The sequence below is a fragment of the Acinetobacter sp. ANC 4862 genome, assembly GCF_004336635.1.
Classification (GTDB): Bacteria; Pseudomonadota; Gammaproteobacteria; order Pseudomonadales; family Moraxellaceae; genus Acinetobacter.
In genome coordinates this window covers 1-56971 of record NZ_SJXH01000019.1, presented here as the reverse complement: position 1 = coordinate 56971, position 56971 = coordinate 1, and the positions used below count along the sequence as shown (strand labels likewise).

The following is a 56971-nucleotide window of genomic DNA, read 5'->3' as shown; positions in this document are numbered from 1 at the left end:
GCGTTAGTTAGACAATAGCAACTCAAACAGCCCAATCTGTAAAGATTTGGAAAAACCTTAGCACAAACGTAAGACTAAGCGAGTATCCATAAACAGTTGTGCTGGCGACAATAGCAAGAGTGAACCACCTGATCCCTTCCCGAACTCAGAAGTGAAACCTCTTTGCGCTGATGGTAGTGTGGGGTTACCCATGTGAGAGTAAGTCATCGCCAGCTCATTATTCCTGAAAACACCCCCTTCAAGAGAAGGGGGTGTTTTTTTATGCGGGGAATAAATAGAAAATAAATTAAAAAAGCTCTATATGGAGCCTTCTTTATCAAGTATTTGAAAAAAGTGATGATCAGATTTCTTGGATTAAATCTTGATTCTGAAAGAATGAAAATATTTATCCTTAGCAACTTCTTGTACTAAGAAGTAGGATCTAAGGCGATTAAAAGCCCACAAAGTCTTTAACCTTGTTAAAAATTACGTTCAGGGTAATAAAATCAGATTTCTATGCTCTAAGTAAAAAAAAGACTTAATAAAAGTTTAAATAAAAAAATTGGGTAAATAGGGTGAGGAATCTTTGGTAATTGAAAAGACTTTTATATATGTATTGCTGCATTGAATAATAGGTATAGAGAATTTTCAATTTTTATCTATGTTGTTTATAAGTTTAAAGTGCTGGGCTATTAGTAAATAAAAAATCGCCTAAAGGGCGATTTTTTATTTTTTTTAACTAAAATTTTAAATATTTTAGTTAAACATTTGTGTTGCTGCACAATATAAAACCCAGAGAATAATAATAGCAACTACAGGTTCGAGAATTTTTGACCACCCTGGAACTGTAGTATTTACTACCGCTGCAGTATTGTGTTGATCTTTATTGGCATCAGTATGTTGTTGACTAACCATTTGATTAAACTCCTTCATCGTTGAGTCTAATGATATCTCTTCTTGCACAATTGGTTTAGAGCCTTTTAACTCTGATAGGTCGTTTGTTGACCAAACCCAATCAGGGGCTTGACCTGAAAGATGTTCAATTTGCCCTAAAAGTAATTCCCGTAATCCTCGGACTTCGAGATTACCAATATCATTGAGCTGTTTAAGTTCTGCCAATTGTAATCTTAATATCTCTGTGACTGCTGGCTCTAATTCATTTTTAGCTAATGTAGATTGATTTTTTGACGAAGTGGTGAGATGACGTGCAACCTCTTGAATAAAGAGTTCCTCGGGTGAGGAAATTTCTTGATAAACTTTTTTGTCATTAGAACGCCAAAGTGTAATCAACTTACCCAATACAAGCGCATTTATTTCTAACAAATGCTCTTTTCTATCTTCTCTAGAGTGTTGCTCGAGAAGCTGAGGCTTTTGATTGTTAATCTGCTCAGCAAAATATTGTACTAAATCAAAAGCCATCAATTTACTCCGTCTTATTTTAGTCTAATAGCCGTAGGCTCGGTTTTTTCTTAGGTTGTTCAGTTTCTTCTGAAAGTGTTGTTGATTTTAAAGTATCTTCAGGGATTTGGATATCCTCATATTCATTTGGATCAAAGAATAAACCTTGACCATTTTCACGTGCATAAATGCCAATCACGGCATTTAAGGGTACATATATATCACGTGATACTCCACCAAAGCGAGCAGAGAAGGTGATGGTCTCATTGCTCATATTTAATTTATGTACCGCATGAGGGGCTATATTTAAAACAATTTGCCCATCTTGAATAAATTGTTCTGGCACCATAGTATTCGGTTGTGTGGCATCAACAAGTAAATGTGGGGTAAGGTTGTTGTCACAAATCCATTCATAAATTGCACGCGCAAGATATGGGCGGGTGGGAGTGTGGTTTAATTCCTGATCAGACATTGAAAGATACTCTATTGATTCACTAAAATTTCACGATATTTATTTTTTTCCTGCATAGTCATGGACTTGGTAAAAGCAGGACGAGTAAATATCCGTTGGCAATATAATAAAATTGGTCGACAATGTTGTTTAGGGAGTTCAATCCCCATTGAGTGTAACCGTAAAAAGATTGGCGCTAACATGCAATCTAAAATTGTAAAATTTTCTGACATGAAATAGGGGAAGTGCTGAAATAATGGTGTCAGTGAAATCAGGATGTCGCGTAGTTGTTTTTGGGCTTTTGCTTTATCTTTTTCATTTAAGCTATCTGGATGACGCAACATGATATCTGCAAGTTTTAGCCAATCTTGCTCAAATCGCCAAATATATTGACGTTGTTCTGAGCGCGGCATGGGTGCGTCAGCATACAATTTATTTTGACGATAACGATCATCTATATATTCGGAAATAATACTGGTGTTGAACAGTTTAAGTTCATTTTCAATCAGCATGGGTACTTGGTTGTATGGATTTAAGCTGGCGAGATCTTCATCGTCTTCATCCACAATAATAAGATGATATTTAATTTGCTTCTCGGCAAGGACATAACGAATCCAGTGTGAACGAAAGTCATCTGCATGGCTATAGACTGTAATTCCTTGAACAGGTGCGGTTTCGACGGACATAATCCCAAACAAAGCAAAAAAATGAATAGAATAGGATACTAAAATTCAACCTAAAAAGCACGAAGCATAAAAGATGAATCAACTACAAGAGATGTAGATTATAAGCAAAAATGACTGGAGTAAGGGAATATGATAATTAAACTAGGTTTAATGATGCTGTTTATTTTAATTGGTGTTGCCAACTACTATCTCAGCAAGTCCTTTTGGTGTCATGAAGGGGTGTGGGGTAAAGATATGTATGAACAATAGAAAAATAACAGTTGGTCGTAAATTTGCAGACATAAAAAAGCCTTGGATAAACCAAGGCTTTTTGTCCGATTCGGTAAACGAATTAACGTTTAGAGAATTGAGGACGTTTACGAGCTTTACGTAAACCAAGTTTCTTACGTTCAACTTCACGAGCATCACGAGTAACGAAACCAGCTTGACGAAGAGCAGGTTTTAAGTTTTCGTCAGCAGCGATCAATGCACGAGTAATACCGTGACGGATAGCGCCAGCTTGACCACCAATACCACCACCAGCAACAGTGATGTAAAGGTCAAATTTTTCAGTAACTTCTAAAAGTTCTAAAGGTTGACGAACGATCATACGAGCAGTTTCACGACCGAAATATTGCTCAAGAGTACGATTGTTGATTACGAGTTTACCTGTACCAGCTGATAAGAAAACACGTGCAGTTGCGGTCTTACGGCGACCTGTACCATAGTTAGTAGCCATGTGCTGTATCCCTTAGATGTCCAAAACTTGTGGCTGTTGAGCTGTATGTGGATGCTCAGTACCAGCGTACACTTTCATTTTTTTGATCATTGCATAACCAAGAGGACCTTTTGGTAACATACCTTTAACAGCTTTTTCTAAAACTGCTTCAGGTTTGTGAGCAATTAACTTCTCGAAGTTAGTCTCACGGATACCACCAGGGAAACCAGTATGGCGATAGTATTTCTTATCGTGAGCTTTTTTACCAGTCACAGTAATTTCTTCAGCATTGATTACAACGATATAATCGCCAGTATCAACGTGAGGAGTATAAGAAGTTTTATGCTTACCGCGTAAACGACGAGCGATTTCAGTCGCAAGACGACCTAAAGTTTTGCCAGAAGCATCAACAACGTACCAGTCGTGTTGAACTTCAGCTGGCTTAGCGCTGAGAGTTTTCATTAAACCACTACCTATTATAGTTGGTTTGGACTATGGAATCTGTCCAAACAAAAGGAGACGCGATTCTAAACGAATACGTGAAGAATCACAAATGAAAAAGCAAATTTCAAGCGCTATATTCTATAGTAAAAATATCGTCGTGCAAAGAATAACCATAGATAATTTTCTGATTTTTCGATAAAGGGAAATTAAACTTCGTCAGGTCATGAAAAGTTCATCGCATCAAAGGATTTTCAGGTTAAAAATGATTGCGGATCAAAATATGTAAGGGGACAAAGGCGTATATAATGGTGAGATTAGATCACAGCGTAAAAGAGACGGAATATGCTTCCCTTATATGTCACCAGTGGTGAACCTGCAGGTATTGGTCCAGACATTTGTTTAAGTTTGGCGATGCGTATTGATGAACGTCCAATTGTGATTTTAGCTGATATCAATCTATTAAAAAAACGCGCTGAAATTCTCAATCAAACAGTTGAACTTATTGCATATCAAGGCCAATCAGAATCTTCAGGGCAAGGTCAATTATATGTTGAACATGTTCCATTAAACACCGATGTGGTATTGGGTGAGTTGAATGCTGAAAATTCTGCTTATGTATTAGAGCAACTCCGTCGTTCTGCCAATTATGCGATGTCGGGTAAAAGTGTCGGTGTTGCAACGGCTCCCGTGCAAAAATCAATTATTAATGAAGCGGGTATTCACTTTAGTGGTCATACTGAGTATTACCAAGAATTTGCAGGTGTTGAACGTGTAGTGATGATGCTTGCGACCAAAACTTTGCGTGTGGCACTTGCAACTACGCATCTACCTTTACGTGATGTTCCAGATGCCATTACCAAACAACGTTTGCATCAAGTGATTGATATTTTAATTCATGACTTAAAAAGCAAATTTAAGATTGAGCATCCGCATATTTTAGTTTGTGGCTTAAATCCGCATGCCGGTGAGGGTGGTTATTTGGGCATGGAAGAAATCGAAGTGATTAATCCGGTGCTTGAAAGTTATCGAGCACAAGGCATTAATATGAGTTTGAGCCTTCCTGCTGATACCTTATTCACCCCTGAAAATTTAAAAGATGCAGATGCCGTTTTAGCGATGTATCACGATCAAGGCTTACCTGTGTTAAAATCTCAAGGATTTGGTGAAGCCATTAATATTACTTTAGGCTTGCCGTTTATTCGTACTTCTGTAGATCATGGCACAGCACTCTCCCTTGCAGGTACTGGACTGGCCAAAAGTTCAAGTTTGCACGTTGCTGTCGATTTAGCGCTTGATCTCGCCCGTCACTAATTTCACGTTGGAACTGTTTTTATGTATCAGATTAATGCCCTAAACCCAAAACAGGAAGGGCATCAGGCTCGAAAAAGATTTGGTCAGAACTTCTTACATGATCAACGGGTGATTGCCAAAATTGTGCGATCTGTGAATCCGCGTGCAGGTGAAAATATTGTTGAAATTGGTCCGGGTCTGGCTGCATTAACCTCACCTTTAATTGGTGAATGCGATGCCTTAACCGTGATCGAGCTGGATCGTGATTTGGCTGCAGGTTTGCCCGGCCGTGTACCGCATCCAGAGCGTTTAACCATTATTGAAGCTGATGCATTGAAATATGATTTTACCGAGTTGTTTAAGGAAGATCATCCGTTACGTGTAGTAGGTAACTTGCCGTATAATATTTCAACACCGCTTTTGTTCCATCTCTTGGAATTTGGTGACAAAGTTAAAGACATGCACTTCATGTTGCAAAAAGAAGTGGTGGATCGTATTACCGCTTCTCCAAATACCAAAGAATATGGTCGTTTATCAGTGATGATTCAGTATTATTGTAAACCGACGTTTTTATTTGAAGTGCCGCCAGGATCTTTTAATCCGCCACCAAAAGTGACATCTGCGGTATTCCGTTTAGAGCCATATGCTGTAAAACCGATTATTGCCAAAAATGAAAAAGCCTTGGCACGTCTGGTTTCACATGTATTCACCCAACGTCGTAAAACTTTGCGTAACAGCTTGAAAGGTATGTTGGTGGAAGATGGCTTCGAGAATGCCGGTATTGATCCAATGGCACGTCCAGAAACCTTAACCATGGCTCAATTTGTTGCTTTGTCAGATCAAATGGTGGCTTAAGTGGCGCGCTCGGATATTCGATACAATTACGTTATTGGTGATGTTCAAGGCTGTTTTGAAGCATTAAAAGCCTTATTGAAAGAAATTAAGTTCGACCCTGAGCAAGATTTTATCTGGTTTGCCGGTGATTTGGTTGCACGTGGTGAAAACTCGATTGGCACGCTACGTTTTGTTAAAAAGCTGGTCGATCGTGATGTCGCAGCGACGGTATTGGGTAATCATGACCTGACGCTTTTAGCCTGTGCGCGTGGTTTAAAAGCATTACAAGACAAAGATAATACCCGTGATGTGATTGATGCGATTGATAGTGATGATTTGATTGATTGGTTACGCAAACAACCATTGTGTCTTTTCCCGAATGATCGAACTATTTTGACCCATGCCGGTATTCCGTGTATCTGGTCGGCAGAACAAACTTTTGCCTTGGCTAAAGAAGTTGAAGCGATCATCAGTCATGAAGATTTTGCTGTGGTAGATACTTTTTTAGCCGAGATGTATGGCAAAGAACCTGATCTTTGGTCAGATGATCTGGAGGGTAATGCACGCTTACGTTGTATTACCAACTATTTAACCCGTATGCGTTTAACCAACAGCGAAGGTCGTCTAGAGTTCAGCTTTAAAGATTCACTCGATGATCCAATGCCACAAGGTTTTAAACCGTGGTTTGAATTTGAATCGGAAGCTGCGAAAACCCATCAACTGATCTTTGGGCATTGGGCTGCATTACAAGGGAAAACCATTAATCCACAGATTCAGAATGTCGATGGTGGCTGTGTTTGGGGTAAGCAGTTGATTGCCTATCGCCTGGAAGATAAAGAAATATTTAAAGTTGATAATCCAGTGATGTAGTGTTTGGATGATTTACAAAATAAAAAAGCCACATGATGTGGCTTTTTTATTGGTAATTTTTTAGTCCAGTCTAATCCAGGTCTGACTACGTCCTAAAGTTGAAACGCCCATATAGGCTCTCAAGGTTAGGCGCTTACCGGTGGCATTCATTTTAATTTTGGCATCATAGACTTTGCCTGCTAAAGGATCAATCACCCGACCTTTTTCATAGTTATTGGTTCCTTCCACATGTTTTAAGCCCTTAATGATTTCCATACCCAAAATTGGCTGGTTGGTATATGGCGCAGGGCAGTTATTACAGGTTTCTCGCGGAGAATAACCCGGTCGAGGGGTCACTTTAATAATCTTGGCGGTAAAATTTTTGTTGGCTTCTTTATGAATTTTGATGATCGCTTTGGCTGCACCTGATTTATCATCAATTTGCTGCCAAGTTCCAGAAATATCCTCAGCAAAAACATTGCCACTAAAAACCACACTCGCCAAAGTTGCAAGTAACAGATTCTTTTGCATATAAAACCTTTCCATAACTCATTATTTTTTTATTGAGTCGGTATCTTAGGTTGATTATGTGATTAGTCAATATCTGGGGAGTCTACAAAAGATTCAATTATTTTATTGACGAATGTATAAAAGCCACATTATGTGGCTTTTATAGTGGTATTTATTTAGTTCAGTCTGATCCAGGTTTGACTGCGCCCTAATGCGGATACACCCATATAGCCACGTAAAGTCAAACGTTTGCCATTGGCATTTAAACGAACTTTGGCATCATAAATTTTCCCGGCAAGCGGGTCGATGACACGACCTTTTTCGTAGTTATTGGTCCCTTCTACATGTTTTAAGCCCTTAATGATTTCCATGCCTAAAATTGGATCGTTGGTATATGGAGCGGGACATTTATTACATGTTGCACGAGGAGTATAGCCAGGACGGGGTGTAACTTTAACAATTTTACCTGTATAGGTATTATTGGCTTCTTTATCAATTTTAATAATGGCTTTAGCAGCACCTGTTTTATCATCAATCTGCTGCCAAATTCCAGAAATATCCTCAGCAAAAACATTGCCACTAAAAAGCACACTCGCCAAAGTTGCAAGCAATATATTCTTTTGCATAAAAAACCTTTCCATAACGCAACACTTTTTATTGAGTCGGTATATTAGACTGATTATGTGATTAGTCAACATTCTGGAGAGTGTGCAAAAAATGAAATTATTATATTGATGAAGGTAAAAAAGCCACATCACTGTGGCTTTTATTTAAGTCGAATCCTGGCTATTCTGCGCGAAGCCAAGTTTGACTGCGTCCTAGTGCGGAGATACCGACATAGCCACGTAAGGTCAAGCGTTTACCATTGGCACTTAGCTTGACTTTAGCATCATAAATTTTGCCTGCAAGCGGATCAATGACACGCCCTTTTTCATAGTTATTTGTATCCGGCACGTGTTTTAAACCAGTGAGGACATCCATACCCAGAATCGGTTGATTGGTATATGGTGTTGGACAATTGTTGCATGACTTTTGAGGTGTATAACCTGGACGAGGAGTCACTTTGACAATTTTACCTGTATAGGTGTTATTGGCTTCTTTACGAATTTCGATAAGCGCTTTAGGTGAGCCTGTTTTATCGTCAATTTGTTGCCAAGTCCCCGACAGATCTTGTGCCAATAGATTTCCACTGAAAAATAAGCCAACGAAAGTAGCAAGCAAAATATTCTTTTTCATATCAATTCCTTCGATTGTGGATTGTAGTTTTTTTATCCATAAGAACATATTATGAGCGTTTTATAATTAGTCAATATATTGCGTCATAACAAATTAAAATAATGTGAAATATTTAAATCACTCGGAATAAAAAAGCCACATAGTGTGGCTTTTTGTCAGAATTAGTCACTTTTAATCCAGGTTTGGCTGCGACCAAGTGCGGAAACACCCACATAACCACGTAGAGTGAGACGTTTACCATTGGCACTCAATTTTGCTTTCCCGCTGTAGATTTTACCGCTGAGGGGGTCAAGAACTTTGGCATTTACAAAGTGGTTATTATCGGCAGCTTTCAATCCGGTTAAAATATCTAAGCCTAAAATGGGTTTATTGGTATAGGGCGCTGGACAATTTACACAGGTTTCCTTCGGGGTATAACCCGGGCGTGGCGTTACTTTGATAATTTTCGCGGTATAAGTACCATTACTTTCTTGGCGCATTTCAAGAATCGCTTTTGACGAGCCTGTTTTATCGTCAATCGTTTTCCAGGTTCCCGTAATATCATTTGCCAATACATTCCCACTGAAAACTACACTTGCAAAAGCAGCACATAATATATTCTTCTTCATATCAATTCCTGTGAGTTGGAAAATATTCTTCTTATCTATATAAAGATATAATCATCGTTTAAAGATCAGTCAACCTATTGCTTCATAAAAATGAAAAATAATGTGAATTATTTGAATAATAGTGAATAAAAAAGCCACATAGTGTGACTTTTTGTCATATTTAGTCGTTTCTAATCCAGGTTTGACTACGACCCAATGCTGAAACCCCGACATAACCACGCAGGGTTAAGCGTTTACCATTCGGACTTAATTTCGCTTTCATACTGTAGATATGACCGCTAAGTGGATCAATAATCTTACCGTGAGTAAAATTGGACCCTTCCGCTGGCTTTAAACCTTTCAAAATATCCATGCCTAGAATAGGCTTGTTTGTATAAGGAGCAGGGCAATTCATACAGGTTTCTTTGGGCGTGTAACCTGGACGAGGCGTTACTTTTACAATTTTTGCGGTATAAGTGCCGTTGGTTTCTTGACGAATTTCAATAATCGCTTTTGAAGAACCGGTTTTATCATCAATATTTTTCCAGGTTCCCGCAATGTCTTCAGCAAAAACAGCACTACTGCTGGTAGAAAGAAGTAGGGCTGCTAAAATTTTAAAATTTCTCATCAAAAAACCTTAAGATAACTTTATGAACAATTTTTATCATAAGGTCAAATTTTGACTATATAAATGTTTATTAATGATTACTCAGTCACATTTTTTGCAAATAGAGTATGAAAGTCGGCAACCAGATAGCTGTAAATACGGCATTTACTGCCATGCCAAAAGCCGCATAACGTCCTGCGACGCTGCCTCTTTGCCATGCCTGAGCTGTGCCAATAGCATGAGCAGCCAAGCCTAATGCCAGACCCGAGGCCCTTTCATCATTAATATGGCGCAGGATCAATGGAGAAAAAGCAGCGCCAATCACGCCTGATAAAATGACAATTAAAATTACTAAGGTGAGTGGTGCATGTAAAAGTGTGGCGATATTAATGGCAATTGGAGTTGTTACCGCTCGAGTTGCAAATGCCATAATGCTTGCATCAGACATATGCAGTAAATAGGCAAGTCCCATCGGTAAAGCCACCGCACTAATACTGGCAAACACTAAAATACCGACAATGGCCTTGAGTGGTAAGTCGTCATAACGCATGGCTGCAAGCGGAATAGCCAAGGCAACGGTGACATAGCCGAGTAAATGATTAAATAGCGGATTGACCTGTGTCATATAAGATTCGTAAGGGATTCCAAACACAAACAGCAATCCAATAATGAAAAACATGCCGATAACAATGACCGGCACTTGCGGAAGCTTTTTATTTAAAGGTTTGGCAATCAGATAGGCGAACAGGGTTAATATAAAACCGTAGAGTACTGCTAACATCATATTTCCCCTATAACCAGCGCTTGGCCATTTTTGCGTAAACCCATAATGGAATCAGGGTGCTGATACACATCACTGCAAGAAAAACAGGAATTTCCTTTCCCATGTGCACCAACATAATCAGAGAACCGGAACTAATCGGTAAAAAAGCAAAGGCACTTTCTTTCATGATTTTATTGTTGGTGTCGACTAAACGCGCAGGTAATTTGTGGACATTTCTCCAGATAAGCAGAGTCAGCAATAAGCTAATCAAGCCGACCAAATTACCCAGTTCAGGATGATTAAATTGTGTCATTAACCATACTGCTCCCTCACGAAAGCAGATGATTAATGCCAGTGTACCGATCCATGCTGGCCAGTCGATTGTTTTTATCCAGTCCATTTTTACCAAACTTTAAAATTATACTTATCACGTTTTAACCGATTTATCTTTTGATTTCAAATTCCTCTAAGGGCCTTTTAAATTGTATGGCTTTTTTTCCCAGAATTTCATCAATCGGTAAATGTGCTTGTTTAATCAGTTGCTCCAGCTTTTGTGGCGCAATAATGACGTGTAAATGCAGGTTGCCTTCTTCATCATGATTTTCGGTTTGAATGACATTGAGCGCATACAATTGAGTACGCAATTTTCCATATTCGGGTTTTAGCACCAGCTCAAAACTTTGTAATTGTCCCATCAAGCATTCTTGAACTGCTTGGCGTAACAAGTCTAAGCCTTGATTGGCATGCGCAGAAACATAGACACGATCAGGCAAATGCGGTTTTGCATACACAATTTTGGCATCTTCACCACTAAGATCAATTTTATTATAGACGCGCAGTACCGGAACATCGACACCGATTTCTTTTAAAACCGATTCTACGGCTTCAATTTGTTCCAGCATATCTGGACTGCTGGAATCGATGACATGCAGCAGCAAGGTGGCCTCAGCCGTTTCCTCAAGTGTGGCTTTAAAGGATTCTACCAAGGCATGGGCGAGGTTACGGACAAAACCTACAGTATCGGCCAGAACCAAAGCCCCGATCCCATCCCAATTTAAACGGCGTAAGGTTGGATCTAGTGTCGCAAACAGCTGGTCTGCCGCATAAACGTCAGAGCGCGCCAATAGGTTAAATAAGGTCGATTTACCCGCATTGGTATAACCGACAAGAGATACTGTTGGAATTGCGGCTTTCTGGCGTGCAGAACGACCTTGTATACGGGTTTGACGCACCTTTTCCAGTTTGTCTTTGAGTTGTCCAATCCGTAAACGAAGTAAACGACGATCCGTTTCCAGTTGGGTTTCACCCGGTCCGCGTAAACCAATCCCGCCTTTTTGACTATCTAAACTGATGCCGCGTCCGACCAGTCGTGAAGACAGATAATCCAGTTGTGCCAATTCAACTTGAAGTTTACCTTCATGAGTACGAGCACGTTGGGCAAAAATGTCCAGAATGAGCCGGGTACGATCAATCACGCGGCATTGAATGACTCGTTCTAAATTGCGTTCTTGGGAAGGACTGAGGGCATGATCAAAAATGACCAAATCTATTTCTAATTCTTTAACTCGCTCCGCGATTTCTTCTGCTTTTCCAGAGCCAATAAATAGTTTTGGATCCGGTTTGATCCGTTGAGCGGTCATATGTTCTACAATTTCAGCACCCGCTGACTGGGCCAATAAGCGAAATTCTTCTGCATCAAGGTCATCTAAAAGTTGTACAGAGACACTTACTAATAGGGCGCGTTCGCCACCTTGATGTCGCTCAAAATATTCCACTAAATGCTATCTCAACTACGTTAAAACTTCATTTTAGTAGAAAATAAGCACGGATAGTGAAAAATAGATCAGACTTGCCAAACGAAGCGAATAAAACCCTGAATAAATAAAGACATTTTGCCTAAATGCAAAACTCATCATCCTTAGATTGATTTTAAGCTATTGATAAAATTTATTATTTTAATGGATAATCAGTTTGTTAACTGATGTAGATCTATTCGTATCATTTATGTTTTAGATCAAAGTGGCGGGTTGATTGGGTTTAATTATTTAATTAAAAAAAAGCAGGGTTCGGTTTTTATGATCAATGCAAGATCAAAATGAACAGTATAGAATGGCAGAAAATAAATGATTAAATGCTGTGTCCGGTAATTAGTGATCAATCTATGACTCAATCCTCTGTAACTGAAAGTTCATCGTTAAATAGTATGTCTAAATTTTTCTTATATAGTAAAAAGTTATTGGCGGTTGTAGCTGCGATTACACAAGGATTTTATCTGGTTTTTCGTCACCGTTTATATAAAGACCCGAATAATCCGTGTAATACACGTTATGTGCAGCATTTTTGCCGTCAATTATGCGAAGTTTTTAATCTTGAAATTCATGTGCATGGCGTAATTCCACGTGAGCCGGCGCTGTGGGTGAGCAATCATATTTCCTGGCTCGATGTCGCCGTTTTGGGTTCTGGTGCTCGAGTGTTCTTTTTGGCCAAAGCGGAAATTGAAAAATGGCCCCTACTTGGCAAACTGGCAAAGGGTGGTGGAACACTGTTTATTCAACGTGGCTCTGGTGATTCGGTTAAAATTAAACAGCAAATTACCGAATTTTTAAAACAAGATATTCCGGTGTTATTTTTTCCTGAAGCGACCACTTCAGATGGTTTAAGAATAAAAAAAATCTATGGACGTATTCTAGCTGCCGCCATAGAAGCCAACCGTCCTGTGCAAATATGTCTGATTTGTTATGTTAATCAGGATGGACAACTGGATCTGGTGGCGCCGTTTATTAATGATATAAGCTTTGCCGATCATGTTAAAAAGGTCTTGGAAATGCCTAAAGTGAAAGCGCATTTAATGGCATTACCGGCAATATCGCCTGAAGGGCATACCGTCGAAACATTGACTCAGGAAGTTCACACCAAAATGATTGAAGGTTTAGCACAGTTACATCAAATAGCGCTTAAAAGTCCAACGTGAACGGGCAATAAAAATGAATCCCTGATAAAGCGAAGGCTTACATAAAGCCTTCGACTGGCAACCACGAAATGACTTTAACCCCTGCCTTTTGCCACCATTTCATTTTCGGTTCTTTGAGATAGGTTTTGGTGCTGCCATCCTGACGTTTAATTTTCCAGTTGATTTTATTGTTGGCATCTAAAACCAGTTTGTAGGCATATTTAGATAAATTCTGATCCATGGTCTGGTGCACAGCTCTGGCTAAATTCGGACTATCGAGCAAGACGCCAATTTCCGTGTTTAAGTAGGCAGAACGTGGATCAAAATTGAAAGAACCAATAAAGACCTGTTTTTGATCAATCGCCATCAGTTTGGCGTGCAGGCTGGAACGGCTTAAACCCTTTAAGCTGACTTTGGCTTTTTCAGCGATTTCCTGGGTATTGGCATTTAAGTTTTCAGTTTCAGGTACAGACAGAAACTCATATAACTCGACATTATCCTTTAATAAGTTCTTTCGATATTTGCCATAAAAAGCATGCACTAAAAACACGTCATTGGCTTTAAAAGAGTTGGTGAGTACACGCACCTGAATATTATTTTGAGCCAGCTCACTCAGCAGCTTTTCGCCTTTTTTTTCAGGAACGAAATAAGCTGAAATAATATCGACGCTTTGTTCCGGTTTTTCTAAACGATTCAGCAGTTGAAAATTCAAGTGTTGCTCTTTTTTCGCTTTAGACTTAATTTTACTCGGTGAATCACTCACGATTTCCGCTTTGACCCAATCAAATTGGATGCTGCTATTCAGCCATTTTTCAAAGGCATGTGAGCGTGTGGCTAAATCAAGATAGTTCTGAACGGTAATTTTTTGTGAATGTTGCTCAAGTTGCTGTTTTAGACTCTCAAAACGCAATGCATAATGCCGAGGATTGACAATCTGTTTGACCGGAAATGCATAATCATCATTCCAGTATTCATCAAAAGAATGAACAATTTCATCGGATGCAGAGCCGACCAGCATCACATCGACATCAGAAAATTGATAATTGTCGCTGACGTTATAATATTGATTACTCATATTGCGACCGCCAATTAAAGCAATCTGGTTGTCTGCAATAAAGCTTTTGTTATGCATGCGACGGTTGATACGTTTTAAATCCAGCACCATGTCCATGGCGCGGTAATGTCTAAAACGGTAAGGATTATACAGTCTGACATCAATATTTTTATGCTGATCGAGTGCCAGATAAATGCCTTCCATCTTTTTGGCATTATTATCGTCCATCAACAAACGGACTTTTACACCACGGTCTGCTGCTTTAATGATGGAATGCAGCGCAAGTGAGCCAATTTTATCGTTGTCCCAGATATAGTATTGTAAGTCTAGAGTTTTTTCAGCTTTATCAATAAGATGTATACGTGCTGCTAAAGCTTCCAGCGGATCGTATAAAACATGATAACCAGTAAGATTGGGGTTTTGTGCTCTTAACGGTAAAATAATTTGCGCCAATGAGGTTTGTTTGGTTTCGGTATCAAACGCATATTCAATCGGTTGCGGTGTTTGCTTGGGTAGGGTGGTACAGGCTGGAATCCCTACAATCAGGCTACAACTCAACAATACTGCAGTTTTATAGGTAGAAGAGCGGCGCAATTTAGGAGTATCGAGTTGAGTTGTGGGAGGGGAAGATTGCGCCATAAGTTATAAACAATACCAAAATTGGGTTTGAGTATAATTGCCAGCTGTGAAAAGATAAATATCAGAATAGATGAATGATGTCATATCTTCGTTATCGTTAGAGAAATTATTATGTGGGATACAGACTCGGTCGTTGTTTATTTTTATAGCATTTTTTGTGTGCTTGGGATTTGGGGTGTTGCACAAGCATGGTTGAGTCAAACGCGTACGGAAACCATTCATCCGTTTAAAGCCTTTGTGCATTTACTGGCATTTTACTTATCTTATTTACTGTTTCCTTTATTTTTCTTTAGCCTTTATGCCGGCTGGAGTGGCTATTACTCCATTCACGAATCTATTTTCATCTTCCTGCTGAGTAGTGTGCTGATTTATGCACGCTTTATTGAACCGCAGCATATCATGGTTAAAACCCGACAATATCAGTTGAATCCTGAACAGAAAATACAGCGTCCGGTCAAACTGGCATTGATTGCCGATTTACATATTGGTCTATTTTCCGGTCATGAACGACAACTGAAAATTATTGTCGATAAAATTAATCAGCAGAATCCGGATCTGGTCGTTGTTGCCGGGGACTGGACCTATGAACCTGAAAACAAACTTGCCGATGAACTGGCCATTTTACAGAACATTAATGCTCCGGTTTATTCAGTCAATGGCAATCATGATGAACAGTACCCGGGACCACCGATTCAAAACCTGTTGCGGCATGCGTTAAAAGTCAACAACGTGATTGATATTGAAGGTCAAATTGTTGAATTTGATGAATTTCGTTTGTTGGGGGTCGGTGATTTATGGGCCGGAAAAACTGATATGCGTTATATGCCAGATTTGCCGCAAGACAAACCCTGGGTGATTTTATCGCATAATCCTGACACCGTGGATATGGTGCCACAATTGCCGACCCGTCCTTTAATGCTGTCTGGACATACGCATGGCGGGCAAGTTGAACTGCCTTGGCTGACCAATTACATCATGAAAAAAGTGTCTATACTGGGACATAAAAAAGGTTTATATCAGCATGAACATGCCGATGTATTTGTCACGGTTGGAACAGGAATGGTGGGTGTACCTTTTCGTTTTCGGGTACCCCCAACGATTGATATCATCGAGCTGGTTTAAATCTTGAAGATCAATTTCTGGAACAATTTTTGACATACCCTAAAGCAAGATTGATTTATAACAATGAGAACAAAACAGGAGAAGAGTATGTCTTTTGCAGACGAGGTGGGGCAGTTTTTTGCTTTAACAGATATTCAATCGGCACAGCTTGAAGCGGGTTTGGTTGCTTTAGAACAGGCTTTTCAGCAAGCTGAAAGTGATGTGGTCAATACACCGGCATTTGCCGGCAGATTTTATCAAAAGTTTCAGCAACTGGTCACGGCATTTGGTATTGATGAAAATAATGTGGAAGCTTTTCTGGATCATTTATATGGAACAGAAAGATACCGTCAACTGGTGACTTACATTGTTCCGAGTTATTACAATGCCGGTGGCGATCGACAGGTGTTTGAAGAGCTCTATCAAGAAATGTTAAGTGATGAACAGATTTGAAGAAACAATATAAAAAAACCAGCGTCATCACGCTGGTTTTTTTTATTATTTGATGAAATTAAACCTGGTTGTTTACATCATCATTTTTGGTTTCACGAATGAGCAAGAATGCACAAAGTGACAAGATAGATGCCGCAGTTAGATAATAACCCACAGCATATAAACCATAAGTGGTCGCAAGCTTGGTTGCAATTAATGGTGCAAAAGAGGCGCCAAAAATACCCGCAAGGTTAAAGGTTAATGCTGAACCGGTATAACGAACTGAAGTCGGGAAGATTTCAGAAAGGACCGTACCGATTGGACCATAGGTTAAACCCATGATCGCTAAACCAATACACAGGAATAAAAACACTACGAGCGTGCTTCCAGATTCCAGCATATCGGCAAAGAAAAGACCGAAAATGGCAGATACAATACACACCGCAATAGAGGTGGTTTTACGACCAAACTTCTCCGCGAACACGGCAGAAAGTGGAATAAATGCAGCAAAACATAAGGTCGCAACCAGTTGTAACTGCAAGAATTGTTCACGGCTATAACCGAGCTGTTTGGTACCCCATTGCAATGCAAATACTGTAGTCAGGTAGAACACCACGAAAGTACAGATTGCCGCAATCGTGCCTAAAATCAGCATACGCCAATGTTTAGTGGTCACTTCTTTAAAGGGAATATTAACTTCTTTTTGCTTGTCCAATACTTTTTGGAACGCTGGTGTTTCATGGAGTTTTAAACGAATCCATAAACCCATAATCACCAGTAAAGCACTTGAAATAAACGGAATGCGCCAGCCCCATTGCATAAAGTCTGCTTCAGACATGAATGCACCCAGGGTCAGGAACGAACCTGTAGCCAGGATAAAGCCGATCGGTGCACCCAGTTGCGGGAACATACCGTACCAGGCACGTTTGCCTTCAGGGGCATTTTCCGTTGCAAGCAGAACCGCACCAGACCATTCGCCACCTAAACCCAAACCTTGACCTAAACGGCAAAGTGCAAGCAGTAAGGGTGCTGCGATACCGATCTGAGCATAGGTAGGTAATAAACCAATACATACGGTTGAAAGACCCATGGTGAGTAGTGCCGCAACCAATGTGGCTTTACGCCCAATCCGGTCACCCAGATGCCCAAACAGTGCCGCGCCAATCGGGCGGGCAATAAAGGCAATCGCAAAAGTTGCCAGCGATTGAATGGTTGCTGTCATTGGATCGGTACTGGCCGGGAAGAACAAGTACGGAAAAATAATGACTGCCGCAGTGGCATAAATATAAAAATCGAAGAATTCGATTGTGGTACCCACAAGACTCGCAGTTAGTACGCGGAATTTTGAATTTGTAGCTACTTCTGTAGTAGCAGCAATAGAATCTGAAGACGCCATGAGAAACCTTACACTTACTAAAAATAAAAAAACTTAGTTTTAAAAGCGTAATCTTTTTAAAAAAAGGCGTAATTTCTTAAAAAAATACGAAATACCGACTCATGTCTACGGATTTAGGGTTGCTAAAAAATGTAGAAATAGAAGGTTATATCACGTAAAGACAGATCGCTAAGAAATGTGATCCAGCGCCAATCAATACAAATACATGCCAGATAGCATGCGTATATCTTACTCTTTTTAATGCATAAAACAACGCACCAATGGTATAAGCCAGTCCGCCAATGATGAGATAGGTCAATGCTTGATCGCTTAAAAAGCGTTGCATATCATCCATTACCAGTAATGCAAGCCAGCCCATAGCCAGGTAGGCGATGAGTGAAATTTTCTGGAAACGATGAATGAAAACTAACTTGAATAGTGTACCAATTCCAGCAATCACCCAAAGTGCAATTAACAGGTATTGTGCTTTTGCCGTTGGAAGCGCAATAGACAAAAAGGGAGTATAGGTTCCAGCAATCAGATAATAAATTGCAGTGTGATCCAGTTTTTTGTACCAGCCCCGACGCTGTGGTGATTCGGCATAGTGATATAAGCTTGAAGCTGTAAAGAGTAAAATCAGGCTCAATGCATAGACACATAGGCCAATAAATTGTCCTAGCGGTAAATAACTGCCTTTAATCAACATGAAAATACTGGCAATGGCTGCTAAAACTGCGCCAAGTGCATGACTAATCGCATTTATTTTTTCTTCTTGTGGATCGTAGGTCTGCAAGTTAGATGTATTCATCGCTTATTTTCTATAATTAAAAATACACTTGTATAGTAATGAAGTTTTACCTTTAAAGTAAGAAGTTTTACACTGATAACTTAATTTACTCGAGTGATCTGTATGTCTCAATTGGCTTCTCCTTTTATTCAGGAACAACAATTCTTAGATGCTTTTCAGCAAGCCATTGAAACACAAAGTTTTGATCGAATGATTCTTAGCCAGTATAAAGGCGAACTTGAAAACCTGGAGAAAATGACCTTGCGAGTCATTTCACTGCAAGGGCAGTCGGTTTTAAGTTGTTTGTATCGTTATAAGACTCAAGATGTCACCAAAAACTATCCTTTAGCGGAAGCCAGCCAACTCATTCAAGATTTATTGGCACACTGTAAACAAGCCAATCTGTTTACCACTGAAGAAGAGCTGCAACTCAAAAAGAACAAGAAAAAAGCCATGCTGACGGTGAGTAAAAACAAATCTGCATCAAAGGTTCAAAACCTAGAAACTCAACAAGGACATGATCGCACGAAACATCGTTATGTCGATCAAGACAGTTATTTTTTACAGCCTTTAGGCATTACTGACGCGAAAGCGCAAATTATTCCAAGCATGGCGCGTAAATGGAAACAGATTAATAAATTTGTAGAAATTTTCTCGGGTGCTTTGGATCAAATTACACAGCAAGAGCATGCTTTGCGTGTGGTCGATTTTGGTTCAGGTAAAGGTTATCTTACTTTTGCCTTATACGATTATCTGGAAAAGCAGGGTCAAACGCCCTTTGTTACCGGGGTGGAGCTGAATCCGAAAATGGTAGAGTTTTGCCAAAATGTAGCGACAGCATCTAATTTTAAGCAATTGGACTTTTTTCAAGGCGATGTACGTACCTATCAACCAGAGCACCTGAATGTGATGATCGCTTTGCATGCCTGTGATGTGGCGACTGACTTTGCCATTCACACCGGGATTCGTTTAAATGCACAAATGATTATGTGCGCGCCGTGCTGTCATAAGGAATTGCGTCCACAGCTCAAAAGTCCGGAAGTGCTGAAGCCGATGTTGCAGTTTGGCATTCATTTAGGTCAACAGGCTGAAATGCTCACCGATACCATTCGTGCTTTGTTGCTTAAAGCCTATGGTTATGAAACCAAAGTATTCGAGTTTGTCGCACTCGAACATACCAGTAAAAACAAAATGATTTTGGCGACCAAACGTAAAGATTATCAACAACCCGATCAGGCGGTATTGGCTCAGATTCAAGCCTTAAAACAGATGTATGGCATTCAAAAGCATTCGCTTGAATTGTTGCTGAATAATCAGTGGGATCAGCAGGATATTGGCTGTAAGTGCTAATTTAAAATGGATGAAGCAGTCGCAAGGCTGCTTTTATGTTTAGGAAGATGATTTTTGATGACCCAATTTACAATACGCACAGGCAGTTGGGATGAATTGCAAAAAGATGCCAAACTGATTCGGGAGCAGGTGTTTATTCAGGAACAGCAGATTGCGGCTGAAGATGAATGGGATGCGGAAGATGCGGTTTCATTGCATTTTGTGGTTTATGATCAAGATCAGCCGATTGCGACAGCACGATTATTGCAAAATAACATCGTTGGGCGTGTGGCGGTGTTGAAATCGCATCGCGGTCTAGGCATTGGAAAATTGCTGATGCAACAGATCATTCAGCAAGCCAAACATGAACAGCGCGAATTTTTAAAGTTGTCTTCACAAGTGCATGCCATGCAGTTTTATGTGGGCTTGGGTTTTAAAGTTGAAGGTGAGCAATATCTGGATTGTGCTATTCCGCATATTGATATGCGATTGCTATTCAGGAGTACTTAGCTATTAAAATCTTCAGTTTTGAAGAAATAAAAAAGCCACTAAAAAGTGGCTTTTTTATTTCAGGATTCGACCATTATGCTCGGAATCAGTGACCAGCCCCATGTCCAGCTGATTTTTCAGTTTCTGTCATTGCAGCATGTTCTGCTTCAGTCATATTCATTTCAGCGGCAGTCGGTTCTGATGCAGCAGACGTCGCAGCTTGTTGTGCCTGCTTTTGTTTTTGGCTTGGCATGTAATCAGGTTCATTACTTATAGCAAGATAGAAAAATCCCATGAAAAGAGCGCCTAAAATACAAGCAATAATCAGGGCTTTCCAACCCCAAGGGGATTTTTCAGGAGAAGAATGGTTAGTCATAGAAAACACCAAAATGGATAAAAATAAATCAGAATCTAGGTAACTTTATAGCACAGAATAGAATGAAAGCCGACTCATAACTGATTAAACCATTCATTTAAATAAGGGATTAAAAATTAATTTTAACAGATGGATCTTTGTTTAAGTGAGGTCGAAGTTTATATCGGGCTTAGGCAGGAAAACTTACTTAAAAGATGGGTACATATTTGTAATGATTTAAAAGAACTCTTAAAAGGTATTAACGCCCTTATCTTCAATAAAAAGAAAGAGCGTTAATGCTTTATAGCTTAAGTCGTGTTATGAAATTTTCTCGCCAGTGTGCACTTTATCTTTCAGCAATTGTGGCGCTTTAAAACGCTCGCCGTATTTAGCTTCAAGTGTATTGGCACGGATCAAGGCTTTTTCCAGACCATACTGGTTCAGATACTGGATGGCTCCACCTGTCCATGGCGCAAAACCAATTCCAAAGATCGAGCCAACATTGGCATCTACAACCGATTCCAACACACCTTCTTCATAGCAGCGCAAAGTATCCAGCGCTTGAACAAACAGAAAACGGTCAATCATTTCCTGTTCGGATATCTCCACGTCTTTTTTCCAGTGGCTTAACCCTTCCCATAAATGTTTTTTACCACTTTCAGGATATTCATAGAAACCTGCACCCGCAGCTTTACCTTTACGGTTAAATTGATGAATCATAGTTTCAATCACATCATCTGCAGCGGAACGTGGCAGGTCTTTACCTTCTGCTTGCAGGGCTTTCCGCGTCTCGTTCGCGACATGTTCAGAAAGTGTTAAAGATACTTCATCCTGAATCGCAAGGGGGCCAATGGGCATACCGGCTTTGAGCGCTGCCATTTCAATTTTGGCAGGATGAACCCCTTCAGCAAGCAGTCGTAAACCTTCTTGTACAAAAGTACCAAACACACGACTGGTGAAGAAACCACGACTGTCATTCACCACAATTGGGGTTTTTCCAATTTGCTGGACATAGTCATAAGCTTTAGCTAAAGTTTCCGCTGAGGTGTTTTGCCCTTTGATGATTTCCACCAACTGCATTTTATCGACCGGGCTAAAGAAATGTAGACCAATGAAATGGCTCTCATCCTTAGAAGCTTTAGCGAGTCCTGTAATCGGCAGGGTAGAGGTATTCGATGCCATCACACCGCCAGTTACCAAATAGCTTTCCGCTTCTTGGGTGACTTTGGCTTTCAGTTCTGGATTTTCAAACACCGCTTCAATGATCAGGTCACAGCCTTGTAATTCGGCAGCATCGGCAGTAGCTGTAATTAAACTTAAAACTTGATCGCGTTTTTCAGCCGTTAAACGACCTTGAGAGACTTTCTTATCCAGCAGATTCTGGCTGTAGGCTTTGCCTTTTTCAGCCGCTTCTGTTGATACATCTTTTAAAATAACTTGTATGCCTTTCGATGCAGTCGCATAAGCAATCCCTGCACCCATCATCCCGGCGCCTAAAATACCGACTTTAGTGGCTTTCCATTTGGCAATGTCTTGCGGACGACTGGCACCTGATTTAATCGCATTCAAACCGTGCCAGAACGTACCAATCATATTTTTAGAAATCTGACCGGTCGCAAGGTAGGTGAAATAACGCGATTCAATGGTCAGTGCCGTATCGACATCCACCTGCGCACCTTCAACGGCTACGGCCATAATCGCTTCAGGGGCAGGGTAGCAACCTTTGGTCTTGTCACGCAGTATCGCAGGTGCAATCGCAAGCATTTGAGCGACTGCCGGCGTTGAAGGCGATCCACCTGGAATTTTGTAACCTTTCACATCAAACGGTTGTTGCGATATTGGATTGGCTTTGACCCAAGCAATGGCTTTATCTAACAGTTTTTGTTCAGTTTCCACAATATCGTGAATCAGGCCTAAAGATTTGGCTTTCTCTACTCCAAACTGTTTGCCTTCCATCAACAGTGGAAATGCATTTTGTAAACCGAGTAGCCGTATAGTACGCACGATTCCGCCACCGCCCGGCAATAATCCTAAAGTCACTTCAGGTAAACCGAACTTGGCTTTCGGGTCATTCAGTGCAATACGATGGTGACAACACAAAGCCAGTTCCCAGCCACCACCGAGCGCCGTGCCATTGAGTGCGGCAACCACAGGAATACCACGCGTTTCGATATAGCGCAGTTTGGCTTTCATCTCTTCAACCATGTGAAAGAATGTGGTGGCATGATCCGGCTCTGCCTCAATCAGTTCATCAAGGTCACCCCCGGCAAAAAAGGTTTTTTTCGCTGAACGGAAAATAATCCCTGAAATTTCTGCATCTGCCTGTAGCTTGGCAACAGTATCTTCCAGTGCAGCACGGAAATCCGCATTCATGATGTTGGCAGACTGGTTTGGAGAATCTAGTGTGAGTATGACAATGTCATCGGCATTTTTTTCAAATTGAATTGCGCTCATTATTGTTCTCCTTATACCAATTCAATAATCGTTGCGATGCCCATACCACCACCGACACATAACGTAGCTAAACCGCGTTTTTTGCCTTGACGTTCCAGTTCATCCAGCAGTGTGCCTAAAATCATCGCACCGGTTGCACCTAGTGGATGTCCCATCGCAATCGCACCACCGTTAACGTTAACTTTGGCAGGGTCAACATTGAGTTCGCTAATAAAGCGCATCACCACCGCTGCAAAGGCTTCATTGACTTCAAACAGGTCGATGTCATCAATGCTTAGACCGGCTTTGTCTAAAGCCTTACGTGCAGCAGGTACAGGACCGGTCAGCATGATGGTTGGATCAGAGCCAACCAATGCCGTTGCTAAAACTTTGGCACGTGGTTTTAAACCCTGTTCTTGAACGGCTTTTTCTGAAGCAATCAAAACCAGCGCAGCACCATCGACAATGCCGGATGAATTTCCTGCATGATGGACATGATTGACTTGATCGACTTCAGGATATTTTTGCAGGGCGATGGCATCGAAGCCCATTTGTCCCATCATGGCAAAACTTGGATTAAGCTTGGCTAAACTTTCTGCGGTGGTGGTTGGTTTAATAAACTCGTCTTGGGCTAAAATCGTCACGCCTGCTTTGTCTTTTACTGCCACAATCGATTTGTTGAAATGGCCATTGGCTTGAGCTGCAGCCGCTTTCTTTTGTGAATCGGCAGCAAAAGTGTCGACATCTTCACGACTATAACCGTCAATGGTCGCAATCAGGTCAGCGCCAATGCCTTGTGGAATAAAGTCACAGGCCATGTTGGTTTCTGGATCAAGTGCCCATGGACCGCCATCTGAACCCATCGGCACACGCGACATGGATTCCACACCACCGGCAACTACGATATCTTCCCAACCCGAACGGATTTTCATGGCTGCCATATTCACGGCCTCCAGTCCGGATGCACAGAAACGGTTGATCTGCACACCGGCCACATCATTATCCCAACCTGCAGCAATAGCGGCCGTTTTGGCAATATCAGCACCTTGATCACCAATTGGAGTCACACAGCCCAGTACAATGTCATCGACTTTTGATGTATCGAGTTGGTGACGATCTTTCAGTTCATTGAGTAAGGTGGTGAGTAGGGTAATCGGTTTCACTTGATGCAGTGAACCATCTTTTTTTCCTTTTCCGCGTGGTGTGCGAATGGCATCAATGATGTAAGCCTCGCTCATAGCTGTTCCTTGGTTATGACTTTTAAATTGTTATACTTTTCGAGTGTAATGATTAATTTTTGAAGTGCAATGACGAGAACGGATCAGATCAAATGAGGTTTTTTGCCAATAAAAAAAGCCCAGACATGAGTCTGGGCGGAGAAACTGCAATCAATCTAAAAGATTAATGATAACCGTGTAATTGGCGATACAGTCCTGGTGTTACTCCAGTCCATTTCTTGAAGGCACGGTGGAAAGTACTGGTTTCACTGAAACCGACCTGTTGTGCCACATCTTCCAAGGTTAAACCCGGGTTGAGTAAAAGGTGAATGGCTGCATCACGACGTAATGCATCTTTAACCCCTTGATAGCTTTTGCCTTCAGCAGCCAAGCGACGACGCAAGGTTTGCGGAGACAAGTACAGCATAGATGCCACATCATTCAAGGTTGGCATTTCTTCACCAATTTGGCTCTTGAGCACATCACGAATACGTGAAGTTAAAGAGTTGGTGTTTTTGAATTTAACCAGTAATTGAGCCGGTGCCGCTTTTAAGAATTCTTCCAGATTGTCTTCAGTTTGACGGATTGGTAAATCCAGATAATCGGCTGCAAAGGTAATTTCAGTACGTGGCGTATCAAACTGCATCACCGGTGCAAAGAATAGTGCATCGTATTCATCGGCATGGGCAGGACGTGGATAACCGAAATGCACGCGTTCCAATGGAATACGGCGTTCAATCAACCATGATGCCAAACCGTGCCAAATCATCAGCATACTTTCAGTAATGAAATGGTCGGGGTCCATGCTTTGGGGAACATGAGGAACCAGACGTGCTTCGTGTTTATCACGTTCTATAGTCACTGACCATTCATCACCAAACAGTTTATAGAATTGTGCAGAAAGATCTAAAGCGTCTCCTAGCGTTTTCGCGTGAATAATCAACTGACACATAATGGCAAAAGTGCCCAAGCGACGTGGCTGTAAATCAAAGCCCATATGTTCGTCTTGGGTCACCATCCACAACATTTTAATAAAGCGGGTGTATTGCTCAGGAGAAATACGTGCTTTAGGTTGACGTAATAAATCGGGTTCAATGCCTACATGTGACAATAAAGTTTCGACGTCCATATCTAGACGTTTTACGCCTGTTAAAGCCGCATTCACGAAGTGAATACTAATCGTATCGCGACTTATATTAAACTCTTCAGTTTCTTTATCTTTTATATTCACTTGTAGTTGACCTAATTTTACATTCACTTGTAGTTGACCTAAATGACACTAAAAAATGTTTGGGTGGCAATTTACAATAGGTGTTTTGCCTTATTTACATCTTAAATTGCCGAAATGATCAAGGTAAATGGCTGAACATGACATTGTTTTGTTGTGTTTATATTTCTAAAATGGGTGAAAAACCAACATAAAGTGAGTAAAAATAACATGGAAGCTGCTTTAAAAGGATTAAAAGTTCTCGATTTTTCCACGCTTTTGCCTGGACCATTCGCCACCTTGTATTTGGCTGACTTGGGTGCAGAAGTGATTCATGTGGAATCGCCAACACGTCCGGATTTAATTCGTTTATTGCCACCTTATGCACATGGACAAGCGACTGCGCATAGCTATTTGAATCGAAATAAGCAATCCATAGCCCTAGATTTAAAAGATCCTGAGAATATTGCTGACATTAAGCAGAGAATTTCTGAATTTGACATTGTGATTGAGCAGTTTAGACCGGGGGTGATGCAACGGCTAGGTCTGGATTATCAAACCCTTGCCGAAATTAACCCGCGACTGATTTATTGTTCCATTACCGGTTATGGGCAAACCGGACTTTATAAAGATAAAGCCGGTCATGACATCAATTATCTGGCACTTTCCGGAATTGCAGGACATAGCGGTCGACAAGACAGTGGTCCGCCCCCGATGGGCATTCAAATTGCAGATGTAGCGGGTGGTTCTTTACATGCAGTGATTGGAATTCTATCTGCGGTGATTGAACGTCAACGTAGTGGAAAAGGGCAATATATTGATATTTCGATGACCGATTGTGTGGTGACATTAAATAATATGGCAGCAGCAGCAACACTGGCTGGAAAAACTAAACAATATGCTGAAAAAGGGCATTTGAATGGCGGAACCTTTTATGATTATTACCTCACCCAAGATGGTCGTTACTTATCTGTCGGGAGTTTAGAACCTCAATTTATGTCTGGCTTAGCCACCATTTTAGAACTTCCAGTGCTTCTGGAAAAAGGCGCTTCCTTTGATGAGTCAGATCGGCAACTGGTCAAGCAAGCCATTCAAGACAAAATAAAATCCAAAGCTTTTGTTGAGTGGCAGGCAATTTTCGCAGAACAAGACGTTTGCGTTGAACCTGTACTGTATTTGGATGAGGCTCTTGATTCGGAACTTGCCCAACAAAGACAATGGACAGTCGAGGTGCCTCTGGATACAAATTCAGAACAGACACAACAACAGTTAAGCTGTCCAATCAAGTTCTCCCGATCAAAAAATGTCTATAACTTCGCTGGACAGCGACTCGGAGAAGGGAAATGGTGATTTCTTCTATTTCTTATTGAGGAGTTAAAAAAAGAACGGGATGTGCGGTCAATTGTGCAGAAAAAATTGGCCAAGTGAACGAGAAATAGGCGAAATATTTATAAATATAATTATGGGGCCTTATATGCACTTATCTCCTCAAGTAAAGGCAGTTTTAGTTATATTCACTGCTTTCTTATCTAGTTTTTCTGTAGCACATGCGAGTGATGCATTTGCTGCAGAAAGCCCGTGGATGTTCGGTGATTGGAATGGTCAGCGTACTGCATTGCAAAAACAAGGTTACGATTTCAGTTTCGGTTATACCGGTGAAATGGCAACTTTGCTCGATGCAAAATATGCCTCAAGTCACGGAACTGAATACGCAGACCAGTTTGAAATTGGTATGCATTTAGATTTAGAAAAGATTGCCGGTTGGAAAGATACTGAAGCCCAAATTAATATTACCGAGCGTAATGGCCGTTCACTGTCTAATACTTCAGATGCTTTAGATGGTCAATCTACAGGTGGAGCAAATGGTCATTTAAGCTCTACGCAAGAAGTCTGGGGTCGTGGTCAAACATGGCGTTTAACTGATTTCTGGATCAAGAAAAAATTCTTAGAGCAAAAATTAGATGTGAAAGTCGGTCGTTTTGGTGAAGGTGAAGACTTTAATAGTTTTGACTGTGACTTCCAGAACCTGGCACTTTGTGGTTCACAAGTGGGTAACTGGGTCGGTGACCAGTGGTACGACTGGCCTGTAAGCCAGTGGGCTGCACGTGTGAAATATAACCTGATTCCAGAGCTTTATGCACAGGTGGGCGTGTACGAATACAACCCGGAAAATTTAGAACGCGGTAAAGGCTTTAATCTCAGCACTAATGGTTCTCATGGTGCGATTATTCCTGCAGAAGTGGTTTGGACACCGAAACTGGGTGAACAAAAACTACTGGGTGAATACCGTGCCGGTTATTACTACAGCACCGCTGACGCGCAAGTAATTAACAAAGCTGAAAAAGATCATCATCAGGGTGGCTGGATTGTTGCGAAGCAACAATTGACTGCGCATCAAGCTGATGTGTCTCGTGGTTTATCTGGTTTTATCAACGCGACTGTTCATGATTCAGAAACCAACAATGTGAGTGATATGCAAAACATCGGGCTGGTTTATAAAGGCGCGATGGATTTACGTCCTAAAGATGAAATTGCTGTCGGTGTTGCGCGCATCAACATGAATGATGATCTGAATGATGGCCGTAGCGAAGAATATGATGCAGAGCTTTACTATGGTTTACATGTAAGCAATTGGTTAACGATCCGTCCAAACGTTCAATATATTCGCCATGTCGGTGCGTATAAGAACGGCGAAAATGCTTGGGTGGGTGGTCTCAAGTTCCAGACAGCATTTTAAGGTTTATTTAGAGACTGAAAACGTAGAGAGGTAGTCAGCAGTGATTACCTCTCATTTTTTTAGAGGGACTCGTTTTTGTAGCTGATGTACATACTGTTAATCAAAAGGGGGATGAAGAATCCTTTTGATTAACCCTACTGAAAATCAAAGATTAAGGTGGTTGATATGAATAATCCATCTACAGGAACAGGAATACGTACATTTAGCGTCATTATTTTGGCGATATTTGCGTTGATCCTGCTGATAGGCGGTATCTGGCTAGCGGTACTAGGCGGTTCAATTTATTACATCGTTGCCGGTTTATTGTTGTTGGTAACAGCAGTTCTTCTGAAGAAATCGGATTCTAAAGCATTTTGGGTGTATGCAGCATTAATGCTGGGTACTATCATCTGGGGTGTTTGGGAAGCAGGCACTGATTTTTGGGCACTCGCACCACGTTTCGATATCTTGGGTTTACTGGGTTTATGGTTGTTGATTCCTGCGGTTTCTCGCGGAATCAGTGAGGCGAAAACAGCTAAAATTGCATTGTCTGGTACTTTGATCATTGCCATTGTGGTCATGATCTATGCAATTTTTAACGACCCGCAAGAAATTAATGGTGAAATTAAAACTGCACAGCCTAAACAGGCGCAAGCCATTCCTGGTGTAGCAGCTGAAGATTGGCCTGCTTATGGCCGTACTCAAGCTGGTGTACGTTATTCTCCTTTAAACCAGATTAACAGCGACAACGTTAAAGATTTACAAGTCGCCTGGACGTTCCGTACTGGCGAAATGAAAACTGAGAATGACTCAGGCGAAACCACCAATCAAGTAACGCCAATCAAAGTCGGCAATAACATGTTTATGTGTACCACACATCAACGACTTATCGCGCTTGATCCGGCGACGGGTAAGGAAAAGTGGAGCTTTGATCCTAAGTTAAAAGCAGACAATACGTTTCAGCATTTAACCTGTCGTGGTGTTTCTTATTATGATGCTGGCAATGCTGTACAGTTTGCAAAAAGCTTAGAAAGCAAACGTTCTAGTTCTGAACTTTGCCCCCGTAAAGTAATCTTGCCGGTGAATGACGGTCGCCTGGTGGCAATCAATGCGGACAATGGTCAACGTTGTACTGACTTCGGTAAAAATGGTGAAGTTGATCTGCAAAAAGACATGCCATTTCCGTATCCAGGCGGTTACATCCCAACTTCACCTCCAGTCATTACTGGTACGACCATCATCATTGGCGGATCTACAACAGATAACTACTCTACTGAAGAACCTTCAGGTGTGATCCGTGGCTATGATGTAAATACAGGTGAACTACTTTGGGTATTTGACACCGGTGCAGAAGATCCAAATCTGATGCCTGCTCCAGGTCAAAAATTTGTTCACAACTCGCCAAATGCTTGGGCACCACTGGCATACGATGAAAAATTAGACATCGTATATGTGCCAACCGGTGTAGGTACTCCGGATATCTTCGGTGGTCACCGTACTGAACTTGATGAACGTTATGCAAACTCTATGCTTGCCTTGAATGCATCCACAGGTAAATTGGTCTGGAATTTCCAAACCACCCATCACGATTTGTGGGATATGGATGTACCGTCACAGCCTTCTTTAGCTGACATTAAGGATAAATCGGGCAATATTGTGCCTGCAATCTATGTGTTGACTAAAACAGGTAATGCGTTTGTACTAGATCGTCGTACCGGTGAAGCGATTGTTCCAATCACGGAAAAACCAGTACCTCAAACAGTCAAACGTGGTCCACAAACCAAGGGCGAGTTCTACTCTAAAACTCAACCGTTCTCTGATTTTGACCTTGCACCAAAAGAAAAACTGACGGATAAACAAATGTGGGGTGCAACCATGTTTGACCAGTTAATGTGCCGTGTTTACTTCAAATCATTGAACTATGATGGCATTTATACACCACCTTCTGAAAATGGTACTTTGGTGTTCCCGGGTAACCTGGGTGTATTTGAATGGGGCGGTATGTCTGTCAATCAAGACCGTCAGGTTGCGTTGATGAACCCAATCGGCTTGCCATTTGTGTCTAGACTGATCCCTGAAGATCCAAACCGTAAACAAACGGCTAAAGGTGCAGGTACAGAAGCGGGTGTTCAACCGATGTACGGCGTGCCTTATGGTGTGGAAATTAAAGCCTTCTTGTCACCATTGGGTTTACCTTGTAAACAGCCTGGTTGGGGCTTTGTTGCCGGTGTTGATCTAAATACCCATGAAGTGGTTTGGAAAAAACGTATCGGGACAATTCGTGACAGCTTACCTAAATTGTTCCAGTTACCGGCAGTTAAAATTGGTGTTCCTGGTCTAGGTGGTTCAATTTCTACAGCGGGTAACGTCATGTTCGTTGCTGGTACTCAGGATAACTATATCCGTGCCTTCAATGTGACTAATGGTAATCAATTGTGGGAAGGTCGTCTACCTGCGGGTGGTCAAGCAACACCGATGACTTATGAAATCAACGGTAAACAATATGTGGTGATTATGGCCGGTGGTCATGGTTCATTCGGTACTAAAATGGGTGACTATTTAGTAGCGTATGCTTTACCTGATCGAAAGAAATAATCATTAAAATTAAAAAAGCCTGATTCGTCAGGCTTTTTATTGGGTAAATTTAATCATTTTTAAAAATTTCATTTTTAAATATAAAAAGTAGAGGAGTTTACTCACTTAGATTTTCACATTTATTCTTTATATGAAAAATAATGATAAACAAGTGAAAACAACATCAAATCTGATTAAAAGCAGCATGATTCTGCTGTAACTGGCTATATCCGTGAAATCCCGACATGCTTATCAATAAAACCGCTATGAAATATGTAAAAAACGCATTTTGTTGATAGTTTAAATCTCGTTATGCTGTCAGCCGTTATAATGAACCTACTAGCTGTACGCCATGTATTTATATACTGATTTCGATCAGCAACTGATCAATGAACGTGTTGCACAGTTCCGTGACCAAACGGAACGTTATTTAGCGGGTAAATTGACGGAAGATGAATACCGTCCGCTACGTCTGCAAAATGGTTTATACGTTCAACGCTATGCGCCAATGTTACGTATTGCAGTCCCTTATGGTCTGATGAATTCTAACCAACTTCGTAAAATTTCGGATTTGGCAAAAGAATATGACCGTGGTTATGCACATGTATCAACACGTCAAAACATTCAGTTTAACTGGCCTGCACTAGAAAATGTGCCTGACATGTTGGCAGAACTGGCAACAGTTCAAATGCATGCCATTCAAACATCGGGTAACTGCATTCGTAATACCACAACTGACCAATATGCAGGTGTGGTTGCAGGTGAAATTGCTGACCCGCGTCCAACCTGTGAATTGATTCGTCAATGGTCAACGTTCCACCCAGAATTTGCTTTCTTGCCGCGTAAATTTAAAATTGCGGTGTCTGCATTGGCGGAAACAGACCGTGCAGCGGTTTCATTTCATGATATCGGTGTGTATATCGTGAAAAATGAAGCAGGCGAGATCGGCTATAAAATTAAAGTCGGTGGTGGTCTGGGGCGTACCCCAGTGATTGGCAGCTTTATTCGTGAGTTCTTGCCACGTGAAGATTTAATTGCTTATCTTGAAGCAGTCCTTCGTGTCTATAACTTGCACGGTCGCCGTGACAACAAATACAAGGCACGGATTAAAATTTTGGTAAAAGCTTTAACGCCAGCAGTATTTGCTGAAAAAGTTGAAGCTGAATTTGCCCATACCATTCAGACTTTAAAAATTCAGCCTGAAATCTTGAAAAAACTGGATGAAGAATTCACGCCATTTGATTATCAAGCTTATGCAGATCAAGATTTCACTGAACAGTTTGCTGCACATCCTAAATTCAAACAATGGTTCAACATCAACACCAATGCACATAAAGTGAAAGGCTATCGTATTGTGACGATTTCGCTTAAACGTGCCGGTATTGCACCAGGTGATATGACCGTTGAAGAAATGAATTTGATTGCAGATCTTGCAGACAAGTACACTTTTGGTGAGCTTCGTACCACGCATGAACAAAATATTTCACTGGTTGATGTTCCGCAAAAATACTTGTTTGAATTGTGGCAAATTCTTGAACAAAACAACTTGGCACGTGCGCACATTGGTTTCTTGACCGACATTATTTGCTGCCCGGGCGGTGATTTCTGTTCGCTGGCGAATGCGAAATCGATTCCAATTTCTGAAGCGATCTCTCGCCGTTTTGATGATCTGGATACCGTGTACAACTTGGGTCACATCGACTTGAATATTTCAGGTTGTATGAATGCTTGTGGTCATCACCATGTCGGTAACATTGGTATTTTAGGTGTCGATAAAAAAGGCGCTGAATTCTACCAAATTACTTTAGGTGGTAATGCCGATCATGATGCTTCAATTGGTGATATTTTGGGACCATCATTTGCGGCAGATCGTGTACCCGACGTTGTTGAAGAAATTTTAAATACATATCTTGATTTGCGTACTGAAGGTGAAGAGTTTATCGAAACCTACCGTCGTGTTGGCATTCAACCATTCAAGGAGCGTGCATATGCTTAATACCGCACTACCAGTGCTCTCTAAAGATGGCACAATTGCAGACAACACTTATCAATTGATTGGTGAAGATGGTATTTTACCGCAAGGTGATGTTGTTCTGACTGTAGAGCAGCTTGATCAATTGGAAAATGTACAAGGTAAAAAAGCTTTGTATATTACTGTTGATGCTTCTCCTGAGGTCAATGAATTCCCACTAGATCAGCTTGATGCAATTTTTATTGAGTTTGCAGGCTTTAACGATGGTCGCGGTTATTCATTTGCAGCATTGTTACGCCGTCAAGGTTATCAAGGCGAGCTTCGTGCGACCGGCGATATCTTTAAAGATGTGTTGAACTATTTAAAACGTTCAGGCTTCGATACTTTCGTAATAAAAGAAGGTAAGGATATTCAGGAAGCTGCTGCGGGTTTAAATGATTTTAAACATCCGTACCAAGCCTCTACTGCGGTTGCTCAGGCAAGTTATCAAACAGGTGCTTAATCTCAATTAAGTTGCTGTAAAAAAGCCGGATTGATTCCGGCTTTTTTGTGTTTAAAGAAAATATTACATTGCTTCTAATTGACAATTGATCATCCATTTAATTCCAAACTGATCGGTAAAAGCCCCATACAGTGCGCCCCAAAAGGTTTTTTCTAAGGGCATTTCAATTTGTCCATTCACAGATAAAGCCTCAAATAAACGTTGTGCTTCCGCTTTTTCATTGGCGTTGAGATTAATTGAAATATAGTGATTATTACCTTTGGTGAAAACCGTATTGGTTTGCGCACAGAATTGATCATTGATATCGGATGCCATCAGTTCTGTATATTCGTTGATTGTTAGCGAAATATGAAGAATAAGGTTTTTATCTGCTTCAGATAGCGTGATGCCTTCTTCAGATGCATTTCACCATAACGGGTCAGATTCGAAAATTCGCCACCAAAAACTGATTTATAAAAGTTAAAGGCAGCTTCAGTTTCATCTTGGAAATTGAGGTAGTGATTAAGTTGCATGAGAGAACTCCTTTTTCGTTCTACTCCATTTAATCTAACCAGCTTTATTTTATTTTTACATGCAGAAAGCTTATAAAAATGTAAGCATAAAAAATCCCTCTATGTGGAGGGATTTTTTGTCCTCTCTCCCATAGGGAGGGAGTTAGAGAGAGTATTCCTCATCTTTATTAAAGAGAGACTTTATTAAAGCAATTCAATCGCCACAGCAGTTGCTTCACCACCACCGATACACAGTACAGCAATCCCTTTTTTACCACCCGTACGCTTAAGCGCATGGATCAATGTCAGGATAATACGTGAGCCTGTTGAACCAACAGGATGGCCAAGTGCACAAGCACCACCATTAATATTCACTTTTTCTGGATCTAGCTTGAAATCATCGATAGGGCACATGGTGACCATGGCAAATGCTTCATTGATTTCCCAAAGGTCAACGTCTTGAGCATCCCAACCGGTTTTGTTTAACACTTTTTGGATTGCGCCAACAGGTGCAATCGTAAATTCAGAAGGATGTTGTGAATTTGATGCATAAGCCACAATTTTCGCCAAAGGTTTTAAACCTTTGGTTGCTGCATTATCTGCTGAAGTAAGTACAAGTGCAGATGCACCATCAGAAATAGAGCTGGCATTGGCAGCTGTAATGGTACCGTCTTTCGCAAAAGCAGGACGAAGTGTTGGAATCTTTTCGATATTTGCATTGAATGGTTGTTCATCTTTATCAACGACCACATTGCCTTTACGCGTTTTCACCGTTACAGGTACGATTTCATCAGCAAAGTAACCTTCATTGACGGCAGTTTGTGCGCGTTTTAATGAACGAATGGCAAAGTCATCCATTTGCTCGCGAGTATAACCGCGTGTATTTGCCATATCTTGTGCAAAAGAACCCATGAGGCGGCCTGTTTCAGCATCTTCAAGGCCATCTAGGAACATGTGATCTTTCACATCATCATGCCCCATGCGGTAACCTGCACGTGCTTTAGTTAATATATAAGGTGCATTGCTCATTGATTCCATACCACCAGCAACCACAATATTTGCAGAACCTGCTTTAATCATATCGGCAGCTTGCATCACGGCTTTCATGCCTGAACCACAAAGTTTGTTGATGGTGACTGCGCCCGTTGAATCAGGCAGACCGGCTTGACGCATTGCCTGACGTGCAGGACCTTGCTTTAAACCGGCAGGGAGTACACAGCCCATAATGACTTCTTCGACATCGGTTGGTTGTAATCCTGCACGAGCAATGGCTTCTTTAATTGAAGCTGCACCAAGTTCAGGTGCTGTTACATCCGCTAAGCTACCTTGAAAACCGCCCATAGCTGTACGTGCACCATTTACAATTACAATGTCTGTCATTTTTTTCTCTCCGAGATTTACTTTTTAGTGGATTATTTTCCAAACATAAGCAGTATATTGAAAAATGGGCAGGAATAAAGTCTGTTTGTTCTCCACCTTTAGACTGATAAGTTTTTAGCAGCTAAGTGGATTCTCAATACGGGTATGTCCCATACGACTAAGAACAATCTTATAATGAGGTTGTTGGTAAATAGAGCAATAATAGAAACTGCCATTTGATCCGTTCGGAAGCCCATTTTCAGCTTGAAAAGTTAAGCTGGGAATACTTAAAGTACCTCTCCAATTTAAATTTCCATATTGCAGCTCAGTTGATTCTGTAGAGATAATTTTTTCATCAGTATCTGCCTGTCTGTTTTTATTTGTATCTAAAAAGACAATAAAACCTGAATTCCAGTGGCTTGCCTGGCAATTCACTTTGTTTTGACTAGGACAAATAACAACATTGGTGTGGTGTATAGCAGCATGTGATTTTGCCAATTGAATACTTGAAACCAGTGTATGGGTAATTTTTTTGATTTCTTGTTTAGCCATTGTTTCGTGAAAATAAGGTAAGGCTATGGAAGTAATAATCGCTAAAATAGCAAGCGTAACAATGAGCTCAATGAGTGTAAAACCCGTTTTTTGTTTGGAAATCATTAAATTAACCTTGTAATATATTTTTTTCTAATTGTTTATGTTATTAATGTTTTGTTTTTAATAGTTTTTTTTGCGAGTAAGATTTATTACTCAACTTTTAAGAAAGCTGTTAAAATAATTAGTAAGTGACAATAAGCTATTCATAAGAATAAATTGAGTAAAAAATTACCGAATTACAACGGAAATTGTAAGTAATTTTGTCAATAATTTACTTGATTAAAATTATCAAGCACTTGGAAAAAAAATAAAGTGTTTGTATGATTCAAAGTGAATGGCTTTAGAATAAAACTGGGGTATTAGAAAGCCCATCTCAGAATAGCCCAAATTTAGGCTTGAGCTTGAACTTGAACTTGAAAACAATTGTTATCTCTGGAGGATAATTCCATGAAAATGAGTCGTATTGCCTTAGCAATGCTCGTTGCTGCACCTTTGGCTGCTGCTAACGCTGGCGTAACTATTACACCATTAATGCTTGGTTACACTTTCCAAGACACTCAACACAACAACAGCCGTGGCAACCTAACTAATGGTGGGCAAGAGCTTCAAGACGATTTATTCGTTGGTGCTGCACTTGGTGTTGAATTAACTCCATGGTTAGGTTTTGAAGCTGAATATAACCAAGTTAAAGGTGATTCAGATTTCAACCAGGGTGAATATAAGCAAACTCAAATCAATGGTAACTTCTATGCTACTTCTGATTTGATCACTAAAAACTACGATAGCAAAATCAAACCTTATGTATTATTAGGTGCTGGTCACTATAAATATGAGCTTGATAGCGCTGCTGGTCGTGATACACGTGGCTTTGAAGAAGAAGGTACTTTAGGTAATGCTGGTCTTGGTGCTTTCTGGCGTCTAAACGATGCTTTATCTCTTCGTACTGAAGCTCGTGCTACTTACAACATCGATGAAGATTTCTGGAACTACACAGCTTTAGCTGGTCTTAATGTCGTTCTTGGTGGTCACTTGAAACCAGCTGCTCCTGTAGTTGAAGTTGCTCCAGTTGAACCTGTAGCTCCAGTTCAACCAGCTCCACAAGAGTTGACTGAAGACCTTAACATGGAACTTCGTGTGTTCTTTGATACAAACAAATCAAACATCAAAGATCAATATAAACCAGAAATCGCTAAAGTTGCTGAGAAGTTAGTTGAATATCCAAACGCTACTGCTCGCATCGAAGGTCACACAGATAACACTGGTCCACGTGCATTGAACGAACGTTTATCTTTAGCTCGTGCTAACTCTGTTAAATCTTCACTTGTAAATGAATACAATGTAGATCCAGCTCGTTTGTCTACTCAAGGTTTCGCTTGGGATCAACCGATTGCTGACAACAACACTAAAGAAGGTCGTGCTATGAACCGTCGTGTATTCGCGACAATTTCTGGTAGCCGTACAGTTGTTGCAGAACCAACTCAAGCTCAATAATTAATTATTGATCTAATATAAAAAAGCGGCCTTAGGGCTGCTTTTTTATGTTCGCTACATAAGCATAACTTGTTTAATACACTGTTTCATTTTTATCTTGTTCTAATAAACACCTATATACAATAAAAAGAGGGTAAAACAATGAGCCAGATGTTAACGACCAAAAAAGATGGTACTTCAATTTATTATAAAGATTGGGGAAATGGTCCGACAGTTGTCTTTTCACATGGATGGCCTTTGTCGAGTGATGCTTTTGAAGACCAAATGTTATTTTTAGCTCAACATGGCTATCGAGTTATTGCATTTGATCGGCGTGGACATGGAAGGTCTAGTCAACCTTGGGCTGGACATAGCATTGATCAATATGCAGAAGATTTATATCAATTGGTTGAACATTTAAATTTGGATAGTTTCGCGTTGGTCGGGCATTCCACGGGTGGGGCGGTAGTCACACGTTATACTGCAAAATATGGACAGCAGAAGGTCACTAAACTTGCATTGATTGCGGCTGTGACTCCGTTAATGATTAAGCGAGATGATTATCCAGACGGAGTTGATCCAGAAGTATTTGATGAAATGCGTGCAAATTTACTGGATAACAGAGCTGATTTTTATCTGGATTTTGCTAAAAAATTTTATGGTTACGACAAATTGCTCAATAAAAAATCTGAAGGTGTGGTGCAAAATTTTTGGCGTATCGCTATGCAAGGTTCAATCAAAGCACATTACGATTGTATTGAGGCTTTTTCCGAAACAGATTTACGTGAAGATTTAAAACAGCTCACTGTGCCGACTTTGGTACTTTATGGAACCGCAGATGAAATTGTACCACCCGAAATTTGTAGTCAGCAGGCGGTAAAGCTTTTAAAGCATGGAGTAGAAGAGCAAATTAAAGGGGCACCGCATGGTTTATGTACCACCCATAAAAATGAAGTTAGTTTTGCTTTAAAACAATTTTTTGCAGAAGATTCATTATTATAGGGATAAAAAAACAGCCTTGATGGCTGTTTTTTTATTTAAATAGAATAGAAGCTTAATCACGTTCTACGTTCATAGGTTGAACATCCATTTCTTTATATGGAATAAGTTTGGTTTTATATTTCCATTTATAACCTAACCAGATCGCAAGAAATAATGGAATACTGATATAGGTTGAAAGTAAACCTAACCAATCAATTTTTCCACCAATCAGTGCTTCATAGTTCTGACCTAGAATAATGATCGAGCAAAGGATAAAAGCAAACCATGGTGCAAACGGGAAGAATTTGGCTGTATAAGCTAAATCTTCGAGTTTATAGCCTTGTGCTAAATAGCCTTTACGGAAACGGTAATGTGAAATGGCAATGCCCAACCAGACAATAAAACCACACATCCCTGACATATTTAGCAACCAGTTAAAAACTTCTTGTTCGCCAATAAATGTGGTTAAAAAGCAGAGTGCAGCAATTGCAGTGGTGGCGTAAAGTGCATTCATCGGTACGCCACGCGGGTCAAGTTTTGCAAACCATTTTGGTGCGCGTCCCTGACGTGCCATGTCAAATAGCATACGGGTGGATGAATACATGCCTGAGTTACCTGCAGACAATATTGCAGTCAGGATCACCGCATTCATTAAGCTTGCAGCAAAAGCAAAACCTGCTTTTTCATACAACAATGTAAATGGTGAAAGGGTAATATTGTCGCTTGCAGCAGCTTGCAAAAGACGAGGATCATCATAGGCAACTAATGTACCGATGATAAAAATACACACCACATAGAACAATAAAATGCGCCAGAAAATTTGCTTAATGGCAACTGGAATGGTTTTTTTAGGATCTTTGGATTCACCCGCAGCCACACCGACCATTTCGGTTCCCTGAAACGAGAATCCGGCAATCATCGCAACCCCAATCATCGCTTGTAAACCGCCCACGAAAGGTGCATCACCTTTGGTCCAGTTGGCAAAGGTCACCATATTCGGAGTCAGCATGATTTTCGCAATCATGGCAATACCAATAATGATAAAGACAATAATCGCAACTACTTTGACAAGAGAGAATAAAAATTCAGTTTCACCAAAGCCTTTGACGGTCAGAGCATTAATAGCAAAAATAATGGTAAGGAAAATGGCACTCCAGTAGAAACCTGGAATATCGGGGAACCAGAACTTCATAATAAACTGTACAGCAACCAGTTCAAAAGCCACGGTAATGGCCCAGTTGTACCAATAGTTCCAGCCTAAGGCGAATCCAAAACCACCTTCCACATATTTAGTCCCATAGGTGAAAAATGCACCTGAAGTGGGGTTGTGTGTGGCAAGTTCACCTAAACTCGTCATTAAGAAATAAATCATTAAACCAATAAGAGCATAAGCTAGTAATGCGCCACCGGGACCTGCATTGGCAATGGTTGCACCCGAAGCCAAGAATAAACCTGTACCGATGGAACCACCAATGGCGATCATATTAAGATGGCGAGCACCAAGCTTACGCTGTAGGTGGGGTTGATCTGTTTCGCTCATCATTGTTCCTTAACATTTTTTTTCGTGTTGGCGAACAACACTTTAAAGCCTTGTTGGTCTGCTTTAGTCGTACACTGACCAAAATTTTGCTCAATTAATAATGGGTAATTCAGAAAGCGGTTTGCCACAATCCATAATTCGCCGCCCGATTTTAAATGACGTCGTGAGGTTTTGCATAAACTCTCACTGGCGTTGTAATTGGTCTGAATGCCTTGATGGAAAGGCGGATTGCTGACAATGGCATGTAAAAATAGCGGTGCATCTTCAATACCCGTCACTGCGGTAATTTCAAGTTGCTCTGGCGAAAGACTATTTTTTTCAAAGGTCATTCGGGTAGAAGCCAAAGCAAATGCATCAACATCCATCGCAAAAATTCGATTTTTCGGATTCAGTTTGGCGAGATAAGCACTGATTACCCCCGCACCACAACCAAAGTCGGCAATTTTACCTGAAGTCACTTGTGATAAAAAAGGCAAGAATACGGCTGTACCCACATCTAAACGATTTTGACTAAATACACCTGGAAGGGCACAAATGGTTAAATCACCATTAGGTGTTGCTACGGTATATTGCTGCGCCCAATCTGCCAAAGCTTTCGCAGTCACTGTAGAGTCAATGGTGACTTGCCACATTTGGCAATGACGTGCGCTGTCGAGTTTGAGTGCTTTGCCATAAGGCTGTAATTGCTTGGCTGCACGTTCGACACCCGCTTTCTTTTCACCCACCAGGAAGATTGAAGCACCTAGACCTAAACGGCTTACGACATTATGTAAGATGTAATTTAATAATTCTTTTGATTTAGGCACAAAAATGATTGCTTGATCAAAGCTGCCTTCAGGAAGGTCGACACCAAAATGTACATGGGCTTGTTGCGACTGAAAATATTGAAATTCATTATAATTCCATGTCCACAAACATGGAGTGATGTCTTTCTCTAAATTGGAAAGTAAGTCATCCGTCGGTGCATTAACAAGCAACACACGTCCAGAAAGATATTCGTGCTGTCGAATGACAACTTCACTTCTTGGATCCATTTTTTATCTCGCCATTGAAAAACTCTGCCCAGACAATGCTGGGCAGAATTGATGCTGAAATGAAATTATTTCTTCGATTCAGGAAGAATAATATTTAATAACAATGCTGCAATACCACCAGTCGCAACACCAGAACTGAAGATGTTACGGAATAATTCAGGGAGGTGTTCAAGAATTTGTGGCACTTGTGCAACACCTAAACCCAGTGCAAGTGAGATTGCAATAATCAATAATGCACGACGGTCTAATTGCACCCCTGAAAGGATGTTAATTCCCGAAGCTGCAACAGCACCGAACATCACCATAACAGCACCACCCAGAACGGCTTGAGGTACTGCTTGAATGACGCCGGCAACTGCAGGAAGCAAGCCAAGGATCACCAATAATGCGGCAATCCAGATGCCTACATAACGGCTGGCAACACCAGTCAGTTGAATCACACCGTTATTTTGTGCAAATACAGAACTTGGGAAAGTGTTAAAAATACCCGCTAAGAATGAATTCGCACCATTTACAAGTACACCACCTTTAATACGTTCCATCCATTTCGGACCATCTACCGGTTGGTTTGAAATCTTGGAAGTTGCAGTGATATCACCAATCGCTTCTAAAGAAGTCACCAGGTAAATAAAGGCCATTGGAATAAATAAGCTCCAAGAGAAACTTAAACCAAAGTGCATTGGGGTTGGAATCTGAACAATCGGTGCATCTTTCAAGCCGGAGAAATCCAGATGTCCCATAAAACCAGCAAGCGTATAGCCAATAATTAAGGCAATCAGAATCGCCGAGCTTTTTACCCAGGTAATACGTATACGATTCAAAATAATAATGATCGCCAGTACGGTACATGACATGATCAAGTTATCAGCGTTAGCGAAAGTTTTATCGCTCATGGCCTGATAACCGCCGCCCATACTGATTAAACCTTCTTTAATTAAGGTTAAACCAATCAGCAGTACGACAATCCCCGTAACCAATGGTGTAATCAGTTTTTTGATCCACGGTAAAATGCGTGAAACACCCATTTCAATAAATGAACCTGCAATCACCACCCCAAAAATAGAGGCCATTACCGCTTCAACAGGGGTGCCCACAGCGACCATTGCTGAACCAATACCAATAATTGGACCAATAAAGTTGAAGCTAGTGCCTTGAACAATCAGCAAGCCTGCACCAAAAGGACCGACTTTTTTACATTGTAGAAAGGTGGCAATACCCGAGATCACCAATGACATTGAAAGAATCATGTTGGTGTCTTGTTTTGAAACACCGAGAGCTAAACAGATCAGCAAACCAGGCGTGACAATCGGGACAATAATTGCAAGTAAATGTTGCAGTGCAGCTAAAAAAGCGATGAAGGGTTGAGGGCGATCGTTCAATCCATAGACCAAATCAAGGCGCTCTTGTTGCTCGGGAGAGTTATTTAAATCAGACATGTAAGAAGGTACAGCAGCAATTTGCCGTTATTCTAATCGAGTTACAGGACATTACAAATGAAAAAAAGAGTGATTTGTCAAAAAAACTTGTAACTGTGAATGAACTGTCACTACTAAAACTTTGTATTTTTCTGTATAATTTGCCCTCAAATTTAATACGTATCGAATTATACATGTCAGATATTAAAACTCTCCGTAACATTGCCATTATTGCGCACGTCGATCATGGTAAAACGACTCTTGTAGACAAACTTTTACAGCAATCAGGTGCTCTTGGCGATCGCGCGGGCGAGATCGAACGTGTCATGGATTCGGGCGCTATCGAGTCTGAACGTGGTATTACCATTCTTGCAAAAAACACTGCAATTAAATGGACTGATGCTCGTACAAACACTGAATACCGCATTAACATCGTGGACACCCCGGGACACGCCGACTTCGGTGGTGAAGTTGAACGTGTAATGTCGATGGTTGACTGTGTATTGCTTCTTGTCGATTCACAAGAAGGTCCAATGCCACAAACTCGTTTCGTAACGCAAAAAGCGTTCGCACGTGGTTTGAAACCAATCGTGATTATCAATAAAGTTGACAAGCCAAGCGCGCGTCCTGATTGGGTAATTGACCAAGTATTCGACTTGTTCGACAACCTTGGTGGTACTGACGAACAGTTAGACTTCCCAATTGTTTATGCATCTGGTCTTCGTGGTGTTGCTGGTCCTTCTCCAGAAGAACTTGCTGACGACATGACTCCATTGTTCCAAACAATCGTAGACATCGTTGAACCACCAGCAGTTGACGTTGATGGTCCATTCCAAATGCAAGTGTCTTCACTTGACTATAACAGCTTCGTAGGTGTTATCGGTGTTGGTCGTATTCAACGTGGTTCTGTGAAATTAAACACGCCTGTTACTGTGATCGACAAAGACGGTAAAACACGTAACGGTCGTATCTTAAAAATCATGGGTTACCATGGTCTAGATCGCGTTGATGTTGAAGAAGCAAATGCTGGTGACATCGTTTGTGTAACAGGTATCGATGCACTTAACATTTCTGACACCATTTGTGATCCAAAAGCTGTTGAAGCTTTACCGCCATTGTCTGTAGACGAACCTACAGTAACGATGACATTCCAGGTAAACAACTCACCGTTTGCTGGTAAAGAAGGTAAATTCGTAACTTCACGTAACATTCGTGAACGTCTAGACCGCGAATTGATTCATAACGTAGCATTACGTGTTGAAGATACTGATTCTCCAGACCGTTTCAAAGTTTCTGGTCGTGGTGAACTTCACCTTTCAGTTCTTATTGAAAACATGCGTCGTGAAGGCTTCGAGATGGGTGTATCTCGTCCGCAAGTAATCTTGAAAGAAGTTGACGGTGTAAAACAAGAACCGTATGAAAACGTAACATTTGACGTTGAAGAACAGCACCAAGGCGCTGTAATGGAACAAATGGGTCACCGTAAAGGCGAAATGACCAATATGGAAGTTGACGGTAAAGGCCGTATCCGTATTGAAGCAACTGTTCCTTCACGTGGTTTGATTGGTTTCCGTTCTGAATTCCTGACCATGACTTCTGGTACGGGTATCATGACGTCTAGCTTCTCGCATTACGGTCCAATGAAACAAGGTACTGTTGCGAAACGTCAAAACGGTGTGTTGATTTCTATGGTTCAAGGTACTTGCCTTGGCTATGCGTTGTTCACACTGCAAGATCGTGGTCGTCTATTCGCTAAACCTCAGTTAGAAGTTTACGAAGGTATGATCATTGGTATTAACTCACGTTCTGACGACATGACAGTTAACCCAACTAAAGCGAAACAGTTAACAAACGTACGTGCATCTGGTACTGATGAAGCGTTAACTCTAGTTCCTGCTGTAGAATATACGCTTGAACAAGCACTTGAATTCATTGAAGATGATGAATTAGTTGAAGTAACTCCTAAGTCAATTCGTATCCGTAAGCGTTACTTGACTGAGAACGAACGTAAACGTAACCGTTCTGGTAAATAATGATTTAATCAGTTTGAACTGATTTAAATGATTGAAAAAATGCTATCAATTCGTTGATAGCATTTTTTTTTGTTTACAATTAGCAATCCAATATATTCAACATACATAATTCCGAGTAAATTAAAGGGAATTATGAGCTGTTATAAATGCATTACCGGATCAGACAGTTCTCAAAATATATTAATAAAGAATGCTTTAAAGATAAACTGGAGAAAAGATATGAGTATTATTCAAGAATTTAAAGAATTTGCCATTAAAGGCAATATGATGGATTTAGCAATTGGTGTCATCATTGGTGGCGCTTTCGGTAAAATCATTGATTCATTGGTTAAAGACATTATTATGCCTTTAATCACTGTGATCACCGGTGGTGGCGTGGATTTCACACAGAAATTCTTTGTATTAGGAAAGAACCCCGATAATTTACAATCTTTAGATGCTTTAACTAAGGCGGGTGTAAACGTACTGACTTACGGTAACTTTTTAACCGTACTCTTAAACTTCCTGATTTTAGCGTGGGTTGTGTTCTTAATGGTTAAAGTATTAAACCGTATCCGTAAAACTGAAGAAGCAGCTCCAGCAGCGACTCCTGAAGATGTTGCATTATTACGTGAAATTCGTGATGAATTGAAAAAACGTCCACCCCTGTAATTTCAAGTAAATAAAAAACGGCGCTAAATGCGCCGTTTTTTATACCTTATTTATTCCCTCTCCTAAAAGGAGGAAGGAGCAACAAAGATTACTAATCCATCCGGAACTTAATTTCCAATAAATGCCAACCAAACTGACTTTTGATCGGACCATGCAGTTCACGTTCAGCCAACGTAAATACCGCTTTATCAATCGGACCTACAAGCTGTCCTTTTTTAATATCACCGAGTTCACCGCCTTTTTTACCGGATGGACAGGTGGAATGCTGTTTGGCAATTTTCGCAAAATCTGCACCAGCTTTAATTTTCTTTTTCAGCTGTTCAGCCAGTTCTTTATCTTTGACTAAAATATGACGGACAATGGCAGATTTCATGCTTTATTCCCTTTAGATGGAGTCTTGCTCGCTATTTTAACTTTTTTTAAAGGCTGACACTGTGGACAAAATACACTGGCACGTTGTCCAAGCTTTAAATTTTCCAAAGTGGTTTCACAGTTTACGCACATCTCGCCAGCACGACCATAAGCCAACAGGGTTTGCTGGAAATAACCATTTTCACCCATCGCATTACTATAGTCACGCAGGGTAGAGCCACCTAAATCAATGGCTTGTTTTAAAATCCGTTTAACTTCAATCACGAACTTTTCAATTTGATCACGGGTCAAACTTGATGCAGGCTGAGCAGGGTGAATGCCTAAATTGAACAGGCTTTCAGTGGCATAGATATTTCCAACACCGACCACAATATGATTATCCATAATGGCTACTTTGGCACCGACATTTTTCTTTTTAAATTTTTCCGCTAAATATTCTGCATTGAAGGCTTCGCTTAGGGGTTCTGGTCCTAAAGTGTCAATCAGCTTACTTTGTGAGTTGGAATCTAACCATAAAATACAGCCGAAACGACGCGGATCGTGATAACGCAATTCTATATCTTCAAACTGAATAATCAAATGATCATGCTTGCGCAATTCTGTGCTGGCATCACAAAGACGAAAACTGCCCGACATGCCTAAATGCCATAACATACTGTCGTGCTCAAACTCCGCCAAAATATATTTAGAACGTCGGGTGAGTTTTAATAATTTTTGCCCTGTCAGTTTTTCAATATCGTCAGGAATAGGCCAACGTAAACGGGATTCACGGACTTGAACAGAAATCACTTTTTGGTCAATTAAAGGCAATAAACTGGTTTTGGTGGTTTCAACTTCTGGTAATTCGGGCATGTTGGATTCTAGTGTGAGTAGATAAAGCTAATATCGGGTTGCAAGGGAGTGAATGCAAGTTTTTATTTTAAAGGGTCGTGGGTAAAATTTGTGATTTAACTATAGATATCTATCTTTAGGATTGGTTGAAAATATACCAATTGGTCTAATTTGAAATGCCATTTTCCACGGTGGTAATTATTTTTTTAAATTTAATATTTGTAGTTAATATATTGAAAAATATTAATATATTTAATTTGAATTAAACTAATTGTTATTTGTTTTACTTTATATATAACTTTTTATTTTTTATATGATAAAAAAATTGATGAGATTAATGCCTGAAAATTATGTAATTTTCACACAATATATACAATTTATTTGAATTGTACTCTCTCGAACCTTGCTGTGATTTTCCTTATGAAAAAATTTAGTCTAGCTTTATTACCCACCTTGCTGTTGGTTGCCATGACACACACTCACGCTGAAAATGCTTTTGATCCAAATGGTCAATATTTATTGGGGGACTGGAACGGTAAACGTACTGAACTTGCTGGGCAAGGGGTGAAATTTGATGCCAATATTGCTGCTGATGCTGCCTATTTAGCCGATGGTGGTCGTGATGGGGGGAATGATCCGACTGTAGCAAGCCAATTGTGGTTAGGTTCGACTTTCGATATGGAAAAACTTGCCGGTTGGGATGGCGTGACGATTCGTGCTGCGGTGAGTGCACGTCAAGGGCAAAGTATCACACTTGATGATTTACAGGGTGAGGTGCCGCAACTTGCCAATGTTCAAGCGAACTTTGGTCGTGGTAACCAAAAAACACGTTTAAGTGAATTGTCGATTGAAAAGAATTTCAAAGCACAGGGTGTAAGTGTCAAAGTGGGTCGTTTAGGTCTGGGTATGGACTTTAACGTAATGGCGTGTGATTTCCAAAGTACCGCATTTTGTGCCGCACAAATGGGGAAATGGCAAGGGAATATCTGGATGAACACGCCTGTTTCACAATGGGGTGGTCGTGTGAAATATCAGGTAACTCCTGAAGTGTTTACTCAAGTGGGTGTGTATGAATACAACCCTGAAAATGCTTTGGAGCGTCATGGCTGGAACCTGAATACCGACAATGCCGATGGGGTAACCATTCCTGTAGAAGTAGTATGGCAGCCAAAATCATTTGTGAATGGCTTACCTGGCAGCTACCGTGTAGGTGGTATATACAACACGGCCGATGAAGCTAAGAATCAATATGATGTCGCATATGCAAAAGGTACAGTGGGTGAAGATCGTACTTATGCTGGCTGGTTGGCTGTGGAACAGCAATTGACTTCGACAGGTTCAGGTAAACAGGGTTTGCATAGCTTTGCCAATTTCACCTGGCATGACCGTACCACCAATAAAGTTGATAATTCACAACAAATCGGTGTGAAATATATTGGTTTACTGGATTCTCAACCGAATGACATTCTAGGTCTGGGTGTAAACCGTGTGCATGTGAATGACCGTATCAATAATGCCGCATTTAATGCCAGTGCTGAATACAATGTTGAATTGAACTATAGCTATTACCCAACCAAATGGTTAATGCTTCGTCCGAATATTCAATATGTGATTAACCCAGGCGCTACAAATAACGTAGACGATGCCTTGGTACTTGGTTTAAGCTCTAAAGTATTATTCTAATATAAAATAGAGAACAGCCTATGCAAGGTAAATATCACGTGATGCCTATCAAGATGACTTTACTTTGCCTGACGGCGTGTATCTGCCAACACCTCTATGCTGAAACAGGTTCTACGGAACCTGTTTTGTTGCCTACCTTAAAAATTGAAGCCACACGTACGGATACAGACTGGTTGCAAACACCGGCTTCAGTGTATCGAATCGATCAAAATAACAATGAAAATAATCTAGGGGGCAATTTATCTGAAACCTTAAAAGGTGTGCCGGGCTTACAACTGAATAACCGTGAAAATTACGCACAGGATTTACAGATTTCCATGCGTGGCTTTGGTGCACGTTCTACTTTTGGTGTACGGGGCATACGTTTATATGTTGACGGTATTCCGGCAACGATGCCTGATGGACAGGGGCAGACTTCAAATATTGATCTAGGAAGTCTGGATCATATTGAAGTCTTGGGTGGACCATTTTCATCACTTTACGGTAACTCTTCTGGCGGTACGATTTTAACCACCACTAAAGAGGGTGAAGGGCGTGATTCTATCCAGTTAGGCTACTCGGGGGGGGAGTAATAACAAAGGTCGTGCGGATATTGTCTTGCAAGGCGGGGCAGATCAAGCCAGTGAACCGAGTTATGTCATCAGTTCATCTTATTTCGATACTGATGGTTACCGTGAACACAGTGCGGCACGTAAAGTTCTCAGCAATGCTAAACTGACGTGGAACTTGGATGATGGTTCCAAACTGAACTGGATTGTGAATCATGTGGATATTAATGCCGATGATCCTCAGGGTTTGACCCGAGCGCAATGGAAAGAAAATCCTAAACAAGTCAATGATGCGGCAAATATTTATGATGTGCGTAAAGAGATTAATCAGACCCAAACCGGTTTAACTTGGTCGAAACCGATTAATGATCGGTATGAAATTAATACGATGGCCTATCTGGGACATCGTGAAGTCACACAATATCAATCGATTCCTCAAGCGCCTCAAAATAATCCACGTCATGCAGGCGGGGTGATTGATTTTAGCCGTGATTATTACGGTACCGACCTGCGCTGGACAGGCAAAGATTTATTGCCCAATACCCGGTTCACTGCTGGAGTGGCCTTTGACTATATGGATGAAGACCGTCAAGGTTATGAAAATTTTAATGCCAATAATCAATTCGGCTTAAAAGGCGATATACGCCGTGATGAAAAAAATACGCTGTGGAATTTAGATCCATATGTCCAAGCATCTTGGGATTTTTTACCCAATTGGACCTTAGATACTGGTCTGCGTTATAGCAATGTGCATTATGAATCTAAAGATCATTATATTGTTGTTGGAAATGGTGATGACAGTGGGAAAACGGATTATGACAGAATTTTACCATCAGCCGCTTTAACTTGGAAAATTAATGATCAGCTCAATGTCTATGCAAGTTACGCCAAAGGTTTTGAAACACCCACTTTTACAGAAATGGCTTATTCGAAAAATGACGGAATGAATTTTGATTTAAAACCTGCAAATAGTGATAATTATGAACTGGGTTTAAAAAGTCAAAATCAGCTAGGAAATTTCACTGCCGCAATTTTCAAGAGCAATACCCACGATGACATTGTTTCTGCTGGAACTGAAAATGGTCGTGCGACTTATCGTAATGCCGATAAAACTTTACGCAAAGGGCTAGAACTGTCATGGAATAAAAACCTATGGCGTGATCTGACTGCTCAAGCCAGTTATAGCTTTATCGATGCTACGTTCGATTCAGATATTCTTAATACTGACCCTGCAAAAGTGGTGGTGAAAGGAAATTATATTCCCGGTGTCGCTAAAAATCAGGCTTTTGTGGCTTTGGCATGGCAGCCTGAAACGGGCTTTAATGCCGGAATGGGTGTTCGCTATATTGATAAATTATATGTCGATGACATCAATTCTGATGCAGCGCCAAGCTATACTTTAACTAGTGCCAATGTCGGGTATGTCTGGAAAAATGCAGACTGGAAAGTGCGTACTTTTGCCCGAGTCGATAATCTCTTTGATGAAGATTATGTAGGCTCTGTAATTGTCAATGATGGTAATGGTCGTTTCTTTGAACCTGCAGATGGTGTGAACTGGAGCGCAGGTTTAAGTGTCACTAAAGCATTTTAAGGAGAGAAAGTGTGTCTTTATTATTTGAATCGATTCAGTTTGGAACATTAAAACTCAGCAATAAAATTATCATTGCACCAATGTGCCAGTATTCAGCAACTGAACAGGGCGAAGTGACGTATTGGCACGAACAGCAATGGGCGAATTACGCATTATCTGGTGCGGGTTTATGCATTGTCGAAGCGACAGCGGTACAGTCTGAAGGTCGTATCAGTTATGCAGATTTAGGGCTTTGGAATGATGCACAGCGTGATCAGATCAAGACATTACTGAAAAAAATAAAGACACTTTCGCCTATGCCTTTTGCTGTGCAATTGGCACATGCGGGTCGTAAAGCCTCTACCGACAAACCCTGGAATGGAAGAGATCAATTTAAGCCGGAAGAAGCACATGGCTGGCAAACTGTTTCTGCCAGTGATCTGCCATTTAACCCAACTGATCACCCACCGCATGCGCTGAGTCAAGATGAAATTCAAAAAGTGATTCAGGATTTTGCTGAGGCAGCTGTTCGCGCCGTGGATGCAGGTTTTGATTTAATTGAAGTGCATGCAGCACATGGTTATTTACTGCATCAATTTATGTCGCCACTATCGAACAAGCGTACCGACGAATATGGGGGCAGTTTTGAAAATCGTATTCGTTTAACCCTTGAAGTTTTTCAGGCGATCAAAAATGCTGTACCTCATGATTATCCAATTGGAATGCGTATTTCTGCAACCGACTGGATGGATGGACAAGACAGTTGGAATGTTGAATCTTCTGTTGGTCTATCAAAAGCTTTAGAGCAGTTGGGTGCAGTGTATATCCATGTTTCAAGTGGTGGTTTGCATGCGAAGCAAAAGATTAAAATTGGTGCCAATTATCAGGTGCCTTTTGCTGAAGCAGTAAAGAAAGTGGTTCACATTCCAGTGATTGCAGTGGGAATGATTACAGAAGCCCAGCAAGCTGAAAATATTTTAAAATCCGAGCAAGCCGATGCAATTGCTCTGGCTCGTGCCATGCTTTATGAACCACGTTGGCCTTGGCATGCTGCGGCAGCATTGGGTGCGAATATCGAAATTGCGCCACAGTATTTGCGCTGTCAGCCACATGGGCTGAAAGAGCTGTTTAAAGCCTTTTAATTACATCAATTTTACAACCGCCATCAACGTTTATATGAGCACCAAGGTTCATATATTTCGTTGATCGTTCATTTTTACAGGACATTTTTAATATGGTCTTCGCGGTCATTGTACCTATCTTTTTTCTATTGGCTTTAGGTTATTTGTCCGTAAAACTGCAACTTTTAACCAAAGAGCAAGTCAATGCGATCGGTGCTTTTGTCATTAAAATCGCGTTACCTGCTTTATTCTTCCAGTCTTTGGCCTCAAAAGATTTAGGTGAAATCTGGTATCCGGAATATTTCTTTATTTATACCGGTGTGACTTTCATTTTATATATTTCAGCATTTTTCATTGTTTCGCAGTATTTCAAAAACAATTACTCTCAGTCATCGGTTTTGTCCTTAGGCGCTGCGATGTCCAATACCGGACTCATTGGTACAGCAGTGTTGTCTTTGCTGATGGGACATCGGGCAATGACTTACACCTCTTTAGTGGTGATTATTGAAAGTGTCCTGCTTATTCCCGCGGTTTTGATTTTGGCAGAATTGGGTACCCGGCAAAAGGCAAATGTTGCAGTCATTGTTAAAAGTACATTATTGACCTTATTAAAAAATCCATTGTTTATGGGGGTCATGCTGGGGATTACTTGTGCTGTTTTTCAGATACATATTCCTGAACGGTTAGATCAGGTCTTGTTACTGTTGGGACAAACTGCATCACCTCTGGCGTTATTTTCCATTGGCGGCGGCATTGTTGGCCTAACCTTAAAATATGTAAATGTGCAGAGCTGGTATCTGGTAATTTCCAGTAACTTGATCATGCCTTTACTGATGTTTTTAGGCTTAACGTATTTAACTGATGTTAGTCAGGAAATGGTCTATGCTGGGACAATTATTGCGGCCTTACCGATGCCGACCATTTTTGGAATGTTAGGCCAGGCCTATGGATTGAATGAAAAAACCTTAACGCCATTACTGATGAGTACAATTTTAGGCTTTGTGGTGACCAGTATTTTAATTAGTGTGTGGTGGGCTTGATTTTTTAAATATCTGTAATATTTATCAAACTCATAAAAAAGCCCCTAATTTAGGGGCTTTTTTATTGGAGAAAATTTAGCTTTTCTTTGCAGCTTTTGCTGGGTTTTTCGCTTGTTCAGCAATCATTTTGTCCACAACTGCTAAAGATTCCTTGGCTTGCGGTATATTTTCTTTTGCCAGGGTAGAGAAAATCTTTTTCGCTTCAGGCAGGTTTTGCGGAACAATGTTGCCATTCGCGAACATATTGCCCACCGCCATCAAGGCAGGAATATAGCCTTTTTGTGCTAAGTCTTGAATGCTTTTTAAACCTTGTTTAATCGGAGCTTCATTTTTATTTTTAAAACCCAGACTAATGTCATATAAGGCTTTGGCATGAATCGCTTGATAGTTATCTTTTTTAATTAAAGGATCTAATTTTTGCAATGCCAATTTATCTGAAGCAGGTGTGCCTTCAGCAAAAAGTAACACGGCTAAATCGACAGTCGCATCAGCAAACCCTTGGGCAGATGCTTTTTCTAAATACTGTTTGGCTTTTTTAGTGTCTTGTTTAAGACCTAATGTTCCTCCTATGTAGTTTTTACCCAATACATAGTTGGCAACAGGATAACCTTTGCTTGCAGCCTCTTCGTACAGCTTAATGGCTTTTTTCTCATCTTTGGCTGTACCTTGACCAGTTTGAGTCAGGTAGCCTAAATTATAAATGGCTTGAGGATTACCCGCTTTGGCTAATTTTTCCAGTTCCTGGTATGCGTCCTTCATATTGTTGGCTTTGACCAATGCTTCAATTTTGGCAAATGCAGGATCAACCGAGCTGGTTGCCATTTCTGCGATTGCAAGATGTGAAGATAAGGTGATGATGCTGGCAAGTATAATTTTTTTCATATTTTAAAACCTTTTTATAAACATGCACATAATTCCATTTATGTGTTTAAGAATGTATGTGGAAGACTCAATACAACATCATAAGTTTAATTATGTGAATGTAAATATATGATTTGTGTATTGCAATAAAATTTTGTTGATATTTGCATAATAAGTGCTTAAGTAAATAGTGAGCAGCTTAAATCAGCCTTAAGTGCTTATCGGTTTTAACATGAATTGTTTTTCTATAGTTAAAATTTTAGTTAAAGTGAAATTTCATGACATAAAAGGGCATCGAGAAAGCAACTTCACTTTGCTTTTTCGTCAATGTTTGTTTAAATCTCGGCTGAATAAAATTGTGAGTATATGAATGTTCATCAAAGGTATTAAACGGGCATATGATCAGATTAATCGGGATGAAAGCATTCCGGATGAAGACAAATTTGATGCATTGTTGATGAGATTAGGCAAAAACTTTTTGGTGAGCAAAGAAGACCGTGTTTATATCTTTGAACATGAGGGAAAGACTGCGCGTATTGATGCAAAACATGCGCGTGCATTCCATTTTAAAGAGTATGTCATTAAAGACATGAACAAACTTTTTCACGATTTTAATTTATGATTAAAAAAGCCTCCGATTTTGGAGGCTTTTTAATGATGTTTCTAAACTTGAATATTATTGCGGACGTGCTATACATCACCATTTAAAGCTTCTGGTAAATCTAAAACCTGTAAACCAAGTTCTTCCAGTGCCGCAGGTTTTGCAACAACAAGTGCTTTATAATCACCATCAATAGCAATGCTATTCACCACTTCTACATCATTGCTCAATTTGCTTGCAACAGCAGGAGTTTCACCTGTGCCTTGAACCAGATGCAACCAGTGTTTTGGTTTGGCTTTAAACCAAAGACGCGCAATAATTTCCTGACCCAAATAACAACCTTTGTCGTAATGCACGCCTTCACGCTGATGCAAACGAAGTTCTTGCGGTTGGAATTCTTGTGAAGTTGCAGCTTCAATCCAAGCCTGACCTGCTTCAATCGCTTGAAGTTGCCAAGCTGCAATATCGGTTTCAGTGGTAGAAAAATCCGTAGTATCGCCATTTAGCGTAGGAAAAACTTGACTACCTTCTTCCAGTTTCATTTTCGAAAATGCACCAAACTTTTTAATGTGTTTGGAAAATTCTTCGGCCTGATCTTGAGTAGTCACAATTTCAAAACTTTCCGGATTGATTTTTTTTAGCCATAAACCAAACTGAATACGACCTTTTAAACTACAGATTGCTGTATAGCGAGTCAGGTTTTCCGCTAAGGCTTCGGTATTTAAAGTCACTTGACCTTGAAGGAATTTTTGCGCATCTACACCATTTAAAGTGAATGATGTAAAAGCAGTAGACGTTGTCATGCTTGGCCTCAGTTTCAATACCACAAATCAATCAAGCTATTGTGCAGCAAGCACTAAACAGAGGCAAATAAAAAAGCCAACAATCGAGATCATTGGCTTTTAGAGAACTGTTATTTAGTGGTGATGAGCGCCTGTGGGTAAAGGCGAATCACAAGGGAACTTGCCTCCACAGACCCGCACCGTTTCCATCATGCCCTGATCTTCATGATCGAGGATATGACAATGTTGTACGAAATCACCTTCAAACTTCTTGTAATGGCTTCGAACTATATAGGTATAGTTTTGTTTTACAAAAAGTGTGTCCTTAAATTGTCCTTTCATACCACGATATTGCACATCGTCTAGAGTTGGATCAACCGGATTTTCTGGATCTTGTTGTAGTACTGCCTCACTGACATCATTGCCTCTAGGATCTAAAATTTTAACAATCTGGAAAGGATTAACATGAATATGGAAAGGATGGCCGCCAAAACCAGCGCTGGTCAGTTCCCATTCATCAGTTTGTCCAATTTGTAACTGACGGACAAATTCACGCTCACCATCTTTACCCACTGATCCATCTCCATCAAATTTATCTCCGAAACTCAGTGTTTCTCCATCCTTTTGATGGCGGAAGCCAAATTTAAAGGCACCGTTCACATTAGCCAGCACAAATGCACTGTACTGTTTTGGTCTGGAAGCAACCACCTGATCAATTTCTGGAGTCATCAGTGATGCGTGATCAGTAAAAGCAGCAAGATTAAGCTGAGATAACTGAGTCTGAATGTCTTTGCTTAAACCAATTTTCTGAGCCTGAACTTGCAGGAACTGGGCAGGTGTCTGTGCTTTTGACTTGCTTGCTTTTACATTGACCCATCCAAGCAGTTGAGCATTTAAACGGTGGGTCGGAGCGATTTGAGGTGTAATTTGACCCGTCGGTAATGGCGCATTAATTTCATCATCCACATTTAATTTGGTGTCATAAATGCAGTATCTATTGGTCGTTGGGAAGGCAACCATTGCATCTTGACGATAACCTGGATGGAAAACGGACAGTTTTCTGTTTTGTACATAACTCATGGTTAAGCCATCTTGTGCAATGGTATGCACAGCCAAGCTGTTTAGCTTATCAAATTCAGGTTTTTTGTTTGCTTCCTGATATTCTAAGCAGGTTTTAATCGTATCTTCAGCAGTAAATTTGCTGGAGTTTGGGATTTCTTTAATCATTAAACCAATGGTATCGCGAATACCGCCATGAATCATACGCCAGCGATTAAATACATTCTGTTCAACTTTCATCTCTCCTAAAACCTTACCATTGATGGAGGTGTAGTAATTCTGGCCGGTCCAGGAGCCACCGTTAGAAAGACCTGTATAATCTTCCAGCATGCCTACGCCTAAACCTTCGCAATTGTTGGGAGCAGGAAATGTGACCTCAGGGTCAGGGTTAGAGCATCTATATTGAATTTGCTGGAACAGCAGGATATTTTCATTTGGATAGCTGTTTTTTTCTTTCCATAGAATGTCCATATCTCCAGTTTCAGTGATTTTACCATTTTTCACTTTTGGTTTTCGTGAGCCTTCTACAATCAATGGGCCTGCCATAGCACTAGATACCTGAATAGCTGTTGAGCCATGCAGATGGGCGTGATACCAATAAGTACCCGCTGGATGATTTGGTTCCATTTTGAACTGATAATCAAATTTTTCATGAGGCTTGAATTTCAGGAAAACATTATCACTATTGCCTTGAGGACTGACCCAAAAACCATGGGTATGCAGGTTGGTGGTGTTAAAGCAATGTGGCCTGTTAACATTATCAACTTTGTCTGGACAGGTTGCTGCTGACTCAGGCGGAAGCTGGTTATTCAGATTAAGTGCAACCGTTTCACCTTGTTTGACCCGAATTTGTGGGCCGACCAGTTGGTCTTCTACAGGCTCTCCAGCTTTCTTCTTATCAAATAAACTGGCTTTGGTTAAATAACCTCTTAGGAACAGTTGATCCCATGTTCCATTTCTCGGATTGTAGATCTTGTTGGTTTTATAGGCCACGATCAGTTCATATTTGCCCTTGGCATTTTTCTGTAACAGGGGTGGGTTGCTAATCAAGCTGTCTGATGTTGTGGGAACGGGATGAGGTTTAGGTGGGTTGGATGGATGTGATGGGTTGGATGGATGTGAAGGATTGGAGGGGTGTGGGGGATTAGAGGGACTTTTAGCTCCATTCCAACTCAATACCAATGCTGCTATCACCGCAGCTATGACTCCAATAATGGTTATCTGTAACATTTTAGTTCACCTTTATCTTTTTTTTGTACTTGGAATATTTTTTTGAATAATATTTTAATTATTTTGCGTTTTTTAAGAGGTGGTCCCACATGTTTGAACAACTAAAAGCTTATTTATAAGTGATACTCTGCTCTAGTTAAGCTACCTTATTTTGTTGTGGTAGCTGGTCATAGTAAAACTCATCTGGAGTCATTTTGTCCAGACTCGAATGAGGTCGTTTCAAATTATAAAATTCAAAATAT

50 protein-coding genes, 1 rRNA gene and 3 pseudogenes are annotated in these 56971 nt (G+C 40.6%); 23 read left to right on the top strand and 31 right to left on the bottom strand.

The features are described from left to right. The first annotated feature begins 100 nt into the window (after positions 1–100). Positions 101–215 (top strand): 5S ribosomal RNA (rrf, locus tag E0409_RS09750). 520 nt (positions 216–735) lie between these two features. On the opposite strand, the gene E0409_RS09745 is transcribed toward rrf, so the two are convergent. The 5 genes from E0409_RS09745 to rplM all read right to left on the bottom strand — a co-directional run bounded on the left by E0409_RS09745 (position 736) and on the right by rplM (position 3673). Then, on the bottom strand, positions 736–1398 hold the full coding sequence (locus E0409_RS09745) for a hypothetical protein (RefSeq protein WP_131290215.1): 663 nt from the start codon (positions 1396–1398) through the stop codon (positions 736–738). 19 nt (positions 1399–1417) lie between these two features. Continuing rightward, complete coding sequence (locus E0409_RS09740) at positions 1418–1849, bottom strand: ClpXP protease specificity-enhancing factor (protein WP_131290212.1); 432 nt, start codon at positions 1847–1849, stop codon at positions 1418–1420. An 11-nt stretch (positions 1850–1860) separates the two neighbouring features. Further along, positions 1861–2514 carry a glutathione S-transferase N-terminal domain-containing protein gene (locus E0409_RS09735; protein WP_131290210.1) on the bottom strand — a complete coding sequence of 218 codons (654 nt, stop codon included), beginning with the start codon at positions 2512–2514 and terminating at the stop codon, positions 1861–1863. A gap of 331 nt (positions 2515–2845) precedes the next feature. Next, positions 2846–3232, bottom strand: a complete 387-nt coding sequence (rpsI, locus tag E0409_RS09730; protein WP_131290207.1) for a 30S ribosomal protein S9 — start codon at positions 3230–3232, stop codon at positions 2846–2848. 12 nt (positions 3233–3244) lie between these two features. Continuing rightward, a complete protein-coding gene (gene rplM, locus E0409_RS09725; protein WP_067724808.1) occupies positions 3245–3673 on the bottom strand; it encodes a 50S ribosomal protein L13 in 429 nt (142 codons plus the stop codon). A gap of 324 nt (positions 3674–3997) precedes the next feature. Here rplM and pdxA point away from each other — a divergent pair, with 324 nt between their 5' ends. The 3 genes from pdxA to E0409_RS09710 are packed head-to-tail and all read left to right on the top strand — an operon-like array spanning position 3998 to position 6649. Beyond that, positions 3998–4966: a 4-hydroxythreonine-4-phosphate dehydrogenase PdxA gene (pdxA, locus tag E0409_RS09720; RefSeq protein WP_131290204.1), complete on the top strand. Its 969-nt coding sequence runs from the start codon at positions 3998–4000 to the stop codon at positions 4964–4966. A 21-nt stretch (positions 4967–4987) separates the two neighbouring features. Further along, the gene (gene rsmA, locus E0409_RS09715; RefSeq protein WP_131290201.1) at positions 4988–5800 is read left to right on the top strand and encodes a 16S rRNA (adenine(1518)-N(6)/adenine(1519)-N(6))-dimethyltransferase RsmA; all 813 of its coding nucleotides are present in this window, start codon (positions 4988–4990) and stop codon (positions 5798–5800) included. Next, positions 5801–6649, top strand: a complete 849-nt coding sequence (locus E0409_RS09710) for a symmetrical bis(5'-nucleosyl)-tetraphosphatase (protein ID WP_131290198.1) — start codon at positions 5801–5803, stop codon at positions 6647–6649. Positions 6650–6709: 60 nt separating this feature from the next. On the opposite strand, the gene E0409_RS09705 is transcribed toward E0409_RS09710, so the two are convergent. The 8 genes from E0409_RS09705 to hflX form a co-directional block, all read right to left on the bottom strand. Further along, on the bottom strand, positions 6710–7159 hold the full coding sequence (locus tag E0409_RS09705; RefSeq protein ID WP_131290195.1) for a DUF2147 domain-containing protein: 450 nt from the start codon (positions 7157–7159) through the stop codon (positions 6710–6712). Between the two features lie 155 nt (positions 7160–7314). Further along, positions 7315–7764 carry a DUF2147 domain-containing protein gene (locus tag E0409_RS09700; protein ID WP_131290193.1) on the bottom strand — a complete coding sequence of 150 codons (450 nt, stop codon included), beginning with the start codon at positions 7762–7764 and terminating at the stop codon, positions 7315–7317. A 160-nt stretch (positions 7765–7924) separates the two neighbouring features. Next, positions 7925–8374, bottom strand: coding sequence for a DUF2147 domain-containing protein (locus E0409_RS09695; RefSeq protein WP_131290190.1), 450 nt, complete (start codon positions 8372–8374; stop codon positions 7925–7927). A 161-nt stretch (positions 8375–8535) separates the two neighbouring features. Next, on the bottom strand, positions 8536–8982 hold the full coding sequence (locus E0409_RS09690; protein WP_131290185.1) for a DUF2147 domain-containing protein: 447 nt from the start codon (positions 8980–8982) through the stop codon (positions 8536–8538). 160 nt (positions 8983–9142) lie between these two features. Next, positions 9143–9589 (bottom strand): DUF2147 domain-containing protein, encoded by a 447-nt coding sequence (locus tag E0409_RS09685; RefSeq protein ID WP_131290182.1) that lies wholly within the window; start codon positions 9587–9589, stop codon positions 9143–9145. Between the two features lie 85 nt (positions 9590–9674). Then, positions 9675–10349: an LrgB family protein gene (locus E0409_RS09680; RefSeq protein WP_131290221.1), complete on the bottom strand. Its 675-nt coding sequence runs from the start codon at positions 10347–10349 to the stop codon at positions 9675–9677. 10 nt (positions 10350–10359) lie between these two features. Beyond that, entirely contained in the window at positions 10360–10731 is a 372-nt protein-coding gene (locus E0409_RS09675) for a hypothetical protein (RefSeq protein ID WP_131290180.1), read from the bottom strand. Positions 10732–10774: 43 nt separating this feature from the next. After that, positions 10775–12106, bottom strand: coding sequence for a ribosome rescue GTPase HflX (gene hflX / locus E0409_RS09670; RefSeq protein ID WP_131290177.1), 1332 nt, complete (start codon positions 12104–12106; stop codon positions 10775–10777). Between the two features lie 386 nt (positions 12107–12492). Between hflX and E0409_RS09665 the strand changes: the two genes are divergently transcribed. Further along, positions 12493–13302 (top strand): lysophospholipid acyltransferase family protein, encoded by an 810-nt coding sequence (locus E0409_RS09665; protein ID WP_131290174.1) that lies wholly within the window; start codon positions 12493–12495, stop codon positions 13300–13302. A 37-nt stretch (positions 13303–13339) separates the two neighbouring features. Here E0409_RS09665 and E0409_RS09660 read toward each other — a convergent pair whose 3' ends face one another. Beyond that, the gene (locus E0409_RS09660) at positions 13340–14974 is read right to left on the bottom strand and encodes a phospholipase D family protein (RefSeq protein WP_131290171.1); all 1635 of its coding nucleotides are present in this window, start codon (positions 14972–14974) and stop codon (positions 13340–13342) included. A 111-nt stretch (positions 14975–15085) separates the two neighbouring features. Here E0409_RS09660 and E0409_RS09655 point away from each other — a divergent pair, with 111 nt between their 5' ends. Together E0409_RS09655 and E0409_RS09650 are read left to right on the top strand one after the other, a co-directional pair. Then, the gene (locus tag E0409_RS09655) at positions 15086–16096 is read left to right on the top strand and encodes a metallophosphoesterase (protein WP_131290168.1); all 1011 of its coding nucleotides are present in this window, start codon (positions 15086–15088) and stop codon (positions 16094–16096) included. 87 nt (positions 16097–16183) lie between these two features. After that, positions 16184–16528 carry a hypothetical protein gene (locus E0409_RS09650; RefSeq protein ID WP_131290164.1) on the top strand — a complete coding sequence of 115 codons (345 nt, stop codon included), beginning with the start codon at positions 16184–16186 and terminating at the stop codon, positions 16526–16528. 58 nt (positions 16529–16586) lie between these two features. Here the strand turns inward: E0409_RS09650 and E0409_RS09645 are convergent, their stop codons facing one another. Both E0409_RS09645 and trhA read right to left on the bottom strand, forming a co-directional pair. Then, positions 16587–17903 carry an MFS transporter gene (locus E0409_RS09645; RefSeq protein WP_131290160.1) on the bottom strand — a complete coding sequence of 439 codons (1317 nt, stop codon included), beginning with the start codon at positions 17901–17903 and terminating at the stop codon, positions 16587–16589. 145 nt (positions 17904–18048) lie between these two features. Next, on the bottom strand, positions 18049–18690 hold the full coding sequence (gene trhA / locus E0409_RS09640) for a PAQR family membrane homeostasis protein TrhA (protein WP_131290157.1): 642 nt from the start codon (positions 18688–18690) through the stop codon (positions 18049–18051). Between the two features lie 102 nt (positions 18691–18792). Here trhA and E0409_RS09635 point away from each other — a divergent pair, with 102 nt between their 5' ends. Together E0409_RS09635 and E0409_RS09630 are read left to right on the top strand one after the other, a co-directional pair. Beyond that, positions 18793–20019 carry a class I SAM-dependent methyltransferase gene (locus E0409_RS09635; protein WP_131290154.1) on the top strand — a complete coding sequence of 409 codons (1227 nt, stop codon included), beginning with the start codon at positions 18793–18795 and terminating at the stop codon, positions 20017–20019. 57 nt (positions 20020–20076) lie between these two features. Next, entirely contained in the window at positions 20077–20508 is a 432-nt protein-coding gene (locus E0409_RS09630; RefSeq protein ID WP_131290151.1) for a GNAT family N-acetyltransferase, read from the top strand. A gap of 85 nt (positions 20509–20593) precedes the next feature. Here the strand turns inward: E0409_RS09630 and E0409_RS09625 are convergent, their stop codons facing one another. The 4 genes from E0409_RS09625 to E0409_RS09610 form a co-directional block, all read right to left on the bottom strand. Further along, positions 20594–20863, bottom strand: a complete 270-nt coding sequence (locus tag E0409_RS09625; protein WP_131290148.1) for a hypothetical protein — start codon at positions 20861–20863, stop codon at positions 20594–20596. A 297-nt stretch (positions 20864–21160) separates the two neighbouring features. Further along, complete coding sequence (locus E0409_RS09620) at positions 21161–23296, bottom strand: 3-hydroxyacyl-CoA dehydrogenase NAD-binding domain-containing protein (RefSeq protein ID WP_131290145.1); 2136 nt, start codon at positions 23294–23296, stop codon at positions 21161–21163. 11 nt (positions 23297–23307) lie between these two features. Continuing rightward, on the bottom strand, positions 23308–24513 hold the full coding sequence (locus tag E0409_RS09615) for an acetyl-CoA C-acetyltransferase (RefSeq protein ID WP_131290142.1): 1206 nt from the start codon (positions 24511–24513) through the stop codon (positions 23308–23310). Between the two features lie 163 nt (positions 24514–24676). Continuing rightward, positions 24677–25687 (bottom strand): AraC family transcriptional regulator, encoded by a 1011-nt coding sequence (locus E0409_RS09610; protein ID WP_131290218.1) that lies wholly within the window; start codon positions 25685–25687, stop codon positions 24677–24679. A 243-nt stretch (positions 25688–25930) separates the two neighbouring features. Between E0409_RS09610 and E0409_RS09605 the strand changes: the two genes are divergently transcribed. The 5 genes from E0409_RS09605 (at position 25931) to E0409_RS09585 (ending at position 33463) form a co-directional block, all read left to right on the top strand. Then, a complete protein-coding gene (locus tag E0409_RS09605; protein WP_131290139.1) occupies positions 25931–27049 on the top strand; it encodes a CaiB/BaiF CoA transferase family protein in 1119 nt (372 codons plus the stop codon). A gap of 124 nt (positions 27050–27173) precedes the next feature. Further along, positions 27174–28436 (top strand): carbohydrate porin, encoded by a 1263-nt coding sequence (locus tag E0409_RS09600; RefSeq protein ID WP_131290136.1) that lies wholly within the window; start codon positions 27174–27176, stop codon positions 28434–28436. A 165-nt stretch (positions 28437–28601) separates the two neighbouring features. Next, positions 28602–31010 carry a glucose/quinate/shikimate family membrane-bound PQQ-dependent dehydrogenase gene (locus E0409_RS09595; protein ID WP_131290133.1) on the top strand — a complete coding sequence of 803 codons (2409 nt, stop codon included), beginning with the start codon at positions 28602–28604 and terminating at the stop codon, positions 31008–31010. A gap of 331 nt (positions 31011–31341) precedes the next feature. Further along, positions 31342–32985: a nitrite/sulfite reductase gene (locus E0409_RS09590; protein ID WP_131290130.1), complete on the top strand. Its 1644-nt coding sequence runs from the start codon at positions 31342–31344 to the stop codon at positions 32983–32985. Then, complete coding sequence (locus tag E0409_RS09585; protein WP_131290127.1) at positions 32978–33463, top strand: DUF934 domain-containing protein; 486 nt, start codon at positions 32978–32980, stop codon at positions 33461–33463. The genes E0409_RS09590 and E0409_RS09585 overlap by 8 nt, the downstream gene beginning before the upstream one ends. 63 nt (positions 33464–33526) lie before the next feature. Here E0409_RS09585 and E0409_RS09580 read toward each other — a convergent pair. The 3 genes and pseudogenes from E0409_RS09580 to E0409_RS09570 all read right to left on the bottom strand — a co-directional run bounded on the left by E0409_RS09580 (position 33527) and on the right by E0409_RS09570 (position 35970). After that, a pseudogene (locus E0409_RS09580) lies at positions 33527–33975 on the bottom strand (VOC family protein). A gap of 183 nt (positions 33976–34158) precedes the next feature. Then, positions 34159–35334, bottom strand: a complete 1176-nt coding sequence (locus E0409_RS09575) for a thiolase family protein (protein WP_131290123.1) — start codon at positions 35332–35334, stop codon at positions 34159–34161. A 114-nt stretch (positions 35335–35448) separates the two neighbouring features. Then, entirely contained in the window at positions 35449–35970 is a 522-nt protein-coding gene (locus tag E0409_RS09570) for a GspH/FimT family pseudopilin (protein WP_131290120.1), read from the bottom strand. Between the two features lie 384 nt (positions 35971–36354). Here E0409_RS09570 and omp38 point away from each other — a divergent pair, with 384 nt between their 5' ends. Continuing rightward, positions 36355–37398, top strand: a complete 1044-nt coding sequence (omp38, locus tag E0409_RS09565) for an outer membrane protein Omp38 (RefSeq protein WP_131290117.1) — start codon at positions 36355–36357, stop codon at positions 37396–37398. A 141-nt stretch (positions 37399–37539) separates the two neighbouring features. Then, positions 37540–38379, top strand: a complete 840-nt coding sequence (locus E0409_RS09560) for an alpha/beta fold hydrolase (RefSeq protein WP_131290115.1) — start codon at positions 37540–37542, stop codon at positions 38377–38379. A gap of 52 nt (positions 38380–38431) precedes the next feature. Here the strand turns inward: E0409_RS09560 and E0409_RS09555 are convergent, their stop codons facing one another. The 3 genes from E0409_RS09555 to E0409_RS09545 all read right to left on the bottom strand — a co-directional run bounded on the left by E0409_RS09555 (position 38432) and on the right by E0409_RS09545 (position 42368). Next, the gene (locus E0409_RS09555; RefSeq protein WP_131290112.1) at positions 38432–39898 is read right to left on the bottom strand and encodes an amino acid permease; all 1467 of its coding nucleotides are present in this window, start codon (positions 39896–39898) and stop codon (positions 38432–38434) included. Next, the gene (locus E0409_RS09550) at positions 39898–40932 is read right to left on the bottom strand and encodes a methyltransferase (RefSeq protein WP_131290109.1); all 1035 of its coding nucleotides are present in this window, start codon (positions 40930–40932) and stop codon (positions 39898–39900) included. The genes E0409_RS09555 and E0409_RS09550 overlap by 1 nt, the downstream gene beginning before the upstream one ends. 65 nt (positions 40933–40997) lie before the next feature. Continuing rightward, positions 40998–42368, bottom strand: coding sequence for a uracil-xanthine permease family protein (locus E0409_RS09545; protein ID WP_131290106.1), 1371 nt, complete (start codon positions 42366–42368; stop codon positions 40998–41000). A gap of 173 nt (positions 42369–42541) precedes the next feature. On the opposite strand from E0409_RS09545, the gene typA reads away from it, so the two are divergent. Then, on the top strand, positions 42542–44380 hold the full coding sequence (typA, locus tag E0409_RS09540; protein ID WP_131290103.1) for a translational GTPase TypA: 1839 nt from the start codon (positions 42542–42544) through the stop codon (positions 44378–44380). 219 nt (positions 44381–44599) lie between these two features. Next, complete coding sequence (mscL, locus tag E0409_RS09535) at positions 44600–45031, top strand: large conductance mechanosensitive channel protein MscL (protein ID WP_131290101.1); 432 nt, start codon at positions 44600–44602, stop codon at positions 45029–45031. Positions 45032–45122: 91 nt separating this feature from the next. Here mscL and E0409_RS09530 read toward each other — a convergent pair whose 3' ends face one another. Together E0409_RS09530 and mutM are read right to left on the bottom strand one after the other, a co-directional pair. Next, complete coding sequence (locus tag E0409_RS09530) at positions 45123–45404, bottom strand: peptidylprolyl isomerase (protein ID WP_131290098.1); 282 nt, start codon at positions 45402–45404, stop codon at positions 45123–45125. Beyond that, on the bottom strand, positions 45401–46255 hold the full coding sequence (gene mutM, locus E0409_RS09525) for a bifunctional DNA-formamidopyrimidine glycosylase/DNA-(apurinic or apyrimidinic site) lyase (RefSeq protein ID WP_131290095.1): 855 nt from the start codon (positions 46253–46255) through the stop codon (positions 45401–45403). Before mutM ends, E0409_RS09530 begins: the two co-directional genes overlap by 4 nt. A gap of 399 nt (positions 46256–46654) precedes the next feature. Here mutM and E0409_RS09520 point away from each other — a divergent pair, with 399 nt between their 5' ends. The 4 genes and pseudogenes from E0409_RS09520 (at position 46655) to E0409_RS09505 (ending at position 52196) form a co-directional block, all read left to right on the top strand. Beyond that, positions 46655–47917 (top strand): carbohydrate porin, encoded by a 1263-nt coding sequence (locus tag E0409_RS09520; protein ID WP_131290092.1) that lies wholly within the window; start codon positions 46655–46657, stop codon positions 47915–47917. A 20-nt stretch (positions 47918–47937) separates the two neighbouring features. Then, positions 47938–50056: pseudogene (locus E0409_RS09515) on the top strand (TonB-dependent receptor domain-containing protein). A gap of 11 nt (positions 50057–50067) precedes the next feature. Continuing rightward, positions 50068–51177: an NADH:flavin oxidoreductase/NADH oxidase gene (locus E0409_RS09510; RefSeq protein ID WP_131290089.1), complete on the top strand. Its 1110-nt coding sequence runs from the start codon at positions 50068–50070 to the stop codon at positions 51175–51177. Between the two features lie 92 nt (positions 51178–51269). Next, the gene (locus tag E0409_RS09505; RefSeq protein WP_131290085.1) at positions 51270–52196 is read left to right on the top strand and encodes an AEC family transporter; all 927 of its coding nucleotides are present in this window, start codon (positions 51270–51272) and stop codon (positions 52194–52196) included. 75 nt (positions 52197–52271) lie between these two features. Here E0409_RS09505 and E0409_RS09500 read toward each other — a convergent pair whose 3' ends face one another. Continuing rightward, a complete protein-coding gene (locus E0409_RS09500) occupies positions 52272–53078 on the bottom strand; it encodes a tetratricopeptide repeat protein (RefSeq protein WP_131290082.1) in 807 nt (268 codons plus the stop codon). Between the two features lie 349 nt (positions 53079–53427). Between E0409_RS09500 and E0409_RS09495 the strand changes: the two genes are divergently transcribed. Beyond that, positions 53428–53679, top strand: coding sequence for a hypothetical protein (locus tag E0409_RS09495; RefSeq protein WP_131290079.1), 252 nt, complete (start codon positions 53428–53430; stop codon positions 53677–53679). Between the two features lie 54 nt (positions 53680–53733). On the opposite strand, the pseudogene ygfZ reads toward E0409_RS09495, so the two are convergent. After that, positions 53734–54461: pseudogene (gene ygfZ, locus E0409_RS09490) on the bottom strand (CAF17-like 4Fe-4S cluster assembly/insertion protein YgfZ). A gap of 114 nt (positions 54462–54575) precedes the next feature. Continuing rightward, positions 54576–56729 (bottom strand): multicopper oxidase family protein, encoded by a 2154-nt coding sequence (locus E0409_RS09485; RefSeq protein WP_131290074.1) that lies wholly within the window; start codon positions 56727–56729, stop codon positions 54576–54578. Positions 56730–56971 lie beyond the last annotated feature (242 nt).

Excerpts from the sequence above, each read along its gene's own strand:
- pdxA (WP_131290204.1), top strand. The coding sequence starts at position 3,998 with ATGCTTCCCTTATATGTCACCAGTGGTGAACCTGCAGGTATTGGTCCA.
- E0409_RS09605 (WP_131290139.1), top strand. The coding sequence starts at position 25,931 with ATGGAAGCTGCTTTAAAAGGATTAAAAGTTCTCGATTTTTCCACGCTT.
- E0409_RS09675 (WP_131290180.1), bottom strand. The coding sequence starts at position 10,731 with ATGGACTGGATAAAAACAATCGACTGGCCAGCATGGATCGGTACACTG.
- mscL (WP_131290101.1), top strand. The coding sequence starts at position 44,600 with ATGAGTATTATTCAAGAATTTAAAGAATTTGCCATTAAAGGCAATATG.
- E0409_RS09745 (WP_131290215.1), bottom strand. The coding sequence starts at position 1,398 with ATGGCTTTTGATTTAGTACAATATTTTGCTGAGCAGATTAACAATCAA.
- E0409_RS09740 (WP_131290212.1), bottom strand. The coding sequence starts at position 1,849 with ATGTCTGATCAGGAATTAAACCACACTCCCACCCGCCCATATCTTGCG.
- typA (WP_131290103.1), top strand. The coding sequence starts at position 42,542 with ATGTCAGATATTAAAACTCTCCGTAACATTGCCATTATTGCGCACGTC.
- E0409_RS09550 (WP_131290109.1), bottom strand. The coding sequence starts at position 40,932 with ATGGATCCAAGAAGTGAAGTTGTCATTCGACAGCACGAATATCTTTCT.
- rpsI (WP_131290207.1), bottom strand. The coding sequence starts at position 3,232 with ATGGCTACTAACTATGGTACAGGTCGCCGTAAGACCGCAACTGCACGT.
- E0409_RS09735 (WP_131290210.1), bottom strand. The coding sequence starts at position 2,514 with ATGTCCGTCGAAACCGCACCTGTTCAAGGAATTACAGTCTATAGCCAT.
- E0409_RS09695 (WP_131290190.1), bottom strand. The coding sequence starts at position 8,374 with ATGAAAAAGAATATTTTGCTTGCTACTTTCGTTGGCTTATTTTTCAGT.
- E0409_RS09545 (WP_131290106.1), bottom strand. The coding sequence starts at position 42,368 with ATGTCTGATTTAAATAACTCTCCCGAGCAACAAGAGCGCCTTGATTTG.
- E0409_RS09690 (WP_131290185.1), bottom strand. The coding sequence starts at position 8,982 with ATGAAGAAGAATATATTATGTGCTGCTTTTGCAAGTGTAGTTTTCAGT.
- E0409_RS09570 (WP_131290120.1), bottom strand. The coding sequence starts at position 35,970 with ATGATTTCCAAACAAAAAACGGGTTTTACACTCATTGAGCTCATTGTT.
- E0409_RS09530 (WP_131290098.1), bottom strand. The coding sequence starts at position 45,404 with ATGAAATCTGCCATTGTCCGTCATATTTTAGTCAAAGATAAAGAACTG.
- rsmA (WP_131290201.1), top strand. The coding sequence starts at position 4,988 with ATGTATCAGATTAATGCCCTAAACCCAAAACAGGAAGGGCATCAGGCT.
- E0409_RS09555 (WP_131290112.1), bottom strand. The coding sequence starts at position 39,898 with ATGAGCGAAACAGATCAACCCCACCTACAGCGTAAGCTTGGTGCTCGC.
- E0409_RS09615 (WP_131290142.1), bottom strand. The coding sequence starts at position 24,513 with ATGAGCGAGGCTTACATCATTGATGCCATTCGCACACCACGCGGAAAA.
- E0409_RS09590 (WP_131290130.1), top strand. The coding sequence starts at position 31,342 with ATGTATTTATATACTGATTTCGATCAGCAACTGATCAATGAACGTGTT.
- E0409_RS09635 (WP_131290154.1), top strand. The coding sequence starts at position 18,793 with ATGTCTCAATTGGCTTCTCCTTTTATTCAGGAACAACAATTCTTAGAT.
- E0409_RS09705 (WP_131290195.1), bottom strand. The coding sequence starts at position 7,159 with ATGCAAAAGAATCTGTTACTTGCAACTTTGGCGAGTGTGGTTTTTAGT.
- E0409_RS09595 (WP_131290133.1), top strand. The coding sequence starts at position 28,602 with ATGAATAATCCATCTACAGGAACAGGAATACGTACATTTAGCGTCATT.
- E0409_RS09650 (WP_131290164.1), top strand. The coding sequence starts at position 16,184 with ATGTCTTTTGCAGACGAGGTGGGGCAGTTTTTTGCTTTAACAGATATT.
- E0409_RS09505 (WP_131290085.1), top strand. The coding sequence starts at position 51,270 with ATGGTCTTCGCGGTCATTGTACCTATCTTTTTTCTATTGGCTTTAGGT.
- E0409_RS09560 (WP_131290115.1), top strand. The coding sequence starts at position 37,540 with ATGAGCCAGATGTTAACGACCAAAAAAGATGGTACTTCAATTTATTAT.
- E0409_RS09665 (WP_131290174.1), top strand. The coding sequence starts at position 12,493 with ATGACTCAATCCTCTGTAACTGAAAGTTCATCGTTAAATAGTATGTCT.
- E0409_RS09575 (WP_131290123.1), bottom strand. The coding sequence starts at position 35,334 with ATGACAGACATTGTAATTGTAAATGGTGCACGTACAGCTATGGGCGGT.
- E0409_RS09630 (WP_131290151.1), top strand. The coding sequence starts at position 20,077 with ATGACCCAATTTACAATACGCACAGGCAGTTGGGATGAATTGCAAAAA.
- E0409_RS09680 (WP_131290221.1), bottom strand. The coding sequence starts at position 10,349 with ATGTTAGCAGTACTCTACGGTTTTATATTAACCCTGTTCGCCTATCTG.
- mutM (WP_131290095.1), bottom strand. The coding sequence starts at position 46,255 with ATGCCCGAATTACCAGAAGTTGAAACCACCAAAACCAGTTTATTGCCT.
- E0409_RS09660 (WP_131290171.1), bottom strand. The coding sequence starts at position 14,974 with ATGGCGCAATCTTCCCCTCCCACAACTCAACTCGATACTCCTAAATTG.
- E0409_RS09485 (WP_131290074.1), bottom strand. The coding sequence starts at position 56,729 with ATGTTACAGATAACCATTATTGGAGTCATAGCTGCGGTGATAGCAGCA.
- E0409_RS09520 (WP_131290092.1), top strand. The coding sequence starts at position 46,655 with ATGAAAAAATTTAGTCTAGCTTTATTACCCACCTTGCTGTTGGTTGCC.
- E0409_RS09500 (WP_131290082.1), bottom strand. The coding sequence starts at position 53,078 with ATGAAAAAAATTATACTTGCCAGCATCATCACCTTATCTTCACATCTT.
- E0409_RS09655 (WP_131290168.1), top strand. The coding sequence starts at position 15,086 with ATGTGGGATACAGACTCGGTCGTTGTTTATTTTTATAGCATTTTTTGT.
- E0409_RS09600 (WP_131290136.1), top strand. The coding sequence starts at position 27,174 with ATGCACTTATCTCCTCAAGTAAAGGCAGTTTTAGTTATATTCACTGCT.
- E0409_RS09495 (WP_131290079.1), top strand. The coding sequence starts at position 53,428 with ATGTTCATCAAAGGTATTAAACGGGCATATGATCAGATTAATCGGGAT.
- E0409_RS09625 (WP_131290148.1), bottom strand. The coding sequence starts at position 20,863 with ATGACTAACCATTCTTCTCCTGAAAAATCCCCTTGGGGTTGGAAAGCC.
- E0409_RS09620 (WP_131290145.1), bottom strand. The coding sequence starts at position 23,296 with ATGAGCGCAATTCAATTTGAAAAAAATGCCGATGACATTGTCATACTC.
- E0409_RS09685 (WP_131290182.1), bottom strand. The coding sequence starts at position 9,589 with ATGAGAAATTTTAAAATTTTAGCAGCCCTACTTCTTTCTACCAGCAGT.
- omp38 (WP_131290117.1), top strand. The coding sequence starts at position 36,355 with ATGAAAATGAGTCGTATTGCCTTAGCAATGCTCGTTGCTGCACCTTTG.
- E0409_RS09645 (WP_131290160.1), bottom strand. The coding sequence starts at position 17,903 with ATGGCGTCTTCAGATTCTATTGCTGCTACTACAGAAGTAGCTACAAAT.
- trhA (WP_131290157.1), bottom strand. The coding sequence starts at position 18,690 with ATGAATACATCTAACTTGCAGACCTACGATCCACAAGAAGAAAAAATA.
- rplM (WP_067724808.1), bottom strand. The coding sequence starts at position 3,673 with ATGAAAACTCTCAGCGCTAAGCCAGCTGAAGTTCAACACGACTGGTAC.
- E0409_RS09585 (WP_131290127.1), top strand. The coding sequence starts at position 32,978 with ATGCTTAATACCGCACTACCAGTGCTCTCTAAAGATGGCACAATTGCA.
- E0409_RS09700 (WP_131290193.1), bottom strand. The coding sequence starts at position 7,764 with ATGCAAAAGAATATATTGCTTGCAACTTTGGCGAGTGTGCTTTTTAGT.